The 55266-nt window shown below is 70.3% G+C and carries 58 protein-coding genes and 1 pseudogene (1 of these 59 only partly in view); 38 read left to right on the top strand and 21 right to left on the bottom strand.

Features of this window, described 5'->3' with window-relative positions:
* A protein-coding gene (locus BLR04_RS29290; RefSeq protein ID WP_090771304.1) for an MFS transporter crosses the window boundary here: on the bottom strand, positions 1–1289 show its 5' portion. 112 nt of this gene lie to the left of the window's left edge; the window shows 1289 of its 1401 coding nt (coding positions 1–1289); the start codon lies at positions 1287–1289; its stop codon lies beyond the left edge, outside the window.
* Positions 1290–1400: 111 nt separating this feature from the next.
* Here BLR04_RS29290 and BLR04_RS29285 point away from each other — a divergent pair, with 111 nt between their 5' ends.
* From BLR04_RS29285 to BLR04_RS29275, 3 genes are all read left to right on the top strand, one after another.
* A complete protein-coding gene (locus tag BLR04_RS29285; protein WP_090771303.1) occupies positions 1401–2228 on the top strand; it encodes a helix-turn-helix transcriptional regulator in 828 nt (275 codons plus the stop codon).
* A 61-nt stretch (positions 2229–2289) separates the two neighbouring features.
* Positions 2290–3390, top strand: coding sequence for a CapA family protein (locus BLR04_RS29280; RefSeq protein WP_090771301.1), 1101 nt, complete (start codon positions 2290–2292; stop codon positions 3388–3390).
* Between the two features lie 567 nt (positions 3391–3957).
* Positions 3958–4521: a TetR/AcrR family transcriptional regulator gene (locus tag BLR04_RS29275; protein ID WP_090771299.1), complete on the top strand. Its 564-nt coding sequence runs from the start codon at positions 3958–3960 to the stop codon at positions 4519–4521.
* Here the strand turns inward: BLR04_RS29275 and BLR04_RS29270 are convergent.
* A complete protein-coding gene (locus tag BLR04_RS29270; protein ID WP_143022263.1) occupies positions 4494–4859 on the bottom strand; it encodes a hypothetical protein in 366 nt (121 codons plus the stop codon). The two genes, BLR04_RS29275 and BLR04_RS29270, sit on opposite strands and share 28 nt — an antisense overlap.
* A gap of 172 nt (positions 4860–5031) precedes the next feature.
* Here BLR04_RS29270 and BLR04_RS29265 point away from each other — a divergent pair, with 172 nt between their 5' ends.
* On the top strand, positions 5032–5562 hold the full coding sequence (locus BLR04_RS29265; RefSeq protein ID WP_245740652.1) for a tetratricopeptide repeat protein: 531 nt from the start codon (positions 5032–5034) through the stop codon (positions 5560–5562).
* A 533-nt stretch (positions 5563–6095) separates the two neighbouring features.
* On the opposite strand, the gene BLR04_RS29255 is transcribed toward BLR04_RS29265, so the two are convergent.
* The 7 genes and pseudogenes from BLR04_RS29255 to BLR04_RS29225 all read right to left on the bottom strand — a co-directional run bounded on the left by BLR04_RS29255 (position 6096) and on the right by BLR04_RS29225 (position 14622).
* On the bottom strand, positions 6096–6740 hold the full coding sequence (locus BLR04_RS29255) for a hypothetical protein (protein ID WP_143022262.1): 645 nt from the start codon (positions 6738–6740) through the stop codon (positions 6096–6098).
* 255 nt (positions 6741–6995) lie between these two features.
* Positions 6996–9566, bottom strand: coding sequence for an ATP-dependent chaperone ClpB (clpB, locus tag BLR04_RS29250; RefSeq protein ID WP_090771289.1), 2571 nt, complete (start codon positions 9564–9566; stop codon positions 6996–6998).
* 32 nt (positions 9567–9598) lie between these two features.
* Positions 9599–9922 (bottom strand): annotated as a pseudogene (locus BLR04_RS29245) (heat shock protein transcriptional repressor HspR); the annotation flags it as partial.
* 4 nt (positions 9923–9926) lie between these two features.
* Positions 9927–11102: a molecular chaperone DnaJ gene (dnaJ, locus tag BLR04_RS29240; RefSeq protein ID WP_090771284.1), complete on the bottom strand. Its 1176-nt coding sequence runs from the start codon at positions 11100–11102 to the stop codon at positions 9927–9929.
* Between the two features lie 22 nt (positions 11103–11124).
* Positions 11125–11721: a nucleotide exchange factor GrpE gene (gene grpE / locus BLR04_RS29235; RefSeq protein ID WP_090771282.1), complete on the bottom strand. Its 597-nt coding sequence runs from the start codon at positions 11719–11721 to the stop codon at positions 11125–11127.
* On the bottom strand, positions 11721–13586 hold the full coding sequence (gene dnaK, locus BLR04_RS29230; RefSeq protein ID WP_090771280.1) for a molecular chaperone DnaK: 1866 nt from the start codon (positions 13584–13586) through the stop codon (positions 11721–11723). The genes grpE and dnaK overlap by 1 nt, the downstream gene beginning before the upstream one ends.
* 571 nt (positions 13587–14157) lie before the next feature.
* Positions 14158–14622: a hypothetical protein gene (locus BLR04_RS29225; RefSeq protein ID WP_245740650.1), complete on the bottom strand. Its 465-nt coding sequence runs from the start codon at positions 14620–14622 to the stop codon at positions 14158–14160.
* 202 nt (positions 14623–14824) lie between these two features.
* Here BLR04_RS29225 and BLR04_RS29220 point away from each other — a divergent pair, with 202 nt between their 5' ends.
* On the top strand, positions 14825–15718 hold the full coding sequence (locus BLR04_RS29220; protein ID WP_176903340.1) for a proline dehydrogenase family protein: 894 nt from the start codon (positions 14825–14827) through the stop codon (positions 15716–15718).
* Positions 15719–15764: 46 nt separating this feature from the next.
* Positions 15765–16559, top strand: a complete 795-nt coding sequence (gene proC, locus BLR04_RS29215) for a pyrroline-5-carboxylate reductase (RefSeq protein WP_090771275.1) — start codon at positions 15765–15767, stop codon at positions 16557–16559.
* Between the two features lie 5 nt (positions 16560–16564).
* Here proC and BLR04_RS29210 read toward each other — a convergent pair whose 3' ends face one another.
* The 4 genes from BLR04_RS29210 to BLR04_RS29195 form a co-directional block, all read right to left on the bottom strand.
* The gene (locus BLR04_RS29210) at positions 16565–17305 is read right to left on the bottom strand and encodes an ABC transporter permease (protein WP_090771273.1); all 741 of its coding nucleotides are present in this window, start codon (positions 17303–17305) and stop codon (positions 16565–16567) included.
* Positions 17302–18192, bottom strand: a complete 891-nt coding sequence (locus BLR04_RS29205; RefSeq protein WP_090771271.1) for an ABC transporter ATP-binding protein — start codon at positions 18190–18192, stop codon at positions 17302–17304. Before BLR04_RS29205 ends, BLR04_RS29210 begins: the two co-directional genes overlap by 4 nt.
* A 72-nt stretch (positions 18193–18264) precedes the next feature.
* Positions 18265–18918 carry a response regulator gene (locus BLR04_RS29200; RefSeq protein ID WP_090771269.1) on the bottom strand — a complete coding sequence of 218 codons (654 nt, stop codon included), beginning with the start codon at positions 18916–18918 and terminating at the stop codon, positions 18265–18267.
* Positions 18915–19964: a sensor histidine kinase gene (locus BLR04_RS29195; RefSeq protein WP_143022261.1), complete on the bottom strand. Its 1050-nt coding sequence runs from the start codon at positions 19962–19964 to the stop codon at positions 18915–18917. The genes BLR04_RS29200 and BLR04_RS29195 overlap by 4 nt, the downstream gene beginning before the upstream one ends.
* Positions 19965–20170: 206 nt before the next feature.
* Here BLR04_RS29195 and BLR04_RS29190 point away from each other — a divergent pair, with 206 nt between their 5' ends.
* The 8 genes from BLR04_RS29190 to BLR04_RS29155 all read left to right on the top strand — a co-directional run bounded on the left by BLR04_RS29190 (position 20171) and on the right by BLR04_RS29155 (position 26511).
* Complete coding sequence (locus BLR04_RS29190) at positions 20171–21334, top strand: acetoin utilization protein AcuC (protein WP_090771265.1); 1164 nt, start codon at positions 20171–20173, stop codon at positions 21332–21334.
* 16 nt (positions 21335–21350) lie between these two features.
* On the top strand, positions 21351–22133 hold the full coding sequence (locus BLR04_RS29185) for a phosphatase (protein ID WP_090771263.1): 783 nt from the start codon (positions 21351–21353) through the stop codon (positions 22131–22133).
* Positions 22134–22445: 312 nt separating this feature from the next.
* The gene (locus BLR04_RS29180; protein ID WP_026214222.1) at positions 22446–22649 is read left to right on the top strand and encodes a helix-turn-helix domain-containing protein; all 204 of its coding nucleotides are present in this window, start codon (positions 22446–22448) and stop codon (positions 22647–22649) included.
* Between the two features lie 170 nt (positions 22650–22819).
* Positions 22820–22918 (top strand): 30S ribosomal protein bS22, encoded by a 99-nt coding sequence (locus BLR04_RS29175; RefSeq protein ID WP_018654693.1) that lies wholly within the window; start codon positions 22820–22822, stop codon positions 22916–22918.
* A gap of 22 nt (positions 22919–22940) precedes the next feature.
* Positions 22941–23936 carry an NAD-dependent epimerase/dehydratase family protein gene (locus BLR04_RS29170; protein ID WP_090771261.1) on the top strand — a complete coding sequence of 332 codons (996 nt, stop codon included), beginning with the start codon at positions 22941–22943 and terminating at the stop codon, positions 23934–23936.
* Positions 23933–24838 carry a lysophospholipid acyltransferase family protein gene (locus tag BLR04_RS29165; RefSeq protein WP_176903338.1) on the top strand — a complete coding sequence of 302 codons (906 nt, stop codon included), beginning with the start codon at positions 23933–23935 and terminating at the stop codon, positions 24836–24838. The genes BLR04_RS29170 and BLR04_RS29165 overlap by 4 nt, the downstream gene beginning before the upstream one ends.
* A gap of 72 nt (positions 24839–24910) precedes the next feature.
* Complete coding sequence (locus BLR04_RS29160; protein WP_090771259.1) at positions 24911–25489, top strand: RNA polymerase sigma factor; 579 nt, start codon at positions 24911–24913, stop codon at positions 25487–25489.
* Positions 25490–25491: 2 nt separating this feature from the next.
* Positions 25492–26511 (top strand): LCP family protein, encoded by a 1020-nt coding sequence (locus BLR04_RS29155; RefSeq protein WP_090771257.1) that lies wholly within the window; start codon positions 25492–25494, stop codon positions 26509–26511.
* 10 nt (positions 26512–26521) lie between these two features.
* On the opposite strand, the gene BLR04_RS29150 is transcribed toward BLR04_RS29155, so the two are convergent.
* Genes BLR04_RS29150 through BLR04_RS29135 form a run of 3 tightly spaced genes read right to left on the bottom strand, consistent with a single transcriptional unit; the run spans position 26522 to position 28860 of the window.
* The gene (locus tag BLR04_RS29150) at positions 26522–27382 is read right to left on the bottom strand and encodes an HAD family hydrolase (protein ID WP_245740648.1); all 861 of its coding nucleotides are present in this window, start codon (positions 27380–27382) and stop codon (positions 26522–26524) included.
* Positions 27383–27412: 30 nt separating this feature from the next.
* Positions 27413–28159 (bottom strand): DUF5667 domain-containing protein, encoded by a 747-nt coding sequence (locus BLR04_RS40960; RefSeq protein ID WP_176903337.1) that lies wholly within the window; start codon positions 28157–28159, stop codon positions 27413–27415.
* Positions 28160–28218: 59 nt separating this feature from the next.
* Positions 28219–28860: a sigma-70 family RNA polymerase sigma factor gene (locus BLR04_RS29135; RefSeq protein WP_090771249.1), complete on the bottom strand. Its 642-nt coding sequence runs from the start codon at positions 28858–28860 to the stop codon at positions 28219–28221.
* 227 nt (positions 28861–29087) lie between these two features.
* Between BLR04_RS29135 and BLR04_RS29130 the strand changes: the two genes are divergently transcribed.
* Positions 29088–30506, top strand: coding sequence for a putative quinol monooxygenase (locus BLR04_RS29130; RefSeq protein WP_090771246.1), 1419 nt, complete (start codon positions 29088–29090; stop codon positions 30504–30506).
* 7 nt (positions 30507–30513) lie between these two features.
* Here the strand turns inward: BLR04_RS29130 and BLR04_RS29125 are convergent, their stop codons facing one another.
* Positions 30514–30750, bottom strand: coding sequence for a glutaredoxin family protein (locus BLR04_RS29125; RefSeq protein ID WP_090771244.1), 237 nt, complete (start codon positions 30748–30750; stop codon positions 30514–30516).
* A 117-nt stretch (positions 30751–30867) separates the two neighbouring features.
* Between BLR04_RS29125 and BLR04_RS29120 the strand changes: the two genes are divergently transcribed.
* From BLR04_RS29120 to hemL, 7 genes are all read left to right on the top strand, one after another.
* A complete protein-coding gene (locus tag BLR04_RS29120; RefSeq protein WP_090771399.1) occupies positions 30868–31542 on the top strand; it encodes a redox-sensing transcriptional repressor Rex in 675 nt (224 codons plus the stop codon).
* The gene (locus tag BLR04_RS29115) at positions 31539–32795 is read left to right on the top strand and encodes a glutamyl-tRNA reductase (RefSeq protein WP_090771242.1); all 1257 of its coding nucleotides are present in this window, start codon (positions 31539–31541) and stop codon (positions 32793–32795) included. Before BLR04_RS29120 ends, BLR04_RS29115 begins: the two co-directional genes overlap by 4 nt.
* Positions 32792–33703 carry a hydroxymethylbilane synthase gene (gene hemC / locus BLR04_RS29110; RefSeq protein WP_090771240.1) on the top strand — a complete coding sequence of 304 codons (912 nt, stop codon included), beginning with the start codon at positions 32792–32794 and terminating at the stop codon, positions 33701–33703. Before BLR04_RS29115 ends, hemC begins: the two co-directional genes overlap by 4 nt.
* Positions 33700–35247: a bifunctional uroporphyrinogen-III C-methyltransferase/uroporphyrinogen-III synthase gene (locus tag BLR04_RS29105; RefSeq protein ID WP_245740646.1), complete on the top strand. Its 1548-nt coding sequence runs from the start codon at positions 33700–33702 to the stop codon at positions 35245–35247. Before hemC ends, BLR04_RS29105 begins: the two co-directional genes overlap by 4 nt.
* Positions 35244–36227, top strand: coding sequence for a porphobilinogen synthase (gene hemB, locus BLR04_RS29100; protein WP_090771236.1), 984 nt, complete (start codon positions 35244–35246; stop codon positions 36225–36227). Before BLR04_RS29105 ends, hemB begins: the two co-directional genes overlap by 4 nt.
* Positions 36228–36470: 243 nt before the next feature.
* Positions 36471–37100, top strand: a complete 630-nt coding sequence (locus BLR04_RS29095; protein ID WP_090771233.1) for a bifunctional DNA primase/polymerase — start codon at positions 36471–36473, stop codon at positions 37098–37100.
* A gap of 34 nt (positions 37101–37134) precedes the next feature.
* A complete protein-coding gene (gene hemL / locus BLR04_RS29090; protein ID WP_090771231.1) occupies positions 37135–38424 on the top strand; it encodes a glutamate-1-semialdehyde 2,1-aminomutase in 1290 nt (429 codons plus the stop codon).
* Here hemL and BLR04_RS29085 read toward each other — a convergent pair.
* The gene (locus BLR04_RS29085; RefSeq protein ID WP_090771229.1) at positions 38366–39274 is read right to left on the bottom strand and encodes an EamA family transporter; all 909 of its coding nucleotides are present in this window, start codon (positions 39272–39274) and stop codon (positions 38366–38368) included. The genes hemL and BLR04_RS29085 overlap by 59 nt on opposite strands.
* Positions 39275–39458: 184 nt before the next feature.
* Here BLR04_RS29085 and BLR04_RS29080 point away from each other — a divergent pair, with 184 nt between their 5' ends.
* The 6 genes from BLR04_RS29080 to ccsB all read left to right on the top strand — a co-directional run bounded on the left by BLR04_RS29080 (position 39459) and on the right by ccsB (position 44920).
* Positions 39459–40367 (top strand): LysR family transcriptional regulator, encoded by a 909-nt coding sequence (locus tag BLR04_RS29080; RefSeq protein WP_090771227.1) that lies wholly within the window; start codon positions 39459–39461, stop codon positions 40365–40367.
* A 50-nt stretch (positions 40368–40417) separates the two neighbouring features.
* Positions 40418–41056: a histidine phosphatase family protein gene (locus BLR04_RS29075; protein WP_090771224.1), complete on the top strand. Its 639-nt coding sequence runs from the start codon at positions 40418–40420 to the stop codon at positions 41054–41056.
* A 71-nt stretch (positions 41057–41127) separates the two neighbouring features.
* Positions 41128–41700: a TlpA family protein disulfide reductase gene (locus BLR04_RS29070; RefSeq protein ID WP_245740638.1), complete on the top strand. Its 573-nt coding sequence runs from the start codon at positions 41128–41130 to the stop codon at positions 41698–41700.
* Positions 41693–42415 (top strand): cytochrome c biogenesis CcdA family protein, encoded by a 723-nt coding sequence (locus BLR04_RS29065; protein WP_090771220.1) that lies wholly within the window; start codon positions 41693–41695, stop codon positions 42413–42415. Before BLR04_RS29070 ends, BLR04_RS29065 begins: the two co-directional genes overlap by 8 nt.
* Positions 42415–43974 (top strand): cytochrome c biogenesis protein ResB, encoded by a 1560-nt coding sequence (gene resB / locus BLR04_RS29060; RefSeq protein ID WP_090771217.1) that lies wholly within the window; start codon positions 42415–42417, stop codon positions 43972–43974. The genes BLR04_RS29065 and resB overlap by 1 nt, the downstream gene beginning before the upstream one ends.
* Entirely contained in the window at positions 43964–44920 is a 957-nt protein-coding gene (ccsB, locus tag BLR04_RS29055; RefSeq protein WP_090771215.1) for a c-type cytochrome biogenesis protein CcsB, read from the top strand. Before resB ends, ccsB begins: the two co-directional genes overlap by 11 nt.
* Positions 44921–44935: 15 nt before the next feature.
* On the opposite strand, the gene BLR04_RS29050 is transcribed toward ccsB, so the two are convergent.
* Positions 44936–45229: a PLD nuclease N-terminal domain-containing protein gene (locus BLR04_RS29050; RefSeq protein ID WP_090771398.1), complete on the bottom strand. Its 294-nt coding sequence runs from the start codon at positions 45227–45229 to the stop codon at positions 44936–44938.
* A 138-nt stretch (positions 45230–45367) separates the two neighbouring features.
* On the opposite strand from BLR04_RS29050, the gene BLR04_RS29045 reads away from it, so the two are divergent.
* Both BLR04_RS29045 and BLR04_RS29040 read left to right on the top strand, forming a co-directional pair.
* Positions 45368–46483, top strand: coding sequence for a hypothetical protein (locus BLR04_RS29045; RefSeq protein WP_090771213.1), 1116 nt, complete (start codon positions 45368–45370; stop codon positions 46481–46483).
* 10 nt (positions 46484–46493) lie between these two features.
* Positions 46494–46736, top strand: a complete 243-nt coding sequence (locus BLR04_RS29040) for a hypothetical protein (RefSeq protein ID WP_090771211.1) — start codon at positions 46494–46496, stop codon at positions 46734–46736.
* A gap of 233 nt (positions 46737–46969) precedes the next feature.
* On the opposite strand, the gene BLR04_RS29035 is transcribed toward BLR04_RS29040, so the two are convergent.
* Entirely contained in the window at positions 46970–47191 is a 222-nt protein-coding gene (locus tag BLR04_RS29035; protein ID WP_026214226.1) for a BldC family transcriptional regulator, read from the bottom strand.
* Between the two features lie 257 nt (positions 47192–47448).
* On the opposite strand from BLR04_RS29035, the gene BLR04_RS29030 reads away from it, so the two are divergent.
* Positions 47449–47667, top strand: a complete 219-nt coding sequence (locus BLR04_RS29030) for a DUF4229 domain-containing protein (protein ID WP_090771209.1) — start codon at positions 47449–47451, stop codon at positions 47665–47667.
* Here the strand turns inward: BLR04_RS29030 and BLR04_RS29025 are convergent.
* Positions 47664–48869, bottom strand: coding sequence for a hypothetical protein (locus tag BLR04_RS29025; protein WP_090771207.1), 1206 nt, complete (start codon positions 48867–48869; stop codon positions 47664–47666). The two genes, BLR04_RS29030 and BLR04_RS29025, sit on opposite strands and share 4 nt — an antisense overlap.
* Positions 48870–48977: 108 nt before the next feature.
* On the opposite strand from BLR04_RS29025, the gene BLR04_RS29020 reads away from it, so the two are divergent.
* From BLR04_RS29020 to nuoE, 7 genes are all read left to right on the top strand, one after another.
* Positions 48978–49694: a demethylmenaquinone methyltransferase gene (locus BLR04_RS29020; protein ID WP_090771204.1), complete on the top strand. Its 717-nt coding sequence runs from the start codon at positions 48978–48980 to the stop codon at positions 49692–49694.
* Between the two features lie 578 nt (positions 49695–50272).
* Complete coding sequence (locus BLR04_RS29015) at positions 50273–51511, top strand: geranylgeranyl reductase family protein (RefSeq protein ID WP_090771202.1); 1239 nt, start codon at positions 50273–50275, stop codon at positions 51509–51511.
* Positions 51512–51575: 64 nt separating this feature from the next.
* Positions 51576–51971, top strand: a complete 396-nt coding sequence (locus tag BLR04_RS29010; RefSeq protein WP_090771199.1) for an NADH-quinone oxidoreductase subunit A — start codon at positions 51576–51578, stop codon at positions 51969–51971.
* A gap of 2 nt (positions 51972–51973) precedes the next feature.
* Positions 51974–52525, top strand: coding sequence for a NuoB/complex I 20 kDa subunit family protein (locus tag BLR04_RS29005; protein ID WP_090771197.1), 552 nt, complete (start codon positions 51974–51976; stop codon positions 52523–52525).
* Positions 52522–53217: an NADH-quinone oxidoreductase subunit C gene (locus BLR04_RS29000; RefSeq protein ID WP_090771195.1), complete on the top strand. Its 696-nt coding sequence runs from the start codon at positions 52522–52524 to the stop codon at positions 53215–53217. Before BLR04_RS29005 ends, BLR04_RS29000 begins: the two co-directional genes overlap by 4 nt.
* Complete coding sequence (locus tag BLR04_RS28995; RefSeq protein WP_090771193.1) at positions 53214–54539, top strand: NADH-quinone oxidoreductase subunit D; 1326 nt, start codon at positions 53214–53216, stop codon at positions 54537–54539. Before BLR04_RS29000 ends, BLR04_RS28995 begins: the two co-directional genes overlap by 4 nt.
* Positions 54536–55192 (top strand): NADH-quinone oxidoreductase subunit NuoE, encoded by a 657-nt coding sequence (nuoE, locus tag BLR04_RS28990; protein WP_090771191.1) that lies wholly within the window; start codon positions 54536–54538, stop codon positions 55190–55192. Before BLR04_RS28995 ends, nuoE begins: the two co-directional genes overlap by 4 nt.
* Positions 55193–55266 lie beyond the last annotated feature (74 nt).

Genomic DNA, 55266 nt, shown 5'->3' with positions numbered 1-55266 from the left:
AGCGAGATGAACAGCGTCCCGACCGTCGAGATGCCGATGACCTGGCCGAGCTGCATGACCGTGAGCAGCGCGCCGCTCGCGTCGGAGGCGTACGCGCTGTCGACGTGCTCGGTGGCCATGGTGGTCACCGCGACGAGCACGCCCAGCCCGGCGCCGATGAGGGCGCTCGTCACCGCGTACGCCACACCGCCCGAGGCGAAGAACCCCAGCCCCAGGTACGACGGCGCGGCCACCACGAACCCGACGGGCACGAGCGGACGCTGCAGGCGCGCGGGAAGACGCGGCCAGGCGAGCCCGACCGCCGCGTACGCCAGCGCGCAGGGCACGAGCATCATGCCGGACGAGAGCGGCGTCAGGTGCAGGTCGCCCTGCAGGTGCAGGGCCGAGGTGAACAGGAACGCGCCCCAGGTGGCCGGTCCGAACAGCTGTGTCACCAGGCCAGGACGCATGCCGGGCGCGCGCAGCACGCGCGCGTCCACGAGAGGACGGCGGCCCCGGGCCGTCACCCAGCGCTCGATACGGACGAACACCACGAACATCACGACGCTCAGACCCATCGCCACCCAGCCCCACACCGGCCAGCCGAGGTCGCGTCCGAGCACCAGGGGACCCACGAAGAGCAGCACGGCCGCCGCCAGGCTCACCAGGCCGCCAGGGTCGAGCCCCGCCCGGCCGCCGCCGGCGTCGGTGGGCAGCACCCGTGCCCCGACCGCGAGCAGCAGCAACCCGATCGGCGCCAGCGCCAGGAACAGGATCCGCCAGCCGAGGCCGAGACCCAGCAGGACGCCGCCGAGCGCCTGTCCGATCACCACGCCGCCGCTGATCACCAGCGACCACAGGCCGAGTGCGCGCCCCCGCGCCGCACCGCGGTAATTGCGCTGGATCAGCGTCATCACCTGCGGGAGCATCATCGCCGCCCCCGCGCCCTGGAGCAGCCGGGCGGCCACCAGCCAGGTCGTCGACGGCGCGAGGCCGGCGCCGAGCGTGGCGATCGTGAAGACCGTCAAACCGCCGAGAAACGCGTTGCGATAGCCGAACAGGTCGCCGACCCTGGCTCCGGTGATCAGCAGGACGGCGTAGACAATGGTGTAACCGGCCGCGATCAGCTGCAGACCGGCCCCGGAGGAGTGCAGGTCCGACTCGATGGTGGGGATGGCCACGTTCACGATGTTGACGTTCAGGATGGCCAGGAACTGCCCGACAAGGATGATCGTGAGGAGCAGGCCCCCGGCCCTGCCCTTCTGTGTTCCGGCAGTTGCTGGCGAGGAAACCGCAGCTGTTTGCGACATGATGACCAGTTTGCAGCCCAGCGGATACCAGTAACGAGAGCCTCTTTATACTGGTATTACGGGTAACTGGTTGAGTGTCCCGCGTGCCCCCATAGTGGAGAAGTGCATGTGATGGAGGCGAGGCGAACCGACCTGTCGGCGTTCCTGCGCAGCCGGCGTGAGCGGATCACCCCCGAGATGGTCGACCTCGCCCCCGGCGCGCGGCGGCGCACGCCGGGGCTGCGGCGCGAGGAGGTCGCCCAGCTCGCGGGCGTCGGGGTGACCTGGTACACGTGGCTGGAGCAGGGGCGTCCGATCAACGCCAGCAGCCAGGTGCTCGACGCGATCGCGCGGACGCTCCGGCTCGACAGCGCCGAGCGCCGCCACCTCTACCGGCTGGCCGGCCAGGCCGAGGAGCCGGCACCGGGCGACTCCGGCCAGGTGACGCCCGAGATGCAGGCCATCCTTGACCGGCTCGGCGACATGCCGGCGTACGTGACCAACAGCCGCTGCGACATCCTGGCGTGGAACCCCGCGTACGCGGGGCTGTTCCCTGAGGTGGTCGCCGCGCCCGAGGGTGAGCGGAACTCGCTCTGGCAGGCGTGCGTCAACACCTCGCACGAGACCGTGGTCGTCGAGCGCGACAGCGAGCTGGCGCGGTCGGTAGCGATCTTCAGGAGCGCCTACAGCAGGCACGCCGACGACCCCAGCTGGCAGGACTTCGTCCGGCGGCTCAGCGAGGAGAGCGCGGAGTTCGCGCGGTTGTGGGCCCGCCAGGACGTCGCCGAGCCGGGGGTGCGGGTGAAGAGCCTGCGGCACGCGCGGTACGGGACGCTGCGCTTCAGCACCACCAATCTCATGGCCGTGCCCGAACTCCGCTTGGTGGTCTTCATGCCCCTGGACGACGAGACGCGTAGCGCTATGTCCAAGTTGATGAAGCATCGGGAGTTTGCGCGGTAGTCGGTCCGTCATGGCATGCTCGAATCCCCATATAGATGGATTCGAGCGGAAGTTCCGGCAGATGAGAATCCCCCTCGCCGTCCCCCTGTTCGTCGTGGTCGCCTTGCTGACCGCGTGTTCACCCGCACCCGCACCCGTGCAGCGCGAACCCCAGCGCGCGACGATCGGGCCGCAGGCCGCCTCCCAGCAGCCGCCGGCCGAAAGGCCGTCCCGGAAGCCGACGCCGCAGCGCCGGCCGTTCACCATCGCCTTCGGCGGGGACGTGCACTTCGAGGGCTTCCTGCGCGCGCGGCTGGACAACCCGCGCACGGCGCTCGGGCCGATCTCGCGCGTGCTGAGCAAGGCCGACCTCGCGATGGTGAACCTGGAGACGGCCATCACCACAGGGGGGACTCCCGCGCCCGGCAAGCAGTACACCTTCAGGGCCCCGGCCGGCGCCTTCGCCGCGCTCAAGGCCGCCGGGGTGGACGTCGCGTCGATGGCCAACAACCACGGCATGGACTACATGCAGAGCGGTCTCGCCGACTCGCTGGCGGCCATCAGGAGCAGCAAGTTCCCCGTCGTGGGGATCGGGAGGAACGCGGAACAGGCGTACCGGCCGTTCCGCAGGACCGTGAACGGCAACCGGGTGGCCGTCATCGCGGCCACGCAGGTGATCGACGCCGAGTTCATCCCGTCGTGGACGGCCACGGCCCGGCAGGGCGGCCTCGCCTCGGCCAAGAACGAGAGCGACCTGCTGAAGGCCGTACGGAACGCGCGCAAGAACTCCGACACCGTCATCGTCCACCTGCACTGGGGGACCGAGCTGCAGCGGTGCCCCAACGAGGCCCAGCTCGGGCTCGCCCCCAAGTTGGTCAAGGCGGGGGCCGACGTGGTGGTCGGCGGCCACGCGCACATCCTGCTCGGCGCGGGCTACCTGAACAAGGCGTACGTGAGCTACGGGATGGGGAACTTCGTCTTCTACAACTCCAACCCCGCCACCACCGGCAGGACCGGCGTGCTGACCCTGACCATCAACGGCCGCAAGATCCTCAAGGACACCTGGACCCCGGCCACCATCCAGGGCGGCATCCCCGTCCCGATGACGGGCTCGTCCCGCACACGAGCCATAGCGGACTGGGAGTCCCTCCGCTCCTGCACCGGCCTGTCCGCCCGCCCGTAACCCCCGCCCCTGTCCCGCGGCCCTTCTGCCCGCGCCTCGGTCGGAGGAGCGGCCGCCACCCCGGGATATCCGACTAATGGAAAATCTTTCATGGAATTTCGTCGCTGATTGTCAAGTATCGGACATTGCGATAAACGGGCGAACCCGCCTAGCGGGCCGCCTTTCGGTTGGCGCGGCGGAAAGGGGCGGTGTCCGTGGTCGGGTGTGGCGGTGTCCCGCGCTTACGCACGTCGGGGCCCCTGTGTCGTGTCCCACCAGGGATCAGCAGGTCAGCGCAGCTGTGTGAACGCGTGCCCGGCGTCAGGGGGACGTGTATCGGTCGCTGCGCGTTGAAAGGCGGCCGTTCCGGAAGGGAAATTTCCCATGTCCAAAAATGGTGCTATGGGCGATGAGATGGTCGGCCAAGCACGTCCGTCCCCGGAGAAATCCCCAAATTGACAGGTAATGATCGCGCAAGCAGGAGAAGATAAGCATGTGTCTTCGCCGCAACCGGATGACGAGTGCAACGCCCCCAAAGCCCTCAGACGCCAACCGGCGCAACGCCGTAGCGCCCGGCGCGTCGAGCGGATGCTCGACGCCTGCGCCGAACTGCTCGACGAGGCAGGGTACGAAGCCCTGTCGACCACGCGCATAGCCGACCGGGCGGGCGTGGCGATCGGTTCGGTGTACCAGTTCTTCCCGGACAAACGCGCCATCACGCAGGAGCTCACCCGCCGCAACGTCGAGGAGTTCGTCCGCAGGGTCGACCGCCGCTTCCTGGAGGAGGACTACCGCGGCTGGTGGGAGGCCGTCGACGCGATCATCGACATCTACGTCGACATGCACCGTACGGTCTCCGGGTTCAAGAGCCTGCACTTCGGCGACGTCGTCGACCTCAACCTGCTCGACTCCGACTCCGACAACAACACGGTGATCGCGGGACGGCTGCGCGGGCTGTTCCTGAAGGAGTTCGGTCTGGCCGACAGCGCGGCGCTGGACCTCGCCGTGCTGGTCGCCGTCGAGGCCGGCGACGCCGTGCTGAAACTGGCGTTCCGCCGTGACCCCGAGGGGGCTCCCGAGATCATCGACGCGGCCAAGCAGCTGATGAGAGGGTTCCTGTCGCGTCAGCTTGGGTCGTGGTCGCCGAGGTAGGGCGTCTGGTCGCGGTCGGCCTGCTCGACCTCCTCGAGCCAGGCCGACACGTCACGGGCCCAGCGCCGCTGGCTCGTGCTCTCGCTCCGGTTCTCGCCGAGCGCGGTGGCGGGCGTCTCCTGCAGCTGCGACTCTTCCTGCGTACGCTGACAGGGCGCGGCCAGCGCGGGACGCACGCCCCTGGCCTCGCGGACGTCGAGCCTGGCTTCGAGGGCCCGGAGGTTACGCTCGGCCGTTTCGATGGCTTCCAAGCGGCCCGAAAGGTAGCCCGCCACCCCGGGAACGAGGGCAGACAGGACGACGGCACAGGCCAGCATGAAGGTCGTCTGCTTGGACATGCCCATCACAGTCCCTCCGCTCGCGTGGCGGCAAAGCGAGTGATTAATGCCCTGTGACCTGCGTCGATACGCATACTGAGCACGCGATTGGGTGAGACGTTGCCTAATTTGTGCGGGACCGGCGATGCGGATTGACCGGGCAAAGAACCGGCGGGCTCGGTACTCTCGCAGTGTGGCGCATGTGACCCGTGAGCACCTTGATCATCTGCTTGAGCAGGCCCTGCTGGCCGACGACCACGGTTCCCTGGCCAGTCGGCTCTACGACGTCGCGCTCGACTACTCGTCCGGCGACGTCTCCAGGGCGTCCATCCTGGTCCTCGCCGCCGAGGAGTGGCGAGCGGCGGGCCAGCCCGCACGCGCGATGGAGTGTTTCCAGCGCGCGGTCGAGGACGGCGGCGACGCGGGTTTCGACCCGCGGGCCGGCATCGCCGACACGCTGTTCGAGCTCGACCGGCCGAGTGAGGCGAGGGAGGTCATCGAGACCATCCGCTCCGAGGGCGACGTCTCCACGGCGACCGCTCACACGATCGCCGAGACGCTGGTCGCCTACGGCGATCTCCAAGGGGGCCTCGAGTGGGCCACCCAGGCGGCTCTGGGCAGCGACGAGAGCGACCCAGAACACGTGGCGGCGCTGCGGACGCGCTACCGCATCCGGGTCGATCTGGGCCTCCCGGAGGACGAGCTGGACGCGCTCGTCTCCTGACGCCCGAACCCGCGAGGGCCCGCCGCCACCGGCAGGGCCCTCATGCTCATGCCTTGAGCACAGCTTCCGCCAGTTCTCGGCTGCGGCCTGGCTCCCGGCGCCGGCGCGCTGATCACCTTCCGCGTCGCCCAGGGGATCGCCGCCGCCGTGCTCGCCCCGCAGGTACTGGCCATCCTGCCGACCGCCTACAGCGGGCCCGTCCAGGCCAGGGCGCTCAACGCCTACGCCATGACCATGGGGCTGGGTGCCGTCTTCGGTCGGCTCATCGGCGGCCTGCTGATCCAGGCGACCTGTTCGGGCTCAGCGCCAGCCTCATCACGCTCGCGCTCGTCGCGATCCTGCTGCCGCTCATCGAAGGGCGTGAGCCTCACGTTGTTGGCTTCGACTTGCTCCAGTTGGACGGGCAGGGGCTGATCCGTAGCGATCACCGGTTCGTCGGGCGTTGAGAGGTGAAGAGGCCGCGGTCGTGACGACCGCGGCCTCTTCTTGTGGAGCCGGGCACGGCAGGCACGTTCCGCGCCCGGACATGATGGTCATCGCGTGCCGAGGCCCTGCGTCACCTCTGGGAGCCCGCTCGTCTTCCCGCCCTTCTCCAGCAGCGCGCCCGCCACGTCCTTGCCCATGTCGTGTACGGGCTCGGCGACGTTGTGGTTGACCTTCACGGGCGAGCCGGGGACCTGGGGCCGGCCCACCTGCCCGGCGAGCCGCTGCTTGGCCGGCGGCGTCCTGCGCGCCAGGTCCGGCGTCTGCGGCAGTACGGGCAACGCGGGCACGCTCGGCGCCGTCGACACGTCCTGGAGCGCGGGCGTCATCGGCAGCACCGCGGGGGACGCGGCGTTGAGCGCCGGCATGCCCCAGGTCGCCGCCGTGCCGCCGAGGTCGGCCGAGCCCAGCACCGGCTTCGGCGCCGCCAGGCCGGTCAGCCCGAGCTCCTGGGCCAGCTCGCCGGCCGCCATGGCCAGTTGGGCGGACTCGTCCGTGGCCATCCGGCTGCTGCCGTGGATGCTCCTGCCGGCGTGCGACGCGAGGTCGCAGTAGGAGGCGAACGCGGTGTGCGACAGCAGCGCCGACTCGGCGTTCACGCAGGAGCCCGCCCCCGCCGGGGCGGTGGACCACCAGCTGACCCCCGCGGTCAGAACGGCGGCCGCGACGATGCTCCCGATCTTCTGCACTGACACTGCACGTCCCTCTGATCGATTCGCTGATCTGACGGAATGGGACCGTAGTCACGTGCTGCGAGGGGCGAGCGCGGCTTGCCCGAAGGGTGAAGCGAACCTTACCCAACGCCCCGGACGATCACCGCGCCTCGACACGCTCCATTGACACACCCACACCCCCACCACACCTCACCGCGCCACGGGCGGCCCTCCACGCACGAAACGGCAGCGCCCCGCCCGCATGAGCGGGTGGGGCGCGATCCGGGGTGTTGGCGGTCAGGCGCGCTGGACGATGAGTTCGTCGTCGCCCAGCTCGACCTTGACCGTGTCGCCGTCGACGATCTGCCCCGACAGGACCGCCTTGGCCAGCTTGTCGCCGATGGCCGACTGCACCAGGCGGCGCAGCGGACGGGCGCCGTACAGGGGGTCGTAGCCGGTCAGGGCCAGCCACTCGCGGGCCGCCGGCGTGACCTCCAGCGTGAGCCGGCGGTCGGCGAGACGCCGGGCGAGCCGGTCGACCTGCAGGTCGACGATGCGGGTCAGCTCTTCGGTGCCGAGCGCGTCGAAAAGGATCACGTCGTCGAGCCGGTTGAGGAACTCCGGCTTGAACGACGACCGCACCGCCCCCATCACGGCCTCACGCTTGGCGGAGTTCTCCAGCGCGGGATCGACCAGGAACTGCGAGCCGATGTTGGACGTGAGGATCAGGATCGTGTTGCGGAAGTCGACCGTACGGCCCTGGCCGTCGGTCAGCCGGCCGTCGTCGAGCACCTGCAGCAGGATGTCGAAGACCTCAGGATGCGCCTTCTCCACCTCGTCGAGCAGCACCACGGTGTACGGGCGCCGCCTGACGGCCTCGGTGAGCTGACCGCCCTCCTCGTAGCCGACGTAGCCGGGAGGCGCGCCGACGAGCCGGGCCACGCTGTGCTTCTCGGAGTACTCGCTCATGTCGATGCGGGTCATCGCCCGCTCGTCGTCGAACAGGAACTCCGCCAGCGCCTTGGCCAGCTCGGTCTTGCCCACGCCGGTCGGGCCGAGGAACATGAACGAGCCCGTCGGCCGGTCGGGGTCGGCGATGCCAGCCCGGCTCCTGCGTACGGCGTCGGACACCGCCTGGACGGCCGCCCGCTGCCCGATGAGGCGCTGGCCGAGCTCGTCCTCCATGCGCAGCAGCTTGGCCGTCTCGGCCTCCAGCAGCCGCCCGGCCGGGATGCCGGTCCAGGACGAGATCACCTCGGCGATGTCGTCGGGGCCGACCTCCTCCTTGACCATGGCGTTCTCCGGCTGCGCGGCCTCGGAGGCGGCCTTGAGCGCCTGCTCGAGGCGGGGCACCTCCGCGTACATCAGCCGGGAGGCCGACTCGAAGTCGCCGTCGCGCTGGGCGCGTTCGGCGGCGCCGCGCGCCTCGTCGAGCTGCTTCTTCAGCTCACCGACCTTGTTGAGGCCGGCCTTCTCCTGCTCCCAGCGGCCGACGAGGGCGTTGAGCTCCTCCTGGCGGTCGGCGAGCTCCTGGCGCAGCCGCTCCAGCCGCTGTACGGAGGCCTCGTCGGTCTCCTTCGACAGGGCGAGCTCCTCCATCTTCATCCGGTCGACGTTGCGCTGGAGCTGGTCGATCTCGACCGGACGGGAGTCGATCTCCATGCGCAGCCGCGAGGCGGCCTCGTCGACCAGGTCGATGGCCTTGTCGGGCAGGAACCGGCTGGTGATGTAGCGGTCGGACAGCGCGGCGGCGGCCACCAGCGCGCTGTCGGCGATCTGCACCTGGTGGTGGGCCTCGTAGCGGCCCTTGAGCCCGCGCAGGATCGCGATGGTGTCCTCGACGGACGGTTCGCCCACGTAGACCTGCTGGAAGCGCCGCTCCAGCGCCGGGTCCTTCTCGATGCGCTCGCGGTACTCGTCGAGCGTGGTCGCGCCGATCATGCGCAGCTCACCGCGGGCCAGCATCGGCTTGAGCATGTTGCCGGCGTCCATCGCGCCCTCGGCTGCTCCCGCGCCGACGACGGTGTGCAGCTCGTCGATGAACGTCACGACCTGCCCGTTGCTCTCCTTGATCTCGGAGAGCACGGCCTTCAGGCGCTCCTCGAACTCGCCGCGGTATTTCGCGCCGGCCACCATGGCGCCGAGGTCGAGCGAGATGAGCCGCTTGTTGCGCAGCGACTCGGGCACGTCACCGGCCACGATGCGCTGCGCCAGCCCCTCGACGACGGCGGTCTTGCCGACGCCGGGCTCGCCGATGAGCACCGGGTTGTTCTTGGTGCGGCGGCTGAGGACCTGGACCACGCGGCGGATCTCGGAGTCGCGGCCGATCACCGGGTCGAGCTTGCCGCCCCTGGCCCGCTCGGTCAGGTCGACGCCGTACTTCTCCAGAGCCTGGTAGGTGTCCTCGGGCGTCTCGCTCGTGACGCGGGCGTGGCCGCGTACCTTCTCGAACGCGTCGAGCAGCGCCTGCGGCGTCGCGCCCTGCGACTTCAGCAGCTCGGCCACCGGGCCGCCGTCGGCGGCCAGGCCGACCAGCAGGTGCTCGGTCGAGACGTAGAGGTCTTCGAGGCGGTTGGCGTGGTGGGCGGCGGTGTTGAGCACCGTCAGCAGCTGGCGCGAGCTCGACGGCGCCCCCACCGTCGCACCCTGAGCCTTCGGCAGCGCCGCGAGCTGCTCCTCCGTACGGGTGCGGATCGCGCGCCAGTCGGCGCCGACGGCCTCCAGCAGCGGCACGGCGGTGCCGCCGTTCTGGGAGAGCAGCGTGGTCAGCAGATGGGCCGGGGAGATCTCGGGGTTGCCCTCGGCGGCGGCGCGCCGCATGGCCCCCGAAAGCGCCTCCTGGCTCTTCTGGGTGAGCTTGTAGTCCATGTCGTTCAGGCCCCCGGTGGAAGCTCGTAGCGGATCAGCGCTCGGACCATGCTCATCTCGGCGCGCAGACGGTGAACCTCTTCGCGCAGGCGCAGGGCCTCGTTCTCGAGCTCCAGGATCCGCTTGATGCCCGCGAGGTTGATGCCCTCCTCCTGGGAGAGCCGCTGCACCTCGCGGAGCTGGATGATGTCTCTCGTGGAGTAGAGGCGGCCGCGCCCCGCGGTGCGTCCTGGACTCACCAGCCCGAGCCGGTCGTACTGACGCAGCGTCTGCGGGTGGAGCCCCGACAGCTGCGCGGCCACCGAGATCACATAGACAGGCGTGTCGTCTGACAGGTCGAAGTAGTTGGCGTCCATCGGCTCACTCGCTTCTGGCTCGCTGAATGAGCTCGGCGCGCGGGTCCTCTCCCGCGGTGGCGGTGCTGAACTCGTTCAGCAGCTCACGTGACTTGTCGTCGAGCGTCTGCGGCACCACCACCTCGACCGTGGCGAGCAGGTCGCCCTTGGTGCCGTCCTTGCGGGTGACGCCCCTGCCGCGGACACGGAAGGTGCGCCCGTTGGGCGTGCCCGGCGGAATGCGCAACGTGACCGGCAGACCGCCCAGCACCGGCACCTTGATCTCGGCCCCGAGCGCGGCCTCCGTGAACGTCACCGGGACGGTGACGGTCAGGTTGTCGCCCGCCCTGCCGAACACCGGGTGCGGCTTGACGTGCGTCACGATGTACAGGTCGCCCGCAGGGCCGCCGTTCTCGCCGGGCGCGCCCTTGCCCTTGAGCTTGACGCGCTGGCCGTCGGCCACGCCCGCCGGGATGCGGGCCTGGATCGTACGGGTGCTCTTGGCCCGGCCGTTGCCCTCGCACACGGGGCAGGGGTCGTCCACGATCAGCCCGCGGCCCTTGCAGTCGCGGCAGGGCTCGGAGAAGGCGAAGTTGCCGAGGTTGCGGCTGGCCGCGCCGGTGCCCTCACAGGTGGGGCAGACCCTCGGGGTCGTGCCCGCCTTGGCGCCGGTGCCGCTGCACGCCGTGCAGGCGGCGGAGCTGGTCAGCCGGAGCGACACGGTCGTGCCCTGCGCCGCTTCGGTGAACGACAGCGTGACCTCGGACTCGACGTCCTGGCCGCGCCGCGGCCTGGTGGTCGCGCCGGGGCGGGTGGTGGTGCCGCCCCGGTTGAAGATCCCGCCGAACAGGTCGCCGAGCCGCTCGCCCGCGCCGCCGCCCGTGCCCTGCCCGGTGCCGCCGAACAGGTCGCCGAAGTCGAACGGGAAACCGCCACCGCCGGCCCGCTGGCCGCCCACCCCGGAGCCGAACAGCGTGCGCGCCTCGTCGTACTCCTTGCGGCGCTTGCTGTCGGACAGGACGTCGTACGCCTCAGAGACCTCCTTGAACTTGGCCTCTTTGGTCGGGTCGCCCTGGTTGCTGTCGGGGTGGTACTGGCGGGCCAGCTTGCGGTACGCCTTCTTGATCTCGTCGGCGGTGGCGGACTTGGGCACACCAAGGACGGCGTAGTAATCCTTCTCCAGGTAGTCCTTGGTGCTCATCTACGGCCCTTCGTCCTCGCTGTCAGTTTTCTTCTTCGTCATGGGACGCCGCGGGAGCGTCCTCGGGCTCGGCGACGGCCACGCGCGCCGGGCGCAGCACCCGGTCGCCCATGCGGTAGCCGGGCTGCAGCACCTCGATCGCGGTGGGCTCGGTCACGTCCGACGAGTAGCTGTGCATCAGCGCCTCGTGGACCGTCGGGTCGAAGGGGTCGCCCTTCTGCCCGAACGGGGTGAGCCCCAGCTTGCCGACCGCCGCCTCCAGCGACTCGGCAACCTTCGCGAAGCCACCCGTGAGCTCGCCGTGGTCGCGTGCCCTGCCGATGTCGTCGAGCACGGGCAGCAACTCCATGAGCGTTCCGGCGACCGCCTGCTCCTTGACCGCGACGCGGTCGCGTTCGACGCGCTTGCGGTAGTTCACGTACTCGGCCTGGAGACGCTGCAGGTCGGCGGTGCGCTCGGCGAGCTGGGCCGCCAGCTCGCCGGAGCCGGCCTCCGCGGCCGGCGGCTGCTCGGCCGCCTGCTCCGCGGAGGCGTGCTCCTTGACCTGGCCCGTCTCCGGGTCGATCTTGCGGTTGTCGCGGATCACCGGCTCGTCGTGTCCGTTCTCACTCCGCGGCATCACTTGTCCTTCGGCTCGTCGTCGACGATCTCGGCCTCGACCACGTCGTCGTCGGCCTTCTGGCCGTCACCGGTCGTGGCGCCCTGCGGGCCGCCCTCGGCGCCGCCGGCGCCCTGCTGGCCCTGGGCGTAGATCGCCGAACCCATCTTCTGGCTGACCGTCGCGAGCTTCTCTGCCGAGGTGCGGATGACGTCGGTGTCGGTGCCCTCCAGAGCCTTCTTCAGCTCGGTGAGGGCGTCGTTGACCTCGGTCTTGATGTCGGACGGCACCTTGTCGTCGTTCTCGCGGAGGAACTTCTCCGTCTGGTAGGCCAGACCGTCCGCGTTGTTGCGGACCTCGGCCTCCTCGCGGCGCTTCTTGTCCTCCTCGGCGTACGACTCGGCCTCGCGCATCATCCGCTCGATGTCGTCCTTCGGCAGCGCGGAGCCGCCGGTGATCGTCATCGTCTGCTCCTTGCCGGTGCCGAGGTCCTTGGCGGAGACGTTGACGATGCCGTTGGCGTCGATGTCGAAGGTGACCTCGATCTGCGGGATGCCGCGCGGCGCCGGCGCGATGCCGGTCAGCTCGAAGGTCGCGAGCTTCTTGTTGTACGACGCGATCTCGCGCTCGCCCTGGTAGACCTGGATCTGCACCGACGGCTGGTTGTCCTCGGCCGTGGTGAAGACCTCGGAGCGCTTCGTCGGGATCGTCGTGTTGCGCTCGATGATCTTGGTGAAGATGCCGCCCTTGGTCTCGATGCCCAGCGACAGCGGGGTCACGTCGAGCAGCAGGACGTCCTTGACCTCACCCTTGAGCACACCGGCCTGCAGGGCGGCGCCGATGGCGACGACCTCGTCGGGGTTGACGCCCTTGTTGGGCTCCTTGCCACCGGTCAGCTCCTTGACCAGGTCGGTGACGGCGGGCATGCGGGTCGAGCCGCCGACGAGCACCACGTGGGCGATGTCGGAGACCTTGATGCCGGCGTCCTTGATGACCTGGTGGAACGGGCCCTTGGTGCGCTCGAGCAGGTCGGCCGTGAGCCGCTGGAACTCGGAGCGGGTCAGCTTCTCGTCGAGGTGCAGCGGGCCCTCGGACGAGGCCGTGATGTAGGGCAGGTTGATGCTGGTCTCGGACTGGCTGGACAGCTCGATCTTGGCCTTCTCGGCCGCCTCGCGCAGTCGCTGGAGCGCCATCTTGTCCTTGGACAGGTCGACGCCGTGGGCGTTCTGGAAGCGCTTGACGAGCTCGTCGACGACGCGCTGGTCCCAGTCGTCGCCGCCCAGGTGGTTGTCGCCGGAGGTCGCCTTGACCTCGACGAAGCCGTGGCCGTCCTCCTGGCCGACGTCGAGCAGCGAGACGTCGAACGTGCCGCCGCCGAGGTCGAAGACCAGGATCGTCTGGTCCTGCTCCTTGTCGAGGCCGTAGGCGAGGGCCGCGGCGGTCGGCTCGTTGATGATGCGGAGCACGTTGAGGCCCGCGATCGTGCCGGCTTCCTTGGTGGCCTGACGCTGGGCGTCGTTGAAGTAGGCCGGGACGGTGATCACGGCGTCGGTGATCTTCTCGCCCAGGTACGCCTCGGCGTCCTGCTTCAGCTTCTGCAGCACGAAGGCGCTGATCTGCTGCGGCGAGAACTTCTTGCCGTCGATCTCCTGGGACCAGTTGGTGCCCATCTCGCGCTTGACCGAGCGGATGGTCCGGTCGACGTTGGTGACGGCCTGCCGCTTGGCGACCTCACCGACGAGGACCTCGCCGTTCTTCGCGAAGGCGACCACGGACGGCGTGGTCCGCGAGCCCTGCGCATTGGCGATGACGGTGGGCTCACCGCCCTCGAGGATCGAGACGACGGAGTTGGTCGTCCCCAAGTCGATACCTACCGCACGTGCCATGAGTACGTCCTTGTGGTCAATGTTGAGTCGGTTGGACTCAAGCTATGGATGCGTGTCGTCTTTGTCAAACGACTTGAGCCTACCCGACTCAACCCTCATGAGCGCAAAACCATTCCCGGAATCGGGCGCCCGCACACGCGGGGCTTCGCCGCCGTACTTCCGGGCGGATTTGGGGGTGGGGCGGCCGCACACGCGGGAGCTTCGGCGCCCGTACTCCCGACGGTCTTTTTTTGGGGGGTGTCCGCACGTGTGGGGGCTTCGCCGCCGTACTTCCGGCCGGTTTCGGGGGGTTGGGTACAGCTCATGAGCGCAGAGCATTCCCCGGGTTCGGCGTCCGCACATCTGGGGCATCGCCGCCGTATTTGTGATCCTTGGGAGGGTGGGGCGTGGCGATCGCACGCCTGAAGAACGCCGACCGTGGCCGGTGAGTTCCGGGGGGCTCATGAGCGCACCCGGTTCGGCGTTCGCGCGCCTGGGGCGAACGCCGTCGGGGTCCTGGCCGGTCCGGGGTCACGGGCTCATGGGCGCGGATGCGTTCCTTGGTCCGGCGGTCGCGCGTTGGCGGGCTTCGTCAGGGCTTGCCGCCGTTCACCAGTTTGCGGTTGCCGAGGGGCTGCTTCAGGGTGACGGTCGTCGTCTTCTCGACGGCGATCATGATGCAGGACATGTTCCTGGCCTGCGGGGCCGTGCCCTCGTACAGGGTGATGGTGACGGTCTTCCTGGTCTCCTTCACCGCGACGCGGTCGAGCACCGTGCAGGGCGCCACGCCGGACCACCAGACGAGCCGCACCTGCTTGCCCCCCGCGACGGGCTTGGCCGTACGCCAGGCGATCTTGTGGACGTTGACCGCATTGCCCACCGGCTTGACCGGCTGAGGGGTCTCGGGAGGGATGGGGGACGTGGAGTCGGCGGCCGGGCTGGACACGACCGGCGGCCGTTCGGGCGTCGCAGAGGTGGGCGCGGCCGGCGGGGACTGCGTGCCGCATCCCGCCGCGAGCACCAGACCGGCGAGGAGAGTCGCTGTCAAAGTCCGCATACCCCTAGGACGGATCACACGCGCGCCTGGTTCAGCGCCCCCGGGATCGATGAGCACGCGCGTGCCTGGTTCAGCGAGCGGAGTGATCGCACCCGGCACGCGTCGGTGATCGTGCGCGTCCCCTGGGTCGGCGCGCGGATGGGGCGGCGTGCGGTGGATTGATGATCGCCGTTGGGCGGGGGTGGCGGTTAGGGTGGAGGGCGTGCTCCGTCAGGCCATGCTCGCCCTCTCGAAGAGCCGACGCGCCGAGCGGCTCGTCACCACCTCACCGCTGACCGCCGACGTGGTCGCCCGGTACGTCGCAGGCCGCGGCGCCGGCGACGCGGCCGCCACGGTCCAGGAGCTGACCCGTAAGGGGCTGCTCGTCACCGTCGCCCGTCTCGGCGAGGAGGTCACCGACGAGGAGGGGGCCGAGGCCGCCGTCGGCGCTTACCTGTCGCTGCTCGACCGGCTGCCCGCGGGCGCCGACGTGTCGGTCAAGCTCACCGCGCTCGGCCTGCGGCTGTCGCAGCGGCTCGCGCTCGGCCACGCCGACCGCATCTGTGCCGCCGCGGCGGCGAGGGGCCTCACGGTGACGCTCGACGCCGAGGAGCACGACACCGTCGCCGGCCTGCACGCCGTCCACACGGCCCTGCGGCGCGAGCATCCCGACGTGGGCGTGGTCGTGCAGGCGTACCTGCCCGACTCGCTCGATCGCTGCGAGAAGCTCAGCGGCGCCCGCGTACGCCTGTGCAAGGGCGCCTACACCGCCCCGGGCGCCTACGCCAGGCGGGCCGACATCGACCGCTCGTTCGTCCGGTGCCTGAGAGTGCTGATGGCGGGCACCTGCTATCCCATGGTGGCCACCCACGACCCGCGGCTGCTGCGCATCGCGGCCACGCTCGCGGTGCTCGACGGCCGCGACCAGACGGGCTACGAGCTCCAGATGCTGTACGGCGTGCGCCCCGCCGAGCAGGCCCGCCAGGCGCAGCTCGGCGCGCGCATGCGGGTCTACGTGCCGTACGGCGACGACTGGTACCCCTACCTCGTGCGCCGTCTCGCGGAACGTCCCGGGAACCTGGCCTTCTTCCTGCGGTCCCTGGTGTCCCGCCGCTAGCCGGATAGGCTGCCAGACCAGGCAGTATTCATCGAGGGACACGAAGATGATCGCGATATTGGGCACCGGCAAGATGGGCGAGGCCCTGCTGTCCGGGCTGCTGCGCGCGGGCCTCCAGCCGGGCGAGATCATGGTGACCGCCCGCAGGGCCGAGCGGGCGGAGGCACTGCGCGAGACCTACGGCGTGCGCGCCGCGGCCAACCCCGAGGCGGCCAAGGCGGCCACCACCCTGATCCTGGCCGTCAAACCGCAGGACATGGCGGCCCTGCTGGCCGAGATCGCTCCGTACGTGTCGCCCGATCAGCTGGTGATCACGGCCGCGGCCGGCATCACGACGTCGTTCGTGGAGCAGCGGCTCGGGGTCGAGGTGCCGGTGGTGCGGGTGATGTCCAATACGCCGATCAGGTTCGACGAGGCGATGAGCGTCGTCTCGGCCGGGGCGCACGCGGGCGAGGAGCACCTCCAGCGCACCGAGGCCCTGCTGCGGCCGGTCGGCAAGGTGCTGCGCATCCCCGAGGCGCAGCAGGATGCCGCCACAGCGCTGTCGGGCAGCGGGCCCGCCTACTTCTTCTACCTGGTCGAGGCCATGGTCGACGCCGGCATCCTGCTCGGCATGCCGAGGGCCGCCGCGCTCGACATGGTCACCCAGTCGATCGTCGGGGCGGCCGTCATGCTGCGTGACTCGGGCGAGCATCCGGTGATCCTGCGCGAGGCCGTCACCTCGCCGGGCGGCACGACCATCGCCGCCATCGCCGAGCTCGAACGGCACAAGGTGCGGGCGGCGTTCCTGGCCGCCATCGAGGCCGCCCGCGACCGCGGCCGCGAGCTGGCCTCCGGCTGAGCTCGTCAGGCGTCGCGCCGCCGCAGGAGGACCGCTCCGGCGGCCAGGGTGACGGCGATCCACCCGAGGTACACTCCGAAGCCGCTCCACGGCCCGAGGGAGGAGTTCTCGGTGCCGAACACGACCAGGGTGCCGGCGTTCGTGGTGAAGTGGTCGGCGACGACCCTGCCCCACTCGCCGGGAAGCTGGTTCGCCAGCGGGGGCAGCACCAGCATCAGCGCCATGGCCGACACGATCGCGCCGGGCGTGTGCCTGACGAGCGTGCCGAGGCCCAGTCCGAACAGCCCGCACGCGGCCAGGTAGAGGCCCGACCCGAGCACCGCCCGGACGATCTCGCCGACCTCGGACGACGGCGGCGTGATGATCGCGAGGCCGACGCCCACCGCGCCCGCCGAGGCGGCCACGGAGACGACCAGCGCGATCGCCGAGAACACCACGACCTTGGCGGTCAGCAGCCGCAGCCGGTCGGGCACGGCCATGAGTGACGTGCGGATGCCTCCGGTGCGGTACTCGCTGGAGATCACCAGTACGCCAAGGGTGGCCATGGCCACTGACGCGAACAGCCCGCCCGCCAGGCTCATCTGGATCGTCTGAGCGAACGTGAGAGGTACGGCCGCGTTGTTGCGTGCAGCGGTCGCCATCAGGGCGGCGAGGCCCAGCATCAGCACGACCGTGACCGCGAGGGTCCACACCGTGGAACGCACCGAGCGGATCTTGGTCCATTCGGACCTGAGGATGTCGATCATGAGGTGTACTCCAGGCTGTCCTTGGTCAGTTCCATGTACGCGGCCTCCAGCGACGGCCGCACGTACGTGAGCTCCTCCAGGGGGATCCCGGCCCGTGCGGTCAGCGTGCCGATCTCCAGCGGGCTCATCGCGGTCACCCGCAGGTGGTCGGCGTGCAGTTCGCCGACCTTGACCAGCTCTGCCACCTCGGCGAGCCGCGGCGACCTGACCCGTACGTGACCCTGCGAGCTGCGCCCGATGAACTCCCGCACGCTCGTGTCGGCGATCAGCCGCCCCTTGCCGATGACGACGAGGTGGTCGGCGGTCTGGGCCATCTCGCTCATGAGGTGGCTGGAGACGAACACCGCACGTCCCTCGGCGGCGAGGTCGCGCATGAGCGTGCGGATCCACAGGATGCCGTCCGGGTCGAGCCCGTTGACCGGCTCGTCGAACAGCAGGATCTCCGGGTCGCCGAGCAGCGCCGCGGCGATGCCCAGCCGCTGGGCCATCCCCAGGGAGAAGCCGCCGACGCGGCGTCCTGCGACGGCGGCGAGGCCGACGAGCTCCAGGACCTCCGTCACGCGGGCGGCCGGGATGGCGTTGCTCTGCGCGATGGCGAGCAGGTGGTCGCGGGCGCTGCGCCCGCCGTGCACGGCCTTGGCGTCCAGCAGCGCGCCGACCTTGCGCAGCGGGTGGCGCAGCTCCTCGTACGGTCGCCCGTCCACGAGCACCGAGCCGCCGGTCGGACGGTCGAGCCCGAGGATCATGCGCATGGTGGTCGACTTGCCGGCGCCGTTGGGGCCGAGGAAGCCGGTGACGTGACCCGGTTCGACGTCGAACGACAGGTCCGCCACGGCGACCGTGCGGCCGTAGTGCTTGCTCAGGTTCGTTGCGCGGATCGCGGTCATGGACCCAGCGTCCCGCCGGCGGGCGCCGGAATCCTCCTGCCGGGGGACGGTCTTCGCGCTGGGAGCGTGGTCCTACTCGCCGGGGCGGATCAGCGCCGCCTCGTACGCGGCGATCACGGCCTGCGCCCTGTCGCGGACGCCGAGCTTGGCGAACAGGCTCGTCACGTGGTTCTTCACGGTCGAGGAGGAGACCCGCAGCTCGGCCGTGATCTCCGCGTTCGAGCGGCCACGGGCGATGAGCACGAGGATCTCGCGCTCGCGCCCGGTGAGCCCGTCCAGCGCGGCCGGCGCCGCGGCCGGGGGAGCGGCGCGCACGTAGGTGCCGATCAGCCGGGTCAGCAGGCGCGGGGCGACGGCCGACTCGCCGCGGTGGACCACGCGTACGCCCTCGATCAGTTCCTCGGGGGAGACGTCCTTCGGCAGGAACCCGTCGGCGCCCGCGCGCAGCGCCGCGACGACGTTCTCGTCCAGGTCGAACGTGCTGAGCGCGAGCACCCGCACGCCGGGCAGCTCCGAGGTGATCAGCTCGGTGGCGCGCACGCCGTCGAGGGTCGGCATGTGCAGGTCCATCAGCACGACGTGCGGCCGCAGCCGTCTGCACAGCTCGACCGCCTGCGCGCCGTCGCCGGCCTCGCCCACGACGGCGAGGTCGGGCTGCGCGTCCAGCATCAGCCGGAAACCCGTGCGGACCAGGGCGTGGTCGTCTGCCAGCAGTACTTCGATCACGTCTTCTCCAGGGGGATGCGGGCGTGCACGCGGAAGCCTCCCTCCGGCCGGGGCCCGGTGGACAGCCGGCCGCCGCACAGCGCCACCCGCTCGGCCATGCCGTCGAGCCCGAAGCCCGGCGTCCCGCCGTCCTTCGAGCGGCCGTCGTCGAGCACCTCGACCTCGACGGCCTCCGTCCCGTACGTGACCAGCACGCCGGCCCTGGCCCCCTCCGCGTGCTTGCGGGTGTTGGTGAGGGCCTCCTGGACGATCCGGTAGACGGCGTGGTCGACGGCGGCGGGCAGCTCGACCGGTTCGCCGGTCACGGTCAGGCCGGTGGGCAGCCCGGCCGACCTCGCCTCCTCGACCAGCTCGGGCAGCCGGTCGGCGCCGACCCCGGTGGCAGCGTCGGGACGCTCGCGGCCGTCGGCCCGTAACACGTCGAGCAGGTGGCGCATCTCGGCCATCGCCTGGCGCGCGGTCTGCTCGGCGCTCTCCAGCGCGTCCCTGGTGACCTGCTGCTCCGGGGTGAGGGTCGCCCGCGCGCCGCCGACCAGGGCGTTGATCACGGTGATGTGGTGGGCGACCACGTCGTGCAGCTCCCTCGCGATGCGCCGCCGCTCGTCGCGTACGGCCGCGTCCGCGATCTCCTGCCGGGTACGCGCGCTCAGCTCGGCCCGCAGCCGCTCGATCATCCCGGCACCGACGAAGAGGACGATGATCAACAGGATTCCCAGCCAGTTGCCCCGCTGGGGCCGGTAGATCTCCATCGCCGCGGCGTAGACGGCGTAGGCGGCGAGCGACGTCGCCCAGGTCACGCGGCCGCTCGTGTAGCGGCCCAGGCTGTAGAAGGCGATGTACGACTGCAAACTGTTGATCGTGATGAGCTGCGTGGCGAAGCCTGCGACGTCGAGCGCGGTCACCAGGGCGACGGTCAGGACCGGTCGGCCGCGGCGCATGAGCAGGAGTTGCACACCGAGCAGGTAGTGCGCCGCGCCCAGCGCTGTCTGCGTCTGGCCCTGCATGAAGACGCTGATCATGCCGATCAGCCCCGGGACGGACAGCACCGTCACGAGCGTGACGTCGAAAACCCGAGGGCGTCGGAAGAAACGAACGATCTTCGTGAATTTTCGTGCCGGCTGCACATGCACAACCCTAAGTCACAAGATCTCGACCGTGCCGGGAGTTTTCCGTGCCACGAAACCGGGCTTCAGCCGGGGAACTGCGCTGCGGTAACGTCGGCGCAAGCACGGGAGCGCGCGGAGGGACATTCATGAGCCGATCGGCACGGGTGGTCTGGGACGACGCGCTGACCACCTACGACTTCGGCCCCGGCCACCCGCTGGCCCCCGTCAGGGTCGAGCTGACCATGGCGCTCGCCCGTCAGCTCGGCGTGCTCGACAAGATCGAGACGGTCGGCTGCGTCCCCGCGAGCGACGACGAGCTGACCATGGTCCACCAGCCGGGCTACATCGAGGCCGTCAAGCGGGTGTCCGCCTCGGGGCTGCCCGACGCCGGCACGGGGCTCGGCACCGTCGACAACCCGGCTTTCAAGGGCGTCCACGAGGCGTCCGCGCTGATCGCGGGCGCCTCGCTGGCCGCCGCCCGCTCGGTGTGGGAGGGCTCGGCCGAGCACGCGGTCAACGTGGCGGGCGGGCTCCACCACGCCATGCCGGGGCTGGCCAGCGGCTTCTGCGTCTACAACGACCCGGCCCTCGCCATCGCCTGGCTGCTGCGTCAGGGCGTCGAGCGGATCGCGTACGTCGACGTCGACGTCCACCACGGCGACGGGGTGCAGGCGGTCTTCTACGACGATCCCCGGGTGCTGACGATCAGCCTCCACGAGAGCCCGCGCACGCTCTTCCCCGGCACGGGGTTCCCCGAGGAGACCGGCGCCGAGGGCACGTCCGTCAACGTCGCGCTCCCGGCCGGCTGCGGTGACGCGGGCTGGCTGCGCGCCTTCCACGCGGTCGTGCCGCCGTTGCTGCGCGCGTTCGCGCCGGAGATCCTCGTGACGCAGCACGGCTGCGACAGCCACGCGCTCGACCCGCTGGCCAACCTGATGCTGAGCCTCGACGGCCAGCGCACCGCGTACGCCGCCCTGCACCGCCTGGCCCACGAGACGGCGGGCGGCCGGTGGATCGCGACCGGCGGCGGCGGTTACGAGCTCGTCCAGGTCGTGCCGCGGGCCTGGACCCACCTGCTCGCCGAGGCCGCCGGAGAGCCGATCGACCCGGCCACCCCGACCCCCGAGGGCTGGCGCCAGTACGTACGGGAGCGGACGGGTGAGATCCCGCCGCTGACCATGACAGACGGACGACACCCGGAATTTCGGGATTTGTCCGGCGGTTATGACCCTGCGGACCCCATTGACCGTGCTGTCATGGCGACCCGAAATGCGGTCTTCCCCCTGCACGGCCTCGATCCGATGCCCTGAACTGAGGAAAGAAGCAGTGCTGAGCCGCGACGAACTCCGTGAGCATCTTGTCCAGACCCGTATCGCCGGTGATGTCGCGACCTCTCGCGAGAACAACCTCGACCACTACAGCTCCCTCGCCAACGGCGACCCCTACTACGCGCTCGGTCTGACCTTCGACCAGCCGTGGGCGTACCGCGACATCCTGGCGCTGATGGCCAAGTCGGCGGGTGTGGTGGCCGACCCCGACCACCGCTGGGGCCAGGACACCATCGACCCCGACCGCACGATCGACGCGATCGACGCCATGGCCGGGCGCATCGCGGCCGCCCTGTCGGAGCCCCGGCCGCGCATCCTCCTCGCCACCGGCCACCCCACCGGGCTGCTGACCGTCCACCTGTCGCTCGCCTCCCTGTGCGTGGCGCGCGGCGCCCTCCTGCTGACGCCCGCGGAGGGCTGGACGTACACCGGGGCCGGGTTCGGGCGCCCGCGCCGGATCCGCTATCTGCAGGACGTCGCCATGCTCGACGACAAGGGCAACCTCGTGCACACCCACGACGCCGACCCGATGCGCCACATGCTCGACGAGCTCGACGGCGACCTGCCCGACCTCGTCATCGCCGACCACGGCTGGGCAGGGGCGGCCGGTGACGCCGGCGTGCCGACGGTGGCGTTCGCCGACTGCAACGACCCGGGTCTGTTCGTGGGAGAAGCCGAGGGCAAGCTCGACGTCGTCGTACCGCTCGATGACAATGTGTTGCCGCGCTATTACGCTCCGCTGATCGATCGGCTCGTCACAGAAGTCTCACGAGCCCTTTGAGTCGAATTCGGCCCTCCCGATACCGTCTTTTCGCGCCTGCATTCCAAGGGGCTCGCTGTCCCATTGCCAACTTTTGACGCGTCTCGGGCGACTCTTATGTGTGGCAGCTTGGACAGTTCCACCGTCCAAGTGAGGTGCTCGGCCTGGCTGCTGGCCAGCGATTTTGCTGGTTCGCCTGACAGTCGGCTCCGGCGACTGAGAAAATAGGGGGTTTGCGCACCCGGAGTCCCGACTTACGCTGACGGCAGTACACGTGCGTGAGCAATGGCACCAGTGGGGATAACCCGGAAACACGTGCGGAAGAGGCGTCCGATGGGTGCAGGCGAAAGACCTCTCAGCGAGGTGAAGTTCCTGACCGTTGCGGAAGTGGCTACGGTCATGAGGGTGTCCAAGATGACGGTGTACCGGCTCGTCCACTCGGGTGAGCTGCCGGCCATCCGCGTCGGCCGCTCGTTCAGGGTCCCTGAGCAGGCGGTACACGACTATCTTCGGGAGGCCTACATCGAGGCGGGTTGACGTAGCGGCACATCAAGCGGTGCCGTGAGTGCTGTCGCGGGGAGGCCCGGAGGCCGCGGCGCGTCCGGGCTTTCACCCCCCGTGGGGCGATCTACCATGGATCGCCGGTAGTCTGTGAGCCGGTGTGCGCTCGCACTCCGGTTCAGACTGTTTCTCCACCTGGGGGTCCCGTGGGCTCTGTGATCAAGAAGCGCCGCAAGCGGATGGCTAAGAAGAAGCACCGCAAGCTGCTCAAGAAGACGCGCATCCAGCGGCGTAACAAGAAGTAACCACGCCGGCTGCGAGGCGCTGATGACCCACACCGTGCTAGTCACCGGGGTCTCGCGCCACATAGGCGCCCGGGTGGCGAGTGTTCTGGCAGCAGATCCCGGCATCTCCCGTGTCATCGGAGTGGACACCGTTCCGCCCCCCACGCTGACGCGGGACGGCGGCGTATCCCTCGGCCGGACCGAGTTCGTACGGGTCGATCTGCGCAGTTCCGACATCGCCGAGGTGATCGAGGCCGCGGACATCGACACGGTCGTGCACATGAGCCTCGTCAGCGCTCCCTCGCGGAGTGGCGGGCGGACGGCCATGAAAGAGCACAACGTCATCGGCACCATGCAACTGCTCGGTGCCTGTCAGCGGTCGGCGGGCGTGCGGCGCGTGGTGGTCCGCTCCACCACCGCCGTCTACGGCTCGTCGCCGAGGGATCCCGCGGTGTTCACCGAAGACCTGGAGCCCAACGTCGGCGGTCCCGTCCATGGCTACGCCAAGGACGCCGCCGAGGTCGAGGGGTATGTCCGGGGGTTCGCGCGACGCCGTCCCGACGTGACGGTGTCGTTGCTGCGGTTCGCCAACTTCATGGGTCCGGGCGTCGACTCGCCGCTGACGCGTTACTTCACCCAGCCGGTGCAGCCGACCGTGTTCGGCTTTGACCCGAGGCTGCAGTTCGTCCACGAGGACGACGCGGTCGAGGTGTTGCGCCGGATGGCGACCGAGGACCACCCCGGCACGTACAACGTGGCCGGGGCCGGCGTGCTGCTGCTGTCGCAGTGCGTGCGCAGGGCGGGGCGGGCGCCGCTGCCGCTGTTCTCGCCCGCCTTCAGGGCGCTGGGCGACACCGTACGCAGGCTGGGTCTGGTCGAGTACTCCCCGGAGCAGGTCAGGTTGATGAGCTACGGCCGTGTGGTCGACACCACCAGACTCGAGCTGGAGCTGGGCTGGCGGCCCAAGTTCTCCACCGGGGCGGCGTTCGACGACTACCTGCGCGCGCACGGGCTGCGGCCCGTCGGAGGTGCCCGGTGACGGACGTCGCCCACGAACGCGAAGAGGGCCGGGTGATCCCCATCACCACCGCGCCGTCGTACGCCGAGCCGGAGCCGCTGGCCAAGGCCCTCGCCTTCCTGCGCCGGCGTCTCACGGGCGACTACGAGGTCGACGAGTTCGGCTACGACCCCGAGCTGACCGACAAGGTCGTGCTCGAGATGTTGCGGCCGATCTACCGCCGCTGGTTCCGGGTCGAGCCGGTCGAGCTGCAGAACGTCCCCCGCGAGGGCGGGGCGCTCGTCGTCGCCAACCACTCAGGCACGCTGCCGGTCGACGCGCTGATGCTGCAGGTCGCGATGCACGACGAGGTCGGCAGGGCGCTGCGGCTGCTCGGCGCCGACCTGGTCTACCAACTGCCGGTGCTCAGCCACCTGTCGCGCAAGACCGGCCACACCCTCGCCTGTCCCGAGGACGCCGACCGGCTGCTGCGCAAGGGCGAACTGGTCGGGGTGTTCCCCGAGGGCTTCAAGGGCGTCGGCAAGGCGTTCTCCGAACGCTACGAGCTGCAGCGCTTCGGGCGGGGCGGTTTCGTGGCCTCGGCCATCCGGGCCGGGGTGCCGATCGTGCCCACCGCCATCGTCGGGGCCGAGGAGATCTACCCCAAGATCGGCGACCTGAAGGTCCTGGCGCGCGCGCTCGGCGTCCCCTACCTGCCGATCACCCCGTTCTTCCCGCTGTTCGGGCCGCTCGGGCTCGTGCCGCTGCCGTCGAAGTGGATGATCGAGTTCGGCGAGCCGATCCGTACCGACGAGTACGACCCGTCGGCGGCCGACGACCCCATGCTCGTGTTCAACCTCACCGACCACGTGCGCGAAGCCATCCAGCAACTGCTCAACGAGCTGCGGCTGCGCCGCGGCCACGCCTTCCCGCCGTTCTTCTGACCCGCGCGCCGTGAACCCGGAGGGCGGGTCACGGCAAGACATGCGTGACCCATCCCCCACCGAAGGGCGGAGATGATCACGCACCCCGCCGTCAGGGGAGCGGACTCCGAGCTCGTGAGCGCCTCGTTGACCGAACCAGAGGCGTTCGCCGAGCTCTTCGACCGCTACTCCGCGATGCTGTACCGGTACGTCGCCAAACGCCTCGGCCCCGACCACGCCGAGGACCTCGTCGGGGAGACGTTCCTCATCGCCTTCTCCCGCCGCCGTAGCTACGACCTGATTTATACCGACGCCCGGCCGTGGCTGTTCGGCATCCTCACCAAGCTCGTCTCCCGGCACCACCGCAAGGAGGCGGCCCGCTACCGCGCCCTGCTGCGCGCGCCCGTCGACTCCGCTGTCGAGTCGCCCGCCGACCGGGTGGCCGCGGGTGTGAGCGCCCAGGCCGTACGGGCCGACCTCGCGGGCGCGCTGGCCGCGCTGCCGGCCAAGGACCGCGACGTGCTCCTCCTGATCGCCTGGGGAGACCTCACGTACGAGGAGGTCGCGCAGGCGCTCGGCATCCCCGTCGGCACCGTGCGCTCCCGCCTCAACAGGGGCCGGCGGAAGGTACGGGCCGCGCTCGGCGACACCAACCCCGTGGAGGAGGAGTGACGATGGACGACCTGAAGCTGCTCCACGACCTCGGGGCACAGCTGGAGCACCAGCCGCCGCCGACGCTCGTCCGTCAGCGGGAGCGCCTGCTCGACGGCAGCCGCCGGCGACGCGCGCCACATGGACGGATCGCCGGGTGGTGGGCGGCCGGGCTCGTGGCCGTCGCCACCGCCTTCGCGGTCGCCGTGCCCGTCGTGCTCGTGGCCGGCGGCCGTGACAGGAATCCCGCCGTCGTCGCCACCGAGCCCGCGGACATGAGCGGCGCCTTGAACGTGCTCCTCGTCGGCTCCGACACCCGCGAGGGGGAGGGCAACGCCGAGTACGGGCCGCGGATGGCCGACGCCGGAGCCAGGGCCGACACCATCTGGATCGCGCACCTGCCCGCGGACCGGACGACGGTGACCGTCGTGAGCGTCCCCCGTGACTCGATCGTGCGCATCCCCCGGTGCGGCTCCTCGCCGGCCCGCACTGACCTGATCAACTCGGCGTACCGGACGGGAGGGCTCACGTGCCTGCGGACGACGCTGGAGGAGCTCACGGGGCTGCGCCTGAACCACGCGGTCGAGGTGGACTTCTCGGGCTTCAAGGAGGTGGTGGACGCTCTCGGCGGGGTGACGGTGACCCTGCCCCTGCCGGTGAACGACAGGGCGGCGAAGCTGAAGCTGCCCGCGGGCACGTCGCATCTCAACGGTGAGGAGGCGCTCGGCTACGTCCGGCTGCGTCGTTACGGCGACGGGAGCGACGTGGCGCGCATCAAGCGGCAGTACACGCTCGTGCGGGCGATGCTGCGCAAGGCCAGGAGCACGCTGGACGATCCCGGCACGCTGAAGGCGGCGCTGACCGCGGTGCGGTCGTCGGTGCGCACGGACCTCAGCGTCGAGTCGATGTACCAGCTCGCCACCGAGCTGTCGCGGGCGCGGTTCACGCCGACCACGGTGCCCTGGCAGCCGCACCCCGACGACCCGAACCGCCTGGTCTGGAAGCAACCCGACGCGGACCGTCTCTTCGCCGGACTTCGCTGAGCGGTTGTGCTCAGCGGCCGCGGTAGAGGCGGCGGAGGGCGACGCCTGCGGCGACGCTGCCCGCCAGGGCGCCCACGCCGGCCGCGATGGGCAGCGCCGCCATCGTCGCCTTGCGTCCGGTACGGAAGTCCTTGATCGGCCAGTCGTGCTTGCGCGCGTGCTCGCGCAGCTCGCTGTCGGGGTTGATGGCCACGGCGCTGCCCACCAGCGACAGCATCGGCAGGTCGTTGGCCGAGTCGCTGTAGGCGGTGCAACGGGTGAGGTCGAGGCCCTCGCGCCGGGCCAGCGCCCGCACCGCCTCGGCCTTGGCCGGGCCGTGGAGCAGGTCGCCGACCAGCCGCCCGGTGTAGACGCCGTCGCGGGTCTCGGCGACCGTGCCGAGCGCGCCGGTCAGGCCGAGGCGCTGGGCGATGACCCGGGCCAGCTCGATTGGGGTGGCGGTGACCAGCCACACCCGCTGGCCGGCGTCGAGGTGGCTCTGCGCGAGCGCGCGCGTGCCGCCCCAGATGCGGTCGGCCATGACCTCGTCGTAGATCTCCTCGCCCAGGCGTACGACGTCGTCGACCTTGGTGCCGGCCACGAACGCCAGAGCGGTCTCCCTGGCCACCGCGATGTGCTCGGGGTTCTCGTTGCCACGCAGTCGGAACACCGCCTGCCCCACCGCGAACTTGAACAGGTCGGAGGAGGTGAACATGCCACGCGTGGCCAGGCCGCGCGCGAAGTGGTAGATCGACGCGCCGCGCATCATCGTGTTGTCGACGTCGAAGAAGGCCGCCGCGTCGAGGTCGGGCTCGACCGGGGCAACGGTGACCGCGGCGCGTGCCGCGGCCTCGCCGGCGACCTCCGGCCGGGTTGCCTGTCGTCCTCGCATGAGCCGCCACATGCGGTTCAGCTTACTTTCCTAGTCCGGCTCCACCAGACCTTCGATGTAGTCCAGATAGCTTTCCGCCTGTGCCAGCTGAGACTCGTCCAGCTGCTGGAGCATGGGCTTTACCGTGTCCTTCTGGTCACGTGCGAATTTCTTGATCTTCAGTGAGCGCGGCTCGGCGCGCTCCAGCCGGCTGATGCCCGCCTTCGTCGACTCCTCCATGTCCTTCAGCGTCCCGCCGATCAGTGGGCCGCTGGTGGCGGAGCCGAGCAGCCGGGCGACCTCGCGGGCGCGGGTCTGCGCCGATTCGAGCTCGCGCTGCCCGCGTTCTGCGTCGTCGGGGCTCAGCCGGACGAACGTGGTCTCCACGGCTCGCTTGAGCGGGTAGAGCGGGTCGCCGGGCAGGGCCCGGTAGGTGCCGAAGGTCGAGACGGCGAGCGCCACCGTGAGCCCCAGCGCGGCCAGCTGCGACAGCCTGGCCCCGCGCCGCGACGGCCGCCGGTGCGCGGGCCCCACGCCCCTGCGCCCACCACGCCCGGGCCGCACGCCCGGCTCGGGCCGCACGCCCGGCTCGGGCCGTACGCCCGGCTCGGGCCGTACCGAGGGCTCAGGCCGTACGGCGGGCTCGGGTCGTACGGCGGGCTCGGGGCGGATGCCCGAGACCAGCTCGGCGCGCAGCCGTTCGCGGAAGGCGGGGTCGGGGCCGCCGCCCAGCGGCACCCCGCGCAGCTCGGTGAGGTGGTCGAGCACGCGCTCACGCCGCTTGCGCGCCCTACTCATGAATGCCCCCTGACCGATGCGGTCGTGACGTATGTGCAACGAGAAGCGAGTGGTGGAGGTTACGCCAGATCGTGCTTGAGTGCCCTGGCCAGCGTCCGGATGGCACGGAACTGCAGGGCTTTGATCGCTCCACTCTTCTTCCCCATGATCAGCGCGGTTTCCGCGAGCGAGAGGCCGTGCAGGAAGCGCAGGACGACGCACTCCTGCTGCTCGGGATTCAGGTCTCGGACGGCGTGCAGCACCCGGTCGTTGATGATGGCGTCGACGACGGCGTTCTCGGGGATGTGGGCGCCGTCGAGCGGGACGTCGATCACCTCGCCCGTCGTGACCTCCAGCCGGTAGCGGCCGGACTTGAAGTGGTCGGTCACCAGGTTCCTGGCGATGGTGACGAGCCAGGCCCCGAAGTCGCGTCCCTGCCAGGTGAAGTCGCCGATCTTGCGTAACGCCCGCAGGAAGGTCTCGCTCGTCAGGTCCTCGGCGAGAGGGTGGGAGCCGACGCGGAAGTAGATGTAGCGGTAGACCAGGTCGACGTAGCGGTCGTAGAGCGTGCCAAATGATTCGCTGCAGCCACTCTTGGCGTCCAGCACCAGCGTGCGAAGGTCGTCGACGGGCATCTCCTCCGGCACGGTGGGCTCGCCCGTCCGGGCAGGTCCAGCGACCGCTGGAGCGAGCAGCCCGGCGAACGGTGACGAGTCAGGCATCCGATATCCCTAGGGGTAAGGGGTGCGGCGTGCTCGAACACTCTAGAAATCAACCGGAAATTCCACAATCCACACTCCATTGGTGTGGTGTGCCGTCAGTGGCCGATACCGTGTAGGCGCACACCCCGCCACCTGCGGAGCGCCGTCGTACGCGGGCACCGTGGTCCGGACCCGTTCCCTCGTCGGCTACCGGCTGGGAGGCATCGTCCGGCAGCATTGGAGTCACCATGGAGATCCTTGTTGCTGTCATAGCCCTTGCCGGAGCCCTGCTGGCCGCGATCGCGGCGGGAGCGCTCATCCAGCGACTCCGCGAGGACTCCGAGGGGTGGCTGATCGCCTGGATCGTCGCCGTCGTGGCGCTGTGCCTGGCGCTCGGCGCGGTGGGCCTCGGATCGTTCCTGGGGTTCGGCGAGGTGACGTTCCGGGTCTTCCAGGTGATGGGGTCGCTGGTCGCGCCGCTCTGGCTGGGGGTCGGCCTGGTCCAGCTGCTGGCGGAGAAGACGCCGCCGAGGTTCCTCGCCTGGCTGTTCGGTATCGCGCTGACCTTCACCGCGGTCGTCATCATGCTCTTCGACCCGCTGAAGAGCAGCGACATGACCAAGGCCGTGCCCTCCGGCGCCGCCCACTGGAACCTGTTCCCCAGCTACCTGCTGACCGGTGTGCACGTCATCGACGTCGTCGTCATGCTGGCGATGCTCGTGGTGGCCGGGCTGAAGTGGCGCAACGGCGACGAGTACGACACCGACAACCTGCACGCCACCGTCGTCATCGTGCCGTCGGCCCTCGCGCTCGTGGGCGCGCTGCGCTTCTCGCCGCCGTCGCTGTTCATCGCCGCGCTGCTCGCCGTCGCGGCGGCCGCGGTGTGGTACTCCGTGCTGCGGCCGCTGGCGCCGTACGACGACGAGGACGACGACTTCCCCATGGACGACGAGCCGCCCGCGCGCCGCGAGGAGCGTCCCCGGCGCCGTGACGAGCGCGCCGCGCACCTCGACGACCGCCCGGCCGCCCGCGAGGAGCCTTCCTTCCTGGACATGTCCGAGCCGATGCCGGCCGTCGACCGCTCGCCCGCGTCGTCGCGCCGCACGTCCGGGCTGGGCGACCTGGTGGCCGAGTACCGCGCGGGGGAGCGCGAGGTCGACTACGCCGCGCGGATGATGCCGGCCCCCGACCCCGGCCCCTCGACCGGCTACATCATGAACGGCGCCCCCGCGCCGCAGCAGCCCGAGTACACGCTCGCGCCGTCCGCTCCCGCCACCGGCGCCGTCTTCCCCGGCGCCGACGTGTTCGCCCCGCAGCAGCCCGGCTCGTCGAAGCCCTCACCCACCATCTACGGCATGCTCACGGTCTTCACGATCATGGACGGCGCCGGCGACGCGTTCGACCGGCTGGCCGAGGCGACGGTCGAGGCAGTGCGCCGGGGCGAGCCCGACACCCTCGTGTACGCCTGCCACGCCGTGAAGTCGGCCCCGCTGCAGCGCATCGTCTACGAGCTCTACCGCGACGAGGTCGCCTACCGCGACCACCAGCGCCAGCCGCACATGGAGCGGTTCGTCACCGAGCGGCAGGCGATGGTGCTGGCCACCAACGTCATCGAGCTCACCGTCAACGCCGCGAAGGTGGTGCCGCTGCCCACTGCGGCTTACTAGCGGCCCACTAGGAGGTGAGGGCGGCGCGCAGGCGGTTCTCGTCGACCCGCCAGAAGTCGTGCTGCACGCCGTCGATCAGCGTGACGGGGATCATCTCCCAGTACTTCTCGCGCAGTTCGTCGGAGGACTCGATGCTGATCTCCTCCCACGGCACCCCCAGATCGCCGGCCACCCTGGCGATGGTCTGGCGGGCGTCGTCGCACAGGTGGCAGCCGGGCTTGCCGAGCAGGGTGATGCGATGCATAGCGCCACCGTACCTTCTGACTTTGTGCATCGGTTCACAAAGGGCTTAACCTGAAAGACGGTTAGATTCCAACAACGCGGCCCCCATGCCGCCCGTCCCCTGGAGCACCGCCACGTGATGAGCTCGTCCCAGCCCCGTGACCGCGGTATCCCCGAGGCGACGGTCGCCAGGCTTCCGTTGTACCTCAGGGCGCTGCACGGGATGGCGGAGCGGGGAGTCGCGACGGTCAGCTCGGAGGATCTCGCCGCGGCCGCCGGGGTCAACTCGGCGAAGCTGCGCAAGGATCTGTCGCATCTCGGTTCGTACGGCACGCGCGGCGTAGGGTATGACGTGGAATATCTCGTCTACCAGATCTCCCGCGAACTCGGCCTCACGCAGGACTGGGCGGTCGCGATCGTCGGAGTCGGTAACCTCGGCCGCGCGCTCGCCAACTACGGCGGGTTCGTCTCCCGGGGCTTCAGGGTCGCCGCGCTCGTGGACGCCGACCCCGAAGTCGTGGGTGACACCATTGCGGGGTTGAATGTTGAGCACATCGACGAACTGGAAGCCGTGATCAAACGGCGTGGAGTATCCATCGTGGTGCTGGCCATCCCGGCGGCGGCGGCGCAGGAAGTCTGCGACCGCGTCGTTGCTGTGGGCGTGACCAGTATCCTGAACTTCGCCCCCGTTGTGCTTTCCGTCCCTGAAACCGTCGATGTCCGTAAAGTCGACCTATCCATCGAACTGCAGATTCTCGCGTTCCACGAGCAACGCAAGGCTGGGGGGCCACTCATGGCAGTGGACAGTCAGTGAGTGTTCTGGCTATCGGGCTCAGCCACCGGACGGCGCCGGTGGCCCTGCTCGAGCGCGTCTCGGTGACCGGCGACGCGCTCGTCAAACTGTTGCACGACGTACAGCGTGATCCCTGTGTGGCGGAGGCCATGGTGGTCTCGACCTGCAACCGGGTCGAGGCCTACGTCACGGTCGACCGCTTCCACGCCGCCGTCAACTCCGTCAGCAACCTGCTGGCGATCCATTCCGGGGTGCCCGTCGACGACCTGACGCCGCACCTCTACGTTCACTACGAGGAGCAGGCGGTCGAGCACCTGTTCTCCCTGGTGTGCGGCCTCGACTCGATGGTCGTCGGCGAGGGCCAGATCCTCGGGCAGGTCCGCCAGGCGCTCAGGCTCGCCCAGCGCCAGGGCACCGTCGGCGCCACCCTCAACGAGCTGATGCAGCAGGCCCTGCGCGTCGGCAAGCGGGCCCACCACGAAACGGGCATCGACCACGCCGGGGCCTCCCTCGTCACGGCCGGCCTCGCCCTCGCGGGCGACCTCGCGGGGCGGCGCGCCCTGGTGATCGGCGCGGGTTCCATGAGCTCGCTGGCCGCCGCGACCCTCGCCCGCGCCGGCGTCGGCGACATCGTCGTGGCCAACCGCACGTACGAGCGCGGCGCCCGGCTCGCCGAGACCGTCGGCGGGCGCGCGGTGCACTTCTCCCAGGTGGCCGACGAGCTCGCCGCCGCCGACGTCGTCATCACCTGCACGGGCGCGGGCCGCCACCTCGTCACCCCTGACATGATCTCCGGCCCCACGTTCCTCCTCGACCTCGCGCTTCCCCACGACATCGACCCCGCCGTACGCGCACTCCCCGGCGTGACCCTCGTCGACCTGGAGACGATCCAGGAGTCCGGCATCGGCTCGCGCGAAGGCGACGCCGTCCCCTCCGTACGCGCTCTCGTGGCCGACGAGCTGGCCGCCTACCTCGACGCCGAGCGCGCGGCCAAGGTCACCCCGACCGTGGTCGCGCTGCGCAGCAAGGCCGCCGACGTGGTCGAGGCCGAGCTGGGCCGCCTGCGCATGCGCCTGCCCGGGCTCGACGATCGGGCCCGCGACGAGGTCGCCATGACCGTCCAGCGGGTGGTCGACAAGCTGCTTCACGAGCCGACCGTGCGTGTCAAGCAGTTCGCCACGTCCCCTGGAGGCGATCATTATGCCGACGCGCTGCGCGAGCTGTTCAATCTCGATCCGAAGGTCCCCGACGCCGTGAGGGAGGTCGAGCTGTGACATCACCGCTCCGGCTCGGCACCCGCCGCAGCCTCATGGCCACCACGCAGTCGCAGATGGTGGCCGACGCCTACGTCGCGCGCACCGGCCGCGCGGTCGAGCTCGTCGGCGTCACGACGTTCGGCGACGTGACCAAGGCGCATCTCGCGCAGCTCGGCGGCACCGGCGTGTTCGTCACGGCGCTGCGCGACAAGCTGCTCGAGGGCGAGGTCGACTTCGCCGTCCACTCGCTGAAGGACCTGCCCACCCAGCAGGACCCGCGCTTCACCCTGGCAGCCATCCCCACCCGGCACGACCACCGCGACGCCCTGGTCGGCACATCCAAGTTCGCCGACCTCGCGCCCGGCTCCCGGGTCGGCACCGGATCGCCGCGGCGCGTCGCCATGCTGAGCGCGCTGCGTCCCGACCTCGAGTACGTCGCGATCCGCGGCAACGCCGACACCCGCATCGGCAAGATCGCCGCGGGTGAGCTCGACGCCGTCGTGCTGGCCTCGGCCGGCCTGACCCGCATCGGCCGCAGCGCCGAGATCTCGCAGATCTTCGAGATCGAGGAGCTGCTGCCGGCCCCCGGCCAGGGCGCGCTGGCCGTCGAGTGCCTGTCCGACCGCGCCGACCTGGTCGAGTTCCTGGGGGTGCTCGACGACCCGGCCACGCGTTCCGCCGTGACGGCCGAACGGGCCGTGCTCAACGCGCTCGAAGCGGGATGCGCCGCTCCGGTGGGTGCTTTCGCGGTCGATGACGGGCACACTCTCAACCTGACCGCTGTGGTCGTCTCCATAGACGGCCGCGAAGCGGTCCGCAAGTCCGCCGCCGGCTCTCCTTCGGAGGCTGTTGACCTCGGCCGCCTCCTGGCGGCCGAGATGATCGCCGAAGGGGCCGACAGATTGATGGGGGAGCATTCCCATTGAGCTCCGATAGTCCAACCTCCGGCCTCGTCGCGTTCGTGGGCGCGGGGCCCGGCGATCCCAACCTGCTCACGCTGCGTGCCGCCGAGCTGCTCGGCAAGGCCGACGCGGTGGTCCTCGGCACGGAGGCGCACGCCACGCTGCTGCGGCACTGCCGTGACGACGTCGAGACCCTCGCCGAGGGCGAGTACGTCCGGCGGGCCGCGGACGGCGGGCTCGTGGTGCGCCTGTGCGAGGGCGACCCGATGCTGTTCTCCTCGGTGGGCGAGGAGGTCGCGGCCTGCACCGCGGCGGAGGTGGACTTCGAGATCGTGCCCGGCGTGCCGCCCGCGACCGCCGTGCTCACCTACGCGGGCATCCCTGCCGCGGCCGACGTGCCCGAGTTCCGCGTGGTCGACGCCGCTCAGGAGCAGGACTGGGCGGCCCACGCCGCGAGCCGCGGCACCCTGGTCATCTACAACGGCATCAGCGACGCCGTGGCCATCGGCAAGGCGCTGATGGCGAGCGGCCGGCCCGACGGCACGCCGGTCGCCGTCAGCAGCGGCGGCACCACCACCGAGCAGTACACCGTGGTGTCGTCACTCGGACGGCTGCAGGCCGACCTCAAGCACGCCGGTTTCACCGAGCCCGCGCTGATCGTGGTGGGCGAGGCCGTGGCGCAGCGCGACAAGCTGTCGTGGTTCGAGACCAAGCCGCTGTTCGGGTGGCGGGTCCTGGTGCCGCGTACGAAGGAGCAGTCGCAGGCCCTGTCCGATCAGCTCGTCTCGTACGGCGCGGTGCCCGAGGAGGTGCCGACCATCTCGGTCGAGCCGCCGCGCACGCCGCAGCAGATGGACCGCGCCATCAAGGGCCTCGTCACCGGCCGCTACGAGTGGGTGGCCTTCACCAGCGCCAACGCGGTCAAGGCGGTCCGCGAGAAGTTCGAGGAGTACGGCCTCGACGCCCGCGCCTTCGCCGGGCTCAAGGTGGCGGCCGTGGGTGACGCGACCGCGCAGGCCCTGATCGACTTCGGGGTCAAGCCCGACCTGCTGCCGACGGGCGAGCAGTCGTCCGAGGGGCTCGTCGCCGAGTGGCCGCCGTACGACTCGATGCTCGACCCGATCAACCGTGTGCTGCTGCCGCGCGCCGACATCTCCACCGACACGCTCGTGGCCGGGCTCACCGAGCTGGGCTGGGAGTGCGACGACGTCACCGCGTACCGCACCGTCCGGGCGGCCCCGCCACCCGCGCCGATCCGCGAGGCGATCAAGGGCGGCGGGTTCGACGCCGTGCTGTTCACGTCGTCCTCCACCGTGCGCAACCTCGTGGGCATCGCCGGCAAGCCGCACAACGTCACCGTGATCGCGGTCATCGGGCCGCAGACGGCCAAGACGGCCGAGGAGTTCGGTCTCCGGGTCGACGTCATGGCCGACACCCCGTCCGCCTCCGCCCTGGCGGCCGCGCTGGCCGCGTTCGGGGCCAAGCAGCGCCAGGCGGCGCTGGCCGCGGGCGACACCCCGCGCCGGCCCTCGCAGAACCGCCGTGGCGCGAGAAGGAGAGCCAAGTGAGCGCGCAATTCCCCGTCGCCCGGCCCCGCAGGCTGCGCCGCACCCCGGCGCTGCGCCGGATGGTGGCCGGCACCCGGCTGCACCCCGCCGAGCTGATCCTGCCGGCGTTCGTCAAGGAGGGCATCTCCGAGCCGCAGCCGGTGGCGTCGATGCCCGGCGTCGTCCAGCACACGCGTGAGTCGCTGCGCAAGGCGGCCCGCGAGGCCGCCGAGGCGGGCGTGGGCGGCATCATCCTGTTCGGCATCCCCGCGGTGAAGGACGCCCGCGGCTCGGCCGCCGACGACCCCGACGGCATCCTGCAGGTCGCGCTCCGCGACGTGGTCGACGAGGTCGGCGACTCGCTCGTGGTGATGGCCGACACCTGCCTCGACGAGTTCACCGACAACGGCCACTGCGGCATCCTGACCGCGTCCGGTGACGTCGACAACGACGCCACGCTGGAGCGGTACGCCTCCGTCGCGGTCGCCCAGGCGGACGCGGGCTCGCAGATGGTGGCCCCGAGCGGGATGATGGACGGCCAGGTCGGCGTCATCCGCGCGGCGCTCGACGCGTCCGGGCACGCCGACGTCCCGATCCTCGCCTACTCCGCCAAGTACGCCTCCGCCTTCTACGGGCCGTTCCGCGACGCCGCCGAGTGCGCGCCGCAGTTCGGCGACCGCAGCACCCACCAGCAGGACCCGGCGGGCTCGCAGGAGGAGGCGCTGCGCGAGGTGCGCCTCGACCTGGCGGAGGGCGCCGACGCCGTCATGGTCAAGCCCGCGCTGGCCTACCTCGACGTCATCACCCGCTTCCGCGACGAGGTCGACGTGCCGGTGGCCGCCTACCAGGTGAGCGGCGAGTACGCGATGATCGAGGCCGCCGCGGCCAACGGCTGGATCGACCGCGAGCGCATGATCCACGAGTCGCTGATCGCGATCAAGCGCGCCGGCGCCGACCTGATCCTCACCTACTGGGCGACCGAAGTGGCACGCGCGCTCTGAAAGGCCGCTCGCGGAGCTGACCTGCTGGGTGATCGACGCGCGCGCTCAATCAGGGCAATGTGTGGCCCGCCCCATCCTCACCTGCTGCGCGGCGAAATGGCACGCGGTCTTCAACAGGGGGGTTTCCCGTCAACTCCTGTGGCCTGTGCGTTAGAGTGCGATGACAAGTGCTGGTGTGTCCCGCGTGGCAGTACGCCCCGGAGCCGGGACCGCTTCGGGCGCTGACACTCGACGGGAGACACCATGGTGGGGGTACCACTGGTTCGGCGTACCAGAAAACGGTCCCGGCCGACGCGGATCGGGACGGTGCTCGACTACGCCGCCCTGGGATGGCCCGTCGTGCCGGGCGCCTATCCACTGCGCCACGGGCCGCGGGCGTGTTCCTGTGACCGCGTGGGGTGTCCCGACCCGGGCGTCCATCCGCTCTCGCCCGCCTGGAGCATCCAGGCCACCACGGACGCCGCCCAGCTGACCCGCTGGTGGCAGGCCGACCCCGAGGCCAACGTGATCCTGCCCACGGGACGCGTCTTCGACATCTTCGACGTACCCCTCGACGCCGGCCTTTCGGCCCTCACCCGGATCGACGAGGCAGGCGCCGACCACGGCCCGGTCGCCGCGCACGGCGACCGGGTCTTGTTCTGGGTGGCCACGCGTGGCAACCCGGAGGACGAGGACGAGTGGTGGTCGTGTCACCTCGACACCGGCCCCGCGACCATCGACGACAACCCTGGCCTGCGCTGGCACTGCCGCGACAGCTACGTACTCGCGCCGCCGTCGGCCCTGGTGGGCGGGCAGAGCGTGTCGTGGCTGCGCCCGCCCGACGGCCGACCGCTGCCCGACCCGGTGCGCGTCCTGGAGTGGCTGGCCGACTGACGGGGGCGTCGGGGCGCGCGGATAACCTGATCGGGTGAGCCGTACAGAGAACTCCGAGGAACTGTTCGCCCGCGCCCGCAGCATCGTGCCAGGGGGCGTCAACTCGCCGGTGCGCGCGTTCGGCGCGGTGGGCGGAACGCCCCGCTTCATGGCGTCGGGCGAGGGCCCCTACATCACCGACGTCGACGGCAACCAGTACGTCGACCTCGTCTGCTCGTGGGGACCGATGATTCTCGGTCACCGTCATCCCGCGGTCGTCGAGGCGGTCTCCGACGCGGTGGCCCACGGCTTCTCCTACGGCACCGCCACGCGGGGCGAGGTCGAGCTGGCCGAAGAGATCGTCGCGCGGATGGCCCCCGTCGAGAAGGTGCGTCTCGTGAGCTCCGGCACCGAGGCCACGATGAGCGCGGTCCGGCTGGCCAGGGGCTTCACCGGCCGGTCGAAGGTGATCAAGTTCGCCGGGTGCTACCACGGGCACGTCGACGCGCTGCTGGCCGCGGCCGGGTCAGGGGTGGCGACGTTCGGGCTGCCCGACACGCCTGGCGTGACGGGGGCATCGGCGGCCGACACGATCGTGCTGCCGTACAACTCGATCGAGGCGGTCGAGGCGGCGTTCGAGGCGGGCGACGTCGCGTGCGTGATCACCGAGGCGTGCCCGGCCAACATGGGCATCGTCCCGCCGCGTGCCGGGTTCAACGCGCGGCTGCGCGAGCTGTGCACGGCCAACGGCGCCCTGCTCGTCGTCGACGAGGTGCTGACCGGCTTCCGGGTCTCCGCGTCCGGCTGGTACGGCCTCGACCCGGTCGACGCCGACCTGATGACGTTCGGCAAGGTCATGGGTGGCGGGCTGCCGGCGGCGGCGTTCGGCGGCCGGGCCGACGTCATGGCCCACCTGGCGCCGGAGGGGCCGGTCTACCAGGCGGGCACGCTGTCGGGCAACCCGCTGGCCTGCGCGGCCGGTCTGGCGACGCTGCGCGCACTCGACGACGAGGCGTACGCGCGGGTCGACGCCGCCGCGCTCGCGGTGGGGCGGGCCGCGTCCGAGGCGCTCGCGGCGGCGGGCGTGCCGCACCGTCTGCAGCGGGCGGGCAGCCTGTTCTCGATCTTCTTCACCGACGCCGAGGTGACCGACTACGACGTGGCCCGCACGCAGAACACGGCCGCGTACACCGCCTTCTTCCACGCGATGCTCGACCAGGGCGTCTACCTGCCGCCGTCGGCGTACGAGGCGTGGTTCGTGTCGGCCGCGCACGACGACGCGGCGGTCAGCCGCGTGGCGGAGGCGCTGCCGGCAGCGGCGAAGGCGGCGGCAGCGGTTCTGTGACGGGTTCGCGGCGGCGGGGCCTGGTGCCGGCGTAGAGCACGCCGGAGACGATGAGCGCCGCCGCCGCCAGCTTGACCCACGACAGCGGCTCGCCGGTGACGACCGCCGCCGACGACATGCCGAAGACCGGCACGAGCAGCGTGTACGGAGCCACGGTCGAGGCGTCGTAGCGGCGCAGCAGCCAGCCCCACACGCCGAAGCCGCCCAGCGTGGAGATGAAGGCGACGTAGCCGAGAGACAGCCAGCCCTCCCACGAGGGGGGCAGCACCGGCACGCCCTCCACCGCGACCGACAGCAGCAGGAGCGGCGGCGCCGACAGCGCGCTCACCCACACCATGAACCGCAGGGAGTCGGGCGGCGCGGCCCGGCGCTGGACGACGTTGCCGAGGCCCCAGGCGGCCGCGGCGGCCACGCACAGCGCGAACGCGCCGACGGGGCCTGACGTCCCGAAGTCGTAGGCGACCAGGGCGAGACCGCCGAACGCGACGGTCAGCCCGGTGACGCGGCGGGCGGTGAGCCGCTCCTTGAGCAGCGTCACCGCGAACAGCACGGTGAACAACGCCTGCATCTGCAGGACGAGCGAGGTGAGCCCGGCCGGCATGCCCGCGCGCATGCCGACCAGCAGCAGGCCGAACTGGCCGACGCCGATCGTGGCCGCCACCCCCGCGACCCACCTCCACCGCACCCCGGGACGGCCCACCAGCAGCACGGCGGGGAAGGCGGCCAGTGTGAACCTCAGGCCGGCGTACAGCAGGGGCGGGAAGTGATGGAGGCCGACCTGCATGACCACGAAGTTCACGCCCCAGACTGCCGCGAGGGCGACGGCCAGGGCGAGGTGGCGGGGGGTCATTCAGCGAGCGGGCTTCTGGTAGCGGATGCGCTGCTCGCGGGCCTGCTCGGCAAGCACCTGGAGGTACGAGACGGTGCTGGTCTGGGTCTTCTTCGTCTTGATGAATCGCATGCAACTATTTTCATCTGCTACACATTCGACTACAAGCGAGACTTTCTACGCTAAACCATTTAGGCTGGCTTACATGTTGGACTTGAACCGGCTCAAGGCCCTTCACGCGGTCCATGTCTACGGGTCGGTCGGCGCGGCGGCCGACGCGCTCATGGTCACGCCGTCCGCGGTGTCGCAGCAGATCGCCAAGCTGGAGCGCGAGACCGGCGCCCGGCTCATGGAGCGCAACGGCCGCGGCGTCCGGCTCACCGACGCGGCCGGGCTGCTCGCCGACCACGCCGAGCGGATCCTCGCCCTGGTCGAGACCGCAGAGGCCGACTTCGAGGCGCTGCGCGGCCAGGTCGTCGGCCACATCAACGTCGGCGCGTTCCCCACCGCCGCCCGCGGCCTCATGCCAGGCGCGCTCGCCGCGCTCAGACGGCGCCACCCCGACCTGCTGGTGCAGCTCAACGAGCGCGAGCCCGACCGGGTGGTGCGCGAGGTGTCGAGGGGCGAGCTCGACCTCGGCGTCGTCCAGGACTGGCACAACCGGCCGATGGCGGTGCCCGACGGGTTGTCCAGGGCCACGCTGTTCGACGACGTGGCCGACGTGGCGGTGCCCGCGGACCACCCGCTCGCCGGTGCGAACGAGATCCGGCTGGCCGACCTGTCGGGGGAGCAGTGGATCAGCTCGACCCCCGGCACGGTCTGCCACGACTGGCTCGTCTTCACGCTGCGCGGCGCGTCGGTGGAGCCGGTGATCTCGCACCGGGCCGACGAGTACCCGACCCAGCTCGCCCTCGTCGCCGCCGGGCTCGGCTGCGCGATCATGCCCCGGCTCGGCCGCGACTGCGTGCCCGACGGCGTACGGATCGTGCCGTTGCTCCCGCGCCAGACGCGCCGCGTCTACGCGGTGTGGCGTGCGGACGCCGCCCGCCGGCCCGCGATCAGGGCGCTGGTCGACGCGCTGTCCGAGGTGAGTGCGAACCAGCCGACCGCCTGAGGCCGGGCCGCCGCCGCAGGGCGGGGGCGAGCGGATAGGCTGTGCCCACCATGGCTGAAACCACCGTCGTCCACCTGCTGCGCCACGGTGAGGTGCACAACCCCGGAGGCATCCTCTACGGCAGGCTGCCCGGCTACCACCTTTCCGAGACCGGGCGCCTCATGGCCGAGACGGTCGCCAAGGCCGTCGGCGGTCGCGACATCGTCGCCCTCTACAGCTCGCCGCTCGAACGCGCGCAGGAGACCGCCACGCCGCTCGCCGAGAAGCTCGGGCTCGAGATCCGAAGCGACGAGCGGCTGATCGAGGCCGGCAACCTGCTGCAGGGCAGGACGGCGGGCAACGGCATGGCGTTGTTCCGCGACCCGCGCAACTACCGCTACTTCTGGAATCCGCTGCGGCCCTCGTGGGGCGAGCCCTACCCGGTGATCGTCAAGCGAATGAAGTCGGTGATCGACGACGCGCGGGCAGCGGCGCGCGGGCACGAGACCGTGCTCGTCTCCCACCAGCTGCCGATCTGGTCGCTCAGGAGCGCCGCCGAGGGCCGCCGGCTCTGGCACGATCCGCGGCGCAGGCAGTGCGCGCTGGCCAGCCTCACCACGCTCACGTTCGACGGCGACCGCCTCGTCAGCATCGGTTACAGCGAGCCCGCCGCGTCCGTCCGGCCCGGGCCCGCCGTGCCCGGGGCCTGATGTCGGGAGCGTCCGGGCACACCGGTAGAGTTGCAAGCTCTACCGGTTGTAGTACAAGGAGATCTTCCTCCGTGCGCGCCAAGACCCTCACCCTCGCTCTTCTGGTCCTTCCCGTGCTGGCCGGGGGATGCGCCGGCAACCAGGGAGGCCAGCCGCAGGCGGGCGACACCCGGTTCGTCGCGGGTGACGGCAAGATGCAGGTGTTCGACGCCGCCGACCGTCAGCCGGCGCCCGTCGTCGAAGGGCCGACCCTCGACGGCGCCACCGCCTCGCTCGCCGCGTACAAGGGCAAGGTCGTGGTGCTCAATTTCTGGGCCTCGTGGTGCGGCCCCTGCCGGGCCGAGGCCCCGGTGCTCAAGGAAGTGGCGACCAAGACCAAGGACACCGGCGTGCAGTTCCTCGGCGTCGACTTCAAGGACCGCGAGGCCGACGCCAAGGCGTTCGAGCGCAACGAGCAGACCGGTTACCCCCACATCTTCGACCAGCCGGGCAAGGTCGCGCTGGCCTTCCAGGGCACCGTCCCGCCCGCGGCCATCCCGTCCACGCTGGTCATCGACAAGCAGGGCCGGATCGCGGCCCGCGCGCTCGGCGCGGTCAAGTACACCGACCTGTACGACACGGTGGTCAAGGTGCGCGATGAATGAGGTCGTCGCCTCCGGCTCGCTGCTGCTCGCCGTGCCGATCGCGGTGCTGGCCGGGGTGGTGTCGTTCCTGTCGCCGTGCGTGCTGCCCCTGGTGCCCGGCTACCTGTCGTACGTCACCGGCATGAGCGCCGACCCCAGGCGGGGGCGGCTCGTGCTCGGCACCGTGCTGTTCGTGGCCGGGTTCGGGCTGGTGTTCGTGCTCAGCGGGGCGCTGTTCGGCGGGCTCGGCTCGGTCATGCTCGGCAACGCCGAGATCATCACGCGCGTCCTCGGCGTGCTCACCATCGTGCTGGGCCTCGCGTTCCTCGGCGTGCTGCCTGGGCTCATGCGCGACGTGCGCATCCACCGCGTGCCCGCCGCGGGCCTCGCGGGCGCGCCGCTGCTCGGCGTGGTGTTCGGGCTCGGCTGGACGCCCTGCATCGGTCCCACCCTGGCAGTCGTGCTCGCGCTCGGCCTCAACGAGGGCAGCGCCACGCGGGGCGCCCTGCTCGCCGTCGCGTACGCGCTGGGGCTCGGGCTGCCGTTCGTGGGCGCGGCCCTCGCCTACAGCCGGGCGCTGCGCACGTTCCGCGCCATCCGCAAGCACTCGCGCCTGATCACCCGCATCGGCGGCGGCATGATGGTCGCCGTCGGCGTGCTGCTGGTGAGCGGCCTCTGGGGAGAGATGATCGCCGCCATGCAAGGACTGATCGGCGCCTTCGAGCCGGTGATCTGATGAGCGTCCAGGAGCTGGAGAAGGAGCAGGAGCCTCAGCACGTGGGGCTCGGGCCGGTGGGCTGGCTGCGCTGGGCCTGGCGCACGCTCACCTCGATGAAGACGGCGCTGATCCTGCTCTTCCTGCTCGCCCTCGGCTCGGTGCCCGGCTCGCTGGTGCCACAGCGCGGCGTCGACCCCGACAAGGTCGCCCGCCTCTACCAGCAGAACCCGACCCTCGCCGAGTGGTACGACCGCTTCCAGCTCTTCGAGGTCTTCACCTCCGTCTGGTTCGCGGCGATCTATCTGCTGCTGTTCACCTCGCTGATCGGCTGCATCGTCCCGCGCCTCCTCGTCTACGCGCGCGAGCTGCGGCGCAAGCCGCCCGCCGCGCCGAAGCGGCTGTCGCGCCTGCCGCACACCGCCTCCTTCGACGGCGACCTCGGCGTCGAGGAGGTCGCGCGGCGGCTGCGCAAGCTGCGCTTCCGGGTCGTGACCGGCGACGGCTGGGTCTCGGCGGAGAAGGGCCTCCTGCGCGAGACGGGCAACCTGGTCTTCCACATCGCCCTGCTCGGCATCCTGCTCGCGATCGGAGCCGGCTCCCTGTACGGCTACCGCGGCAACGTCCTCGTGGTCGAGGGCGACGGGTTCGCCAACACCGTGGCCGCCTACGACCGGTTCATCCCGGGCAGCCAGGTCTCCGCCGAGTCGCTGGAGCCGTTCTCGTTCACGCTCGACAAGTTCGACGTCGCCTACCAGGTCACCGGCGACAAGCGGGGGCAGGCGCTCGACTACGAGGCCCACCTCAAGGTCAACGACTCGCCGCAGGCTCCGGCGCGCGACTACACGCTCAAGGTCAACGACCCGCTCGAGATCAACGGCACGCAGACGTACCTCATCGGCAACGGCTACGCGCCCGTCTTCAAGGTCGTCGACGGTAAGGGGCAGGTGGCCTTCGACGGGCCCGTGCCCTGCCTGATCGAGGACAAGGGGTCGATGACCTCGGGCTGCGTGGTCAAGGTGCCCGACGCGCAGCCGGGGCAGCTGGGGTTCCTCCTGCAGTTCCTGCCCACCAGCGTGCCGATGACCGACGGCACCTACCGGTCGGCCTTCCCCGGCGAGCTCAACCCCCAGGTGCAGCTGCTCGGCGCCTTCACCGGCGACCTCGGGCTGCGTTCGGGTGAGCCGCAGTCGGTCTACACGCTGGCCGAGCCCGAGGTGCTGAAGAAGCTCAAGCCGCTGCTCATGGGCAAGGACGTGCCGAAGCCGCTGGCCGTGGGCCAGTCGGTCGACCTCCCCGACGGGCTCGGCAAGCTCGAGTTCACCGGGGTCAAGCAGTGGATCACGCTCCAGACGGCCTACGACCCAGGGCGCCTGCCCGCGCTGCTGGCCGCCGCCGCGGCCGTGCTGGGCATCGCGCTCTCGCTCATGATCCGCCGGCGCAGGGTCTTCGTCCGGGTCGGCGGAGGCAGGGTCGACGTGGGCGGGTTGACCCGTACAGAGGGCTCCGCGGCGGGCTTCGCCGAGGAGTTCGCCGAGATCGTTCAGGTTCTATCAGCAGGAGAGAAGAATGTCCGCTGAGCAACTCGCCGAGCTGAGCGACCTGTTCGTCGTCGCCGCGGTTCTGCTCTACGTCGTCGCCATGATCGCGTTCGCGACCGAGCTGGCCTTCGGGCGGGCCCGTCCGGGCAAGGCGGTGGCCAAGGCCGACGCCAGGCAGCCAGTCGCGGTCGGCGCGGGCGGGGCTCCCGCCGTGAGCGAGAGCGAACCCGCACCGGCGCCCGCCGGTGCGGAGCCGCCGCGCTTCGCCGCGCAGGCCGGCAGGGTCGCCCTCGTGCTGGCGTGGCTGGGCTGGGCCGCCAACTTCGGCGCCATCGTCACCCGCGGCCTCTCGGTCGACCGGTGGCCGTGGGGCAACATGTACGAGTTCGTGGTCGCGATCTCGTTCGCCGCAGTGTCGGCGTTCCTCATCACCCAGATCCGGCACAACATCCGGTTCCTCGGCGGCTTCGTCATGGTCACCGCCGCCCTGGGCCTGGGCCTGGCCTCGAAGATCTTCTACACCGCCGCCGGCCCGGTGGTGCCGGCGCTCGACTCGTACTGGATCGCCATCCACGTGACCGCCGCCATCATCGCGAGCGGCCTGTTCACGCTGGCGGGCGTCACCGGCGTGCTCTACCTGCTGCGCGGCGACGGGCTGTCGCGGCTGCCGTCGCGGGAGGACCTGGAGCGGGTGGCTCACCGGGCGATCGTGTTCTCGTTCCCGCTGTGGACGTTCGCCGTCATCGCGGGTGCGCTCTGGGCCGACCGGGCGTGGGGCCGCTACTGGGGCTGGGACCCCAAGGAGGTCTGGTCGTTCATCACCTGGGTCGCCTACGCGGCCTACCTGCACGCGAAGGCGACGGCGGGCTGGAAGGGCCGGGCGTCGACGATCGTGCAGCTGGTGGCGTTCGGCTGCCTGCTGTTCAACCTGGTCGGGGTCAACATCTTCATCAGCGGCCTGCACAGTTACGCGGACGTCGACTGATCCGGGGAAGGCTCGTCAGTTCACGTCGTCGCCGCGCATGCGGCGGTCGAGGTCGCGCAGGAAGTCGGGGTCGTCGTCCGGCCCCTTCGGCGCGCCCGGGCCCGGCGGCACCGGCCACGCCTGCCGAGGCGCCCGGGGGCGTCCGCGCGCGATCCACACGACACCGCCGAGCAGCGGGATGAGGATGACGACCAGGATCCAGAGCGCCTTTGGCACGTTCCTGACCTCGTCTTCGGGTGTCGTCATGACGTCGAAGAGGGAGAAGAGCCAGAAGGCCAGCAGCGCCAGTCCGATGAGAACACCTGCCATGCCCGAACTGTAAGCCATGCACAGGACTGTTTGTGCGGTCCGATGTCTCACATCGGGTGACCACCGGATGATCCACGTCGTACGGTGGAAACCGATGCGGCGGTGCCCACGGGGCTCCATAGGCGTGCAGAGGTGACGATGGCCTTTTCTCAGGACAAGGGCCGACATCGGCGCGGTCGTTGGTGGCGACGCGGCTCCTACCTGTTCTCGCGCCGGACCGAGGCCCCCGACACCGAGCGCTCGTTCTGGTCCAGCGTCCGTCAGAGGCGTCAGGAGGCACGCGAGACGGGCCGGGGGCACGACGGCCCCGAACAGCGGCGGCGGCCGGGTGAGAGCGAGCTGAGGGGCGTCCGCACGTACCCGGGACAGGCCGGGAACAAGCCTCCTGGGCAGGGATTATTCGGGCAGAGGCGCGAGTCGTCCTCCGGGCAGGGTCCCGAGTCTCCCTGGCAGGGACCCGAATCTCCCTGGCAGGGACCTGAGTCTTCCTGGCAGGGTCCCGAGCGGCGGCGGGCGAGCTGGGACGGCCCGCGCGAGCGCCACGAACGCCTGCCCGCGGCCGTGGCCGAGCGCCCTCGCCACACCTGGTACGACTTCGAGCTCGACGACGGCCCCGCCGAGGCCAGGCCGCACCGGCCGGACGCCCCCTCGCTGGGCGACGGGTTGCTCCACTGCGGCCGGCTGGAGGAGATCCTGCACCGCCAGTGGGACGCCCAGCAGGGCCCGCCGCCGCCGGAGAGCGTACGGGCCGTGGAGAGCCTCGCACGGCTGCCCGACCGGCTGAAGGACAAGCTGGCCGACGGGCTGGAAGGCATCTACGTCGGCGCGGGAGGCGTCCCCGACCTCGACGACATGGGGTACCTGCGCGGCGCCCCGCTCCCGTCGGGGCGGGCCACCTGGGACATCTGCGCGGGCGCGTACGGCGACCGCAAGATCGTGGTGGGGGACCGTCCTTCACCCACGCCGGACGTGATGATGCACGAGGTCGGCCACGCCATCGACGACATCGACGCGGCGTACGGCACCTGGGTCTCCGACTCCCCGGAGTTCGTGCGTCTCTACGAGGCGGCCCAGCCGCTGCTGGCCTCGATGTTCCACCGCCAGGGAGGCGGGCTCGGCCGCAAGGAGTTCTTCGCCGACGCCTTCGCCGCGATCGCCGCACGCCAGCGTCCCGCGCTCGTGGACATGCTCGGTGGCGACACCCGCATGGCGCTCGACATCATGCTGTTCTTCAACCGGCGCTACGGAATCTAGGTGATCGGCGATGTACGTCATCCGGCTCGCGGACGGGACCCTTCGCGTGCCGAGGAGCCTGACCAGCGAGGACGGGCGTCTGATCGGCAACGCGTACGTGGAGGTCCTGCCAGGTGACCCCGACTACGAGCAGTGGCTGCCCGAGTCGCTGACCGAGGAGGAGGCGCTGCTGCGCCGCCGGCGCTGGGAAGAGGAGAACGACGAGCTGGAACGGGAGTTCCTGGCCTACAAGGCCCAGCAGGACGAGACCTGAACGAGGGGCCTGCGCGAAGGGGCGTCAACGTGGGGCTCGAACGAGCGACGGACAGGCGCCAGCCACGGTCGGCGGATGGCGCCGCCCCGTGCTCCGCCGTGCCGAAGTGTCGCCGGGAAGCACACGAACAGTGGGTTCCGCCAGCGGTGAGCCTTGCGATCGGGACAGAGGTTGCTCCCGCGGCGGAACCGTTGTGGACGGCCCACCTGACGCAAGGTCACCGTGACGGAACGTCAGACGCGCGGGGACTCACCTGCAGGCCTGTCGGCCGTGAGAACGTCCTCGCCTCGGAGAAGGGCGTGGACTTCCGACTCGCGGAAGCGCCGGTGCCCTCCGGGGGTGCGGATACTGCTGATGCGGCCTGCCGCTGCCCAGCGTGTAACCGTCTTTGGGTCAACCCGGAAGAGGGCGGCAACCTCTCCCGGCGTCAGCAGACGCTCGCTGCTACTCTCCACCAATCTCTCCCCCTCGCATCCCGCTTCCTGCCAGCGGGCGGACAGGTAACCAGTGTGTCGAGCGAAGCCTGATTTATCCGTGGTTTTCTACAAAGATCACGGGTTGTTATCAGCTGACTGCCCGATTGTTATATGATAGAGCCTCTTTGGGGCTCTCGTGGGTGTTTCTTTACGAAACTCCCTAACTGGGAACACTAGCAGTGCCCGCGCCAGATGCGAAGAGCGACCTGAGGCCGAGTCCGAGTAACCTCGTGGGTGTGCGTCCAGTTCTCGTTTACACCCTGTTGCGGGTCCTGTTGTTTGTCGTGACAGGTGGTCTTCTGCTCCTGCTCGGCCTCAGTAACCCGTTCGTGCTGATCGTCGCGTCCTTTGTGATCAGCGGCGTGGTGAGCTACGTCCTGCTGTCGAAGCAGCGTGACGCCATGAGCGAACGCATCAGCAACAGGATCAACCGCCCGAAGCCGCAAAGCGACTAGGTTCGGGGGAACATGCCAATCCGGGCATGGTACTCCCGTCCGAGCCTCGTCGTGTCGCTTCCGACGAGGAGGCCGCGGCTGTGGGCGTGAAACGCCTTCACCCCGATGCCGCGCTCGCGGGTCGGATTCCAACTCAGGGCCTTTCCTGTGCCGGGGTGAATGGCCCCGATGCCCGGCCGCGGCACCGCGCCGGGCCCGGCCGAGTCGCGGCCCTTCGGGTTGTCCAGCCAGCGCTGGTGCCCGCCGACGTAGACCGCGGCGCCGGTCACCGCGACCGAGTAGAGAGAGTCGCCTCCGGTGGCGTTGACCCAGGTCGGCTTGATCTTCGAGCCCTTGGCATACGTCTCGAACCTGGCGGCCGTGTCGCAGATGCCGCCCTTCGTGCCGCCCGTGGTGACGACCACGAAATAGCGCCCGTCGGGGGCGAAGTCGAGGCCCCGTACGTACGAGGGGAACTCGTCGGCGCACTTGGCGGCGTAGGTGTCGGAGCGCCAGGGGGCGACCTTGGCCGTGCGGCCGCTCACGTCGATGAGGCCGAGCTGCGGCCGTGACTTGCCGTCGAGCGTGGTGAACGAGCCGTCGACGAGCAGCCTGTCGCGCGAGAGCGCGAGGGCGTGCACCTTCACCTGTGAGGCCAGCGACCGCCCTGGCGTGACGGCGAACGACGGGTCGGCCGCGCCCGTGGTGGCGTTGAGCCGGGCCAGCGCGGTGCGCGGGGTGATGAAGTCGCCGCCGACGTAGAGCCGCGAGCCCTGCCTGGCCAGCGTCGTGACCATGCCGCCGCCGACGTTCGGTGTGAAACCGGACACGCTGGAGCCGTCGGACAGGCTCAGCCGGGCCAGCGCTCGGGGCGTGCGGTGGTTGACGCCCCAGAAGTCGCCGCCGACGTAGACGGTGCCGCCGTCGCCGGGGGCCAGGGCGTGGACGGGCCCGCCCACGTCGGGCGCGAAGCCGGTCAGGATGCGGCCGGTGACCAGGTCGTACGCGAAGAGATTGGAGCGGGCGTGGACCGTGCGCCGCGCAGCGTCGCTGACCTCGCCGAACGAGCCGCCGACGACCACGGTGCGACCCACGACGGTGATCGCGTTGACGATGCCGTCGAGCACGTGGGGCGTGTTGTCGACCGGGTTCGCCGAGACGATGCCGGTGTGCGCGACGGGGGCTGTGGCGATGAACGCCGCAAGGGCGACACGAGCAAGCATTCGCCAATATCTAGCAGACGTTCTGTAAACGTGCGGCTACTTTACGTTGATCACGTGTAGGCCGGGGAGGCGCGAGGACGGCCCGGCCGTCCCCATAGGCTGTGCGTCATGACGCGCGCTCAGTTGGACAAACAGCCGGACGAGGTCGCTGCGATGTTCGATCGCACCGCCCGGCGTTATGACCTGGTCAATGACGTGATCTCGCTGGGCCAGGTGCGGCTCTGGCGCAAGGCGGTCGCCGCGGCCGTCGACGCGGGGCCGGGCGAGCTCGTGCTCGACCTCGGGGCCGGCACCGGCACCTCGACCGACGCGTTCACCACGCTGGGCGCGCGGGCGATCGCCTCCGACTTCTCCCTCGGCATGCTGCGCACCGGTGTGCGCCGCCACGGCGGCAACGCGCTGAGCGGCCCGGGCGTGCCGTTCGTCGCGGGTGACGCGATGCGGCTGCCGTTCGCCGACGACGCGTTCGACGCGGTGACGATCTCGGTGGCGCTGCGCAACGTGCACGACACCGAGGCGGCGCTGCGCGAGATGCTGCGGGTGACCAGGCCGGGCGGGCGGCTGGTGGTCCTCGAGTTCTCCCACGTGACGTTCGCGCCGTTCGACCTCGTCTACCGCGAATACCTGATGAAGCTGCTGCCCAAGGTGGCCCAGGTGTTCGGGTCCAACGACGACTCCTACGAGTACCTCGCCGAGTCGATCCGCGACTGGCCCGACCAGCCCACGCTGGCCCGCATCGTGCAGCGGGCCGGTTGGGAGCGGGTCGCCTGGCGCAACCTCACGATGGGCATCGTCGCCATGCACCGGGGCTTCAAGCCGGCCTGAAATTTCGCGACTCGCCGTACGGGGTCCCCGAAATACGATTTTTCACCAAACCGTAATGCCGGGACGGACGTACGGGACACGCGCAATTCAGCGCCCCCTGCCGCGTGGCCGGAGTTTTCGTTGAAATTCAAATCACCTCGTCCGGTAACGATTCGGAGAATCTCGCAGCCGGCCGGTGAAATCCGCCGGCCGTTCCACCGCCGGAGAGGCGGTGCTGAGCTGCGGAGGCCCGCGAATCCGCGCGGCGGCAGGGGTTGCGTCGTCCATCGGGCGCCCCGTCCCCGGCGGGCGCCGCCCGGCCGCCGCACCACAATGATGATCATGAGCTTGCGGCCCAGCCGGCACGCCGTCCACACCGATCACACGCCTGGGCCCCCGGCTGCCACTATGTACGCGAAAAGCAGTAGACTGCGGGCCGATAAGTTTGTGAAGGGGTTCACAAAGGAACGAAGGCGCCAAACCCCGAGGCCTTCGAGCGTGTAGGGACAGGACAGTCCAGTGACCGTGCCAACAGCCGCCCGCCGACCCGCCGCGAGACCGCGATGTCTGAGCGCACGAACGGGGAAGCAGGCGCGCCCATGAGCACTGTCGATGCCGACGTCATCGTCGTCGGCGCAGGTCCCGCCGGCTCCGCCACCGCCTTCTACCTCGCCCGCGCGGGGTACGACGTGCTGCTGCTCGAGAAGACCCGGTTCCCCAGGGAGAAGGTCTGCGGCGACGGCCTGACCCCGCGTGCCGTCAGGCAACTGCTCAACATGGGCATCGACATCGACGCGCCCGGCTGGATCCGTAACAAGGGCCTGCGCGTCGTCGGCGGCGGCCTGCGCTTCGAGCTCGACTGGCCGCAGCTTGAACGATTCCCCGACTTCGGGCTCGTCCGCACGCGCCAGGACTTCGACGAGATCATGGCCGCCAACGCGGTCAAGAACGGCGCGCGCCTCATGGAGGGCACCACCGTCACCGGTCCGGTGCTCGACGACCGCAGCGGCCACATCGTCGGCGTGACCACCAAGGACGGCCGCGAGTACCGCGGCCGCGTGGTCGTGGCCGCCGACGGCAACAGCACCCGCCTCGCCCTCGGCATGGGCCTGCACAAGCGCGAGGACCGCCCGATGGGCGTGGCCGTGCGCACCTACTTCGAGAGCCCGCGTCACGACGACGACTACCTCGAGACCTGGCTGGAGCTGCGGGACGGCGACACGCTGCTGCCCGGCTACGGCTGGGTCTTCGGCGTCGGCGACGGCACCGCCAACGTCGGGCTCGGGCTGCTCAACACGAGCGCCCAGTTCAAGAACATCGACTACCGCGACCTGTTGCGGCGCTGGTGCCGGTCGATGCCTGAGGAATGGGGCTTCACCGAGGAGAACATGACGGGGCCCATCCGCGGCGCCGCGCTCCCGATGGCCTTCAACCGCCAGCCGCACTACACCCGCGGCCTGGTGCTCGTCGGAGACTCCGGCGGATCGATCAACCCGTTCAACGGCGAGGGCATCGCCTACGCCATGGAGACGGGCGAGATCGCCGCCGAGATCATCGCCAAGGCGCTCAAGGGCACCACGCCCGCGCAGCGCGAGCGGATCCTGCGGACCTATCCTCAGGTGCTGAAGGACGCCTACGGCGGCTACTTCACCCTGGGCCGATGGTTCGTCGAGGCGATCGGGAAGCCCGGTGTCATGAGCGTCGGCACCAGGCACGGACTGCCTCACCCGAGGCTGATGCGCTTCGCGCTCAAACTCCTTGGTAATCTCACCGACCGGCGAGGCGATGCGTCGGACATGATCATCAACGCACTCTCGAAGGTCGCGCCACCAGCATGAATCTCACTACTCACAGATCCGCCTGCGCGCCCGCGCGCACGGCGACTCCAGAGGAGGCGTAGCGATGGACCTTTACGTGCCCATCCTGGTGCTCGCCGTTCTCGCGGGGGGCTTCGCGATCTTCTCGGTCGCCATCGCTCCCTTCACCGGTCCCAAGCGCTGGAACCGCGCCAAGCTCGACGCCTACGAATGCGGTATCGAGCCGACGCCCCAGCCTGTCGGTGGTGGACGGTTCCCGCTCAAATACATGATCACGGCGATGCTCTTCATCGTCTTCGACATCGAGATCATCTTCCTCTACCCGTGGGCGGTCTCGTTCGCGCAGCAGACGAACGACGCGGGCCAGCAAATCTTCTCCGGCCTCGGACTGTTCGGGCTCGTCGAGATGGTTCTGTTCATCGTCACCGTGCTCGTCGCCTACGCGTACGTGTGGCGCCGCAAGGGTCTGGACTGGGACTGAAAATGGGACTTGAAGAGAAACTCCCCAGCGGGTTCATCCTCAGCACGGTCGAGGCCGCCGCCGGGTGGGCGCGTAAGAGCTCCGTGTGGCCGGCCACGTTCGGCCTCGCGTGCTGCGCCATCGAGCTGATGGCCACGGGTGGCCCCCACTACGACCTCGCGCGCTTCGGCATGGAGCGCGCTTCGGCGTCTCCTCGCCAGGCCGACCTCATGATCGTGGCCGGTCGCGTGTCGCAGAAGATGGCCCCCGTGCTCCGCCAGATCTACGACCAGATGGCCGAGCCCAAGTGGGTCATCTCCATGGGCGTGTGCGCCTCCAGCGGCGGCATGTTCAACAACTACGCCATCGTGCAGGGCGTCGACCACGTCGTGCCGGTCGACATCTACCTGCCCGGCTGCCCGCCGCGGCCCGAGATGCTGATCGACGCGATCGTGAAGCTGCACGACAAGATCCAGAACATGAAGTTCGGCGCCCACCGCGCCAAGCAGATCGAGGACCTCGAGCTGCAGGCGCTGCGCACGCTGCCGCTGATCGATCAGGGGGCCGCGAAGTGACCTCGCCCGACAACCTCCCTGAGGTCCCTGACGCTCAGGTTCCCGACGTACCGCAGGCGCAGGAGCCGCCGGTCGCCCGGCACGGCATGTTCGGCGCCCAGGACTCCGGCGACACCTCCGGCTACGGCGGCCTCGTCGTCCGCCGCCAGCCGCAGCTCGCGACGCCGCGTCCGTACGGCAGCTACTTCGACGAGATCGTCGACAGCCTCGGGCTCGACGACGCCATCGAGCGCGTGGTCGTCGACCGCGGCGAGTTGACCCTGCACGTCAAGCGCGAGCGCCTGGTCGAGGTCTCCCAGAAGCTGCGCGACGACCCCGCCCTGCGCTTCGAGCTGTCGCTCGGCGTCTCTGGGGTGCACTACCCGTACCTGACGGGCGAGGAGCTGCACGCCGTCTACCACCTGTGCTCGATCACCCACAACAGGCGCGTGCGCCTCGAGGTGAGCTGCCCGGACAGCGACCCGCACATTCCATCGACCGTGGGCGTTTACCCTGGTCACGACTGGCATGAGCGCGAGACGTACGACTTCTTCGGCATCGTTTTCGACGGTCACCCCGCGCTCACCCGGATCATGATGCCGGACGACTGGGACGGTCACCCCCAGCGCAAGGACTACCCGCTGGGCGGCATCCCGGTCGAATACCGCGGCGCCACCATCCCGTCGCCCGACCAGAGGAGGAGCTACTCATGAGCACCGCTTATGACGAGGCCACCGAGGGCAAGGTCTACTCGGTCAACGGCGCCGACTGGGACCAGGTCGTCGCGGGCGTGCGTGATACCGAGGACGAGCGCCTCGTCGTCAACATGGGCCCGCAGCACCCGTCCACGCACGGCGTGCTCCGGCTCGTGCTGACGCTCGACGGCGAGACGGTGACCGAGGCGCGCAGCGTCATCGGTTACCTGCACACCGGCATCGAGAAGAACATGGAGTTCCGGACGTGGACGCAGGGCACCACGTTCGTGACCCGCATGGACTACCTCTCGCCGATCTTCAACGAGACGGCGTACTGCCTCGGCGTGGAGAAGCTGCTCGGCATCACCGACCGCATCCCTGACCGGGCGCAGGCCATCCGCGTGCTGATGATGGAGCTCAACCGCATCTCCTCGCACCTGGTGGCCATGGGCACGTTCGGCATGGAGCTGGGCGCGACGACGCCGTTCCTCTTCGGGTACCGCGATCGCGAAATGATCATGGACCTGTTCGAGTACATCACCGGTCTGCGCATGAACCACGCCTACATCCGGCCGGGCGGCGTGAGCGTCGACCTGCCCGCGGGCGCGGTCGACAAGATCGGCGAGTTCCTCAAGGAGATGCCCAAGCGGATCAAGGACATCCGCAAGCTCCTCGACGCCAACCCGGTCTACGTGCGCCGTACCAAGGACGTCGGCTACCTCGACCTGACCGGCTGCATGGCGCTCGGCGTCACCGGCCCGATCCTGCGCGCCGCCGGCCTCCCGTGGGACCTGCGCAAGTCGCAGCCCTACTGCGGCTACGAGACGTACGAGTTCGACGTCGCCACCGAGCGCGGCTGCGACGTCTACTCGCGCTACCTCGTCCGCATGAAGGAGATGGAGGAGTCGCTCAAGATCATTGAGCAGGCTCTCGACCGGATCGCCGGCCCGCTCAAGGGCGAGCCCGTCATGATCGAGGACAAGAAGATCGGCTGGCCCGCGCAGCTCGCGCTCGGCCCCGACGGGTTCGGCAACTCGCCCGACCACATCGCGCACATCATGGGCACCTCCATGGAGGCCCTCATCCACCACTTCAAGCTGGTGACCGAGGGGTTCCGGGTGCCGGCCGGTCAGGCGTACGCCAGCATCGAGTCGCCCAAGGGCGAGCTCGGCGCCCACGTGGTCAGCGACGGCGGCACCCGCCCCTACCGCGTGCACTTCCGCGAGCCGTCCTTCTGCAACCTGCAGGCCTTCCCCGCGATGGCGGAGGGCGGCCAGGTCGCCGACGTGATCGCCGCGGTGGCTTCTATCGACCCCGTCATGGGAGGTGTGGACCGGTGACATATTCACCGGAAATCCGGGAGCGTCTTGAACGGGACGCCAAGGAGATCATCGGCCGTTACCCGAAGACGCGGTCGGCCCTGCTGCCGCTGCTCCACCTCGTGCAGTCGGAGGACGGCTACGTCTCCGACGACGGCCAGGAGTTCTGCGCCGAGATGCTCGGCATCAGCAAGGCCGAGGTCACGGGCGTCGCGACCTTCTACACCATGTACAAGCGCAAGCCCGCCGGCGACTACCACGTGGGCGTCTGCATCAACGCGCTCTGCGCCGTCATGGGCGGCGACCAGATCTGGGAAGAGCTGTCGGAGCACGTCGGCGTCGGCCACGAGGAGGTGACCTCCGACGGCAAGGTCTCGCTGGAGCGCCTCGAGTGCAACGCGGCCTGCGACTTCGCCCCGGTCATGATGGTCAACTGGGAGTTCTTCGACAACCAGACTCCTGAGTCGGCCAAGCAGCTGGTCGACGACCTGCGCGCCGGCAAGGACGTCCGCCCGACGCGCGGCCCGCAGCGGCTGTGCACCTTCAAGGAAGCCTCGCGCGTGCTCGCCGGACTGCCCGACGACCGCGCGGGCGAGGGCCCGTCGGCCGCCGGCGCGTCGCTGGAGGGTCTGAAGGTCGCCAAGGCCAACGGATGGAAGGCGCCCGAGGCATGAGCACCACTCTCACCCCGATCCTGACCGCCAACTGGGACCAGCCCGGCTCGTACACCCTCGACGGGTACGGCGAG

The organism is Nonomuraea maritima, assembly GCF_900100395.1.
In the GTDB taxonomy this organism is placed as follows: Bacteria; Actinomycetota; Actinomycetes; order Streptosporangiales; family Streptosporangiaceae; genus Nonomuraea; species Nonomuraea maritima.
The sequence above is the reverse complement of the archived record's forward strand: the minus strand, read 5'-3'. Positions and strand labels throughout refer to the sequence as shown.

Bases quoted from the DNA above. Each gene is read 5' to 3' on its own strand.
- BLR04_RS29155 (WP_090771257.1), top strand. From the start codon at position 25,492: ATGGACGACCTGAAGCTGCTCCACGACCTCGGGGCACAGCTGGAGCAC.
- BLR04_RS29130 (WP_090771246.1), top strand. From the start codon at position 29,088: ATGGAGATCCTTGTTGCTGTCATAGCCCTTGCCGGAGCCCTGCTGGCC.
- BLR04_RS29225 (WP_245740650.1), bottom strand. From the start codon at position 14,622: ATGCGGACTTTGACAGCGACTCTCCTCGCCGGTCTGGTGCTCGCGGCG.
- BLR04_RS29075 (WP_090771224.1), top strand. From the start codon at position 40,418: ATGGCTGAAACCACCGTCGTCCACCTGCTGCGCCACGGTGAGGTGCAC.
- BLR04_RS29135 (WP_090771249.1), bottom strand. From the start codon at position 28,860: ATGCCTGACTCGTCACCGTTCGCCGGGCTGCTCGCTCCAGCGGTCGCT.
- grpE (WP_090771282.1), bottom strand. From the start codon at position 11,721: ATGCCGCGGAGTGAGAACGGACACGACGAGCCGGTGATCCGCGACAAC.
- BLR04_RS29095 (WP_090771233.1), top strand. From the start codon at position 36,471: ATGGTGGGGGTACCACTGGTTCGGCGTACCAGAAAACGGTCCCGGCCG.
- BLR04_RS29285 (WP_090771303.1), top strand. From the start codon at position 1,401: ATGGAGGCGAGGCGAACCGACCTGTCGGCGTTCCTGCGCAGCCGGCGT.
- BLR04_RS29125 (WP_090771244.1), bottom strand. From the start codon at position 30,750: ATGCATCGCATCACCCTGCTCGGCAAGCCCGGCTGCCACCTGTGCGAC.
- BLR04_RS29170 (WP_090771261.1), top strand. From the start codon at position 22,941: ATGACCCACACCGTGCTAGTCACCGGGGTCTCGCGCCACATAGGCGCC.
- BLR04_RS29080 (WP_090771227.1), top strand. From the start codon at position 39,459: ATGTTGGACTTGAACCGGCTCAAGGCCCTTCACGCGGTCCATGTCTAC.
- dnaJ (WP_090771284.1), bottom strand. From the start codon at position 11,102: ATGAGCACCAAGGACTACCTGGAGAAGGATTACTACGCCGTCCTTGGT.
- BLR04_RS40960 (WP_176903337.1), bottom strand. From the start codon at position 28,159: ATGAGTAGGGCGCGCAAGCGGCGTGAGCGCGTGCTCGACCACCTCACC.
- BLR04_RS29180 (WP_026214222.1), top strand. From the start codon at position 22,446: ATGGGTGCAGGCGAAAGACCTCTCAGCGAGGTGAAGTTCCTGACCGTT.
- resB (WP_090771217.1), top strand. From the start codon at position 42,415: ATGAGCGTCCAGGAGCTGGAGAAGGAGCAGGAGCCTCAGCACGTGGGG.
- BLR04_RS29015 (WP_090771202.1), top strand. From the start codon at position 50,273: ATGAGCACTGTCGATGCCGACGTCATCGTCGTCGGCGCAGGTCCCGCC.
- proC (WP_090771275.1), top strand. From the start codon at position 15,765: ATGATCGCGATATTGGGCACCGGCAAGATGGGCGAGGCCCTGCTGTCC.
- BLR04_RS29010 (WP_090771199.1), top strand. From the start codon at position 51,576: ATGGACCTTTACGTGCCCATCCTGGTGCTCGCCGTTCTCGCGGGGGGC.
- BLR04_RS29025 (WP_090771207.1), bottom strand. From the start codon at position 48,869: ATGCTTGCTCGTGTCGCCCTTGCGGCGTTCATCGCCACAGCCCCCGTC.
- BLR04_RS28995 (WP_090771193.1), top strand. From the start codon at position 53,214: ATGAGCACCGCTTATGACGAGGCCACCGAGGGCAAGGTCTACTCGGTC.
- BLR04_RS29050 (WP_090771398.1), bottom strand. From the start codon at position 45,229: ATGGCAGGTGTTCTCATCGGACTGGCGCTGCTGGCCTTCTGGCTCTTC.
- BLR04_RS29275 (WP_090771299.1), top strand. From the start codon at position 3,958: ATGCTCGACGCCTGCGCCGAACTGCTCGACGAGGCAGGGTACGAAGCC.
- BLR04_RS29190 (WP_090771265.1), top strand. From the start codon at position 20,171: ATGAGCCGATCGGCACGGGTGGTCTGGGACGACGCGCTGACCACCTAC.
- BLR04_RS29120 (WP_090771399.1), top strand. From the start codon at position 30,868: ATGAGCTCGTCCCAGCCCCGTGACCGCGGTATCCCCGAGGCGACGGTC.
- BLR04_RS29205 (WP_090771271.1), bottom strand. From the start codon at position 18,192: ATGACCGCGATCCGCGCAACGAACCTGAGCAAGCACTACGGCCGCACG.
- BLR04_RS29045 (WP_090771213.1), top strand. From the start codon at position 45,368: ATGGCCTTTTCTCAGGACAAGGGCCGACATCGGCGCGGTCGTTGGTGG.
- clpB (WP_090771289.1), bottom strand. From the start codon at position 9,566: ATGGACTACAAGCTCACCCAGAAGAGCCAGGAGGCGCTTTCGGGGGCC.
- BLR04_RS29005 (WP_090771197.1), top strand. From the start codon at position 51,974: ATGGGACTTGAAGAGAAACTCCCCAGCGGGTTCATCCTCAGCACGGTC.
- BLR04_RS29085 (WP_090771229.1), bottom strand. From the start codon at position 39,274: ATGACCCCCCGCCACCTCGCCCTGGCCGTCGCCCTCGCGGCAGTCTGG.
- BLR04_RS29210 (WP_090771273.1), bottom strand. From the start codon at position 17,305: ATGATCGACATCCTCAGGTCCGAATGGACCAAGATCCGCTCGGTGCGT.
- dnaK (WP_090771280.1), bottom strand. From the start codon at position 13,586: ATGGCACGTGCGGTAGGTATCGACTTGGGGACGACCAACTCCGTCGTC.
- BLR04_RS29160 (WP_090771259.1), top strand. From the start codon at position 24,911: ATGATCACGCACCCCGCCGTCAGGGGAGCGGACTCCGAGCTCGTGAGC.
- BLR04_RS29270 (WP_143022263.1), bottom strand. From the start codon at position 4,859: ATGTCCAAGCAGACGACCTTCATGCTGGCCTGTGCCGTCGTCCTGTCT.
- BLR04_RS29150 (WP_245740648.1), bottom strand. From the start codon at position 27,382: ATGCGAGGACGACAGGCAACCCGGCCGGAGGTCGCCGGCGAGGCCGCG.
- ccsB (WP_090771215.1), top strand. From the start codon at position 43,964: ATGTCCGCTGAGCAACTCGCCGAGCTGAGCGACCTGTTCGTCGTCGCC.
- BLR04_RS29040 (WP_090771211.1), top strand. From the start codon at position 46,494: ATGTACGTCATCCGGCTCGCGGACGGGACCCTTCGCGTGCCGAGGAGC.
- BLR04_RS29020 (WP_090771204.1), top strand. From the start codon at position 48,978: ATGACGCGCGCTCAGTTGGACAAACAGCCGGACGAGGTCGCTGCGATG.
- BLR04_RS29065 (WP_090771220.1), top strand. From the start codon at position 41,693: ATGAATGAGGTCGTCGCCTCCGGCTCGCTGCTGCTCGCCGTGCCGATC.
- BLR04_RS29280 (WP_090771301.1), top strand. From the start codon at position 2,290: ATGAGAATCCCCCTCGCCGTCCCCCTGTTCGTCGTGGTCGCCTTGCTG.